This window comes from Sphingomonas sp. MJ1 (PH-R8), from assembly GCF_048058635.1.
Lineage (GTDB): Bacteria > Pseudomonadota > Alphaproteobacteria > Sphingomonadales > Sphingomonadaceae > Sphingomonas.
This window is the reverse complement of the sequence record NZ_JBBEFX010000013.1, coordinates 1-55,500: the sequence shown is the minus strand read 5'-3', so window position 1 is coordinate 55,500 and position 55,500 is coordinate 1. Positions and strand designations below refer to the sequence as shown.

At 69.7% G+C, this 55,500-nt stretch carries 54 protein-coding genes and 1 tRNA gene; 24 read left to right on the top strand and 31 right to left on the bottom strand.

What is annotated here, in order from left to right:
• Positions 1-36: 36 nt before the first annotated feature.
• From VPH46_RS11975 to VPH46_RS11965, 3 genes are all read left to right on the top strand, one after another.
• Positions 37-792 carry a competence/damage-inducible protein A gene (locus tag VPH46_RS11975; RefSeq protein WP_416611492.1) on the top strand — a complete coding sequence of 252 codons (756 nt, stop codon included), beginning with the start codon at positions 37-39 and terminating at the stop codon, positions 790-792.
• 288 nt (positions 793-1,080) lie between these two features.
• Positions 1,081-1,236 (top strand): hypothetical protein, encoded by a 156-nt coding sequence (locus VPH46_RS11970; protein ID WP_416611490.1) that lies wholly within the window; start codon positions 1,081-1,083, stop codon positions 1,234-1,236.
• Between the two features lie 286 nt (positions 1,237-1,522).
• Positions 1,523-1,596: transfer RNA gene (locus VPH46_RS11965), tRNA-Gly, on the top strand.
• A gap of 154 nt (positions 1,597-1,750) precedes the next feature.
• On the opposite strand, the gene VPH46_RS11960 is transcribed toward VPH46_RS11965, so the two are convergent.
• From VPH46_RS11960 to VPH46_RS11940, 5 genes are all read right to left on the bottom strand, one after another.
• Positions 1,751-3,115: a sugar porter family MFS transporter gene (locus tag VPH46_RS11960; protein WP_416611488.1), complete on the bottom strand. Its 1,365-nt coding sequence runs from the start codon at positions 3,113-3,115 to the stop codon at positions 1,751-1,753.
• Positions 3,116-3,221: 106 nt separating this feature from the next.
• Positions 3,222-4,079, bottom strand: coding sequence for an HpcH/HpaI aldolase/citrate lyase family protein (locus tag VPH46_RS11955; protein ID WP_416611486.1), 858 nt, complete (start codon positions 4,077-4,079; stop codon positions 3,222-3,224).
• A complete protein-coding gene (gene queA, locus VPH46_RS11950; protein WP_416611484.1) occupies positions 4,076-5,113 on the bottom strand; it encodes a tRNA preQ1(34) S-adenosylmethionine ribosyltransferase-isomerase QueA in 1,038 nt (345 codons plus the stop codon). The genes VPH46_RS11955 and queA overlap by 4 nt, the downstream gene beginning before the upstream one ends.
• 34 nt (positions 5,114-5,147) lie before the next feature.
• A complete protein-coding gene (locus VPH46_RS11945) occupies positions 5,148-5,807 on the bottom strand; it encodes a peptidylprolyl isomerase (RefSeq protein ID WP_416611483.1) in 660 nt (219 codons plus the stop codon).
• A 90-nt stretch (positions 5,808-5,897) separates the two neighbouring features.
• Positions 5,898-7,715 (bottom strand): ABCB family ABC transporter ATP-binding protein/permease, encoded by a 1,818-nt coding sequence (locus tag VPH46_RS11940; RefSeq protein ID WP_416611481.1) that lies wholly within the window; start codon positions 7,713-7,715, stop codon positions 5,898-5,900.
• 118 nt (positions 7,716-7,833) lie between these two features.
• On the opposite strand from VPH46_RS11940, the gene VPH46_RS11935 reads away from it, so the two are divergent.
• Complete coding sequence (locus tag VPH46_RS11935) at positions 7,834-8,070, top strand: hypothetical protein (RefSeq protein ID WP_125960421.1); 237 nt, start codon at positions 7,834-7,836, stop codon at positions 8,068-8,070.
• An 80-nt stretch (positions 8,071-8,150) separates the two neighbouring features.
• Here the strand turns inward: VPH46_RS11935 and ctrA are convergent, their stop codons facing one another.
• From ctrA to VPH46_RS11920, 3 genes are all read right to left on the bottom strand, one after another.
• Positions 8,151-8,852: a response regulator transcription factor CtrA gene (ctrA, locus tag VPH46_RS11930; RefSeq protein ID WP_125960420.1), complete on the bottom strand. Its 702-nt coding sequence runs from the start codon at positions 8,850-8,852 to the stop codon at positions 8,151-8,153.
• A 134-nt stretch (positions 8,853-8,986) separates the two neighbouring features.
• Positions 8,987-10,012 (bottom strand): AI-2E family transporter, encoded by a 1,026-nt coding sequence (locus VPH46_RS11925; RefSeq protein WP_416611478.1) that lies wholly within the window; start codon positions 10,010-10,012, stop codon positions 8,987-8,989.
• Positions 10,009-10,917 carry a LysR family transcriptional regulator gene (locus VPH46_RS11920; protein ID WP_416611476.1) on the bottom strand — a complete coding sequence of 303 codons (909 nt, stop codon included), beginning with the start codon at positions 10,915-10,917 and terminating at the stop codon, positions 10,009-10,011. The genes VPH46_RS11925 and VPH46_RS11920 overlap by 4 nt, the downstream gene beginning before the upstream one ends.
• Before the next feature lie 126 nt (positions 10,918-11,043).
• Between VPH46_RS11920 and VPH46_RS11915 the strand changes: the two genes are divergently transcribed.
• Both VPH46_RS11915 and wrbA read left to right on the top strand, forming a co-directional pair.
• Positions 11,044-11,742, top strand: coding sequence for a pirin family protein (locus VPH46_RS11915; RefSeq protein WP_416611474.1), 699 nt, complete (start codon positions 11,044-11,046; stop codon positions 11,740-11,742).
• A gap of 114 nt (positions 11,743-11,856) precedes the next feature.
• Complete coding sequence (gene wrbA, locus VPH46_RS11910) at positions 11,857-12,459, top strand: NAD(P)H:quinone oxidoreductase (protein WP_125960416.1); 603 nt, start codon at positions 11,857-11,859, stop codon at positions 12,457-12,459.
• 34 nt (positions 12,460-12,493) lie between these two features.
• Here the strand turns inward: wrbA and VPH46_RS11905 are convergent, their stop codons facing one another.
• Positions 12,494-13,378: a M15 family metallopeptidase gene (locus VPH46_RS11905; RefSeq protein ID WP_416611472.1), complete on the bottom strand. Its 885-nt coding sequence runs from the start codon at positions 13,376-13,378 to the stop codon at positions 12,494-12,496.
• Positions 13,379-13,467: 89 nt separating this feature from the next.
• Here VPH46_RS11905 and VPH46_RS11900 point away from each other — a divergent pair, with 89 nt between their 5' ends.
• The 3 genes from VPH46_RS11900 to VPH46_RS11890 are packed head-to-tail and all read left to right on the top strand — an operon-like array spanning position 13,468 to position 15,076.
• Positions 13,468-14,118, top strand: coding sequence for an RluA family pseudouridine synthase (locus tag VPH46_RS11900; protein WP_416611470.1), 651 nt, complete (start codon positions 13,468-13,470; stop codon positions 14,116-14,118).
• A gap of 12 nt (positions 14,119-14,130) precedes the next feature.
• Positions 14,131-14,556: an alternative ribosome rescue aminoacyl-tRNA hydrolase ArfB gene (arfB, locus tag VPH46_RS11895; protein WP_416611468.1), complete on the top strand. Its 426-nt coding sequence runs from the start codon at positions 14,131-14,133 to the stop codon at positions 14,554-14,556.
• Between the two features lie 31 nt (positions 14,557-14,587).
• Positions 14,588-15,076, top strand: coding sequence for a GAF domain-containing protein (locus VPH46_RS11890; RefSeq protein WP_416611466.1), 489 nt, complete (start codon positions 14,588-14,590; stop codon positions 15,074-15,076).
• Positions 15,077-15,083: 7 nt separating this feature from the next.
• On the opposite strand, the gene VPH46_RS11885 is transcribed toward VPH46_RS11890, so the two are convergent.
• Positions 15,084-15,701: an OmpA family protein gene (locus tag VPH46_RS11885; protein ID WP_416611464.1), complete on the bottom strand. Its 618-nt coding sequence runs from the start codon at positions 15,699-15,701 to the stop codon at positions 15,084-15,086.
• Entirely contained in the window at positions 15,698-17,524 is a 1,827-nt protein-coding gene (locus VPH46_RS11880) for a cation:proton antiporter (protein ID WP_416611463.1), read from the bottom strand. The genes VPH46_RS11885 and VPH46_RS11880 overlap by 4 nt, the downstream gene beginning before the upstream one ends.
• 77 nt (positions 17,525-17,601) lie before the next feature.
• On the opposite strand from VPH46_RS11880, the gene VPH46_RS11875 reads away from it, so the two are divergent.
• On the top strand, positions 17,602-18,639 hold the full coding sequence (locus VPH46_RS11875) for a glycosyltransferase family 2 protein (RefSeq protein ID WP_416611461.1): 1,038 nt from the start codon (positions 17,602-17,604) through the stop codon (positions 18,637-18,639).
• Here the strand turns inward: VPH46_RS11875 and VPH46_RS11870 are convergent.
• The 11 genes from VPH46_RS11870 to VPH46_RS11820 form a co-directional block, all read right to left on the bottom strand.
• Positions 18,636-19,382 (bottom strand): nucleotidyltransferase family protein, encoded by a 747-nt coding sequence (locus tag VPH46_RS11870; protein WP_416611459.1) that lies wholly within the window; start codon positions 19,380-19,382, stop codon positions 18,636-18,638. The genes VPH46_RS11875 and VPH46_RS11870 overlap by 4 nt on opposite strands.
• Positions 19,379-20,293 carry a hypothetical protein gene (locus VPH46_RS11865; RefSeq protein WP_416611457.1) on the bottom strand — a complete coding sequence of 305 codons (915 nt, stop codon included), beginning with the start codon at positions 20,291-20,293 and terminating at the stop codon, positions 19,379-19,381. The genes VPH46_RS11870 and VPH46_RS11865 overlap by 4 nt, the downstream gene beginning before the upstream one ends.
• Positions 20,293-21,252 (bottom strand): diacylglycerol/lipid kinase family protein, encoded by a 960-nt coding sequence (locus VPH46_RS11860; protein WP_416611455.1) that lies wholly within the window; start codon positions 21,250-21,252, stop codon positions 20,293-20,295. Before VPH46_RS11860 ends, VPH46_RS11865 begins: the two co-directional genes overlap by 1 nt.
• Before the next feature lie 215 nt (positions 21,253-21,467).
• On the bottom strand, positions 21,468-21,941 hold the full coding sequence (locus VPH46_RS11855; RefSeq protein WP_416611453.1) for a DUF2141 domain-containing protein: 474 nt from the start codon (positions 21,939-21,941) through the stop codon (positions 21,468-21,470).
• Between the two features lie 70 nt (positions 21,942-22,011).
• Positions 22,012-23,355 carry a lipopolysaccharide biosynthesis protein gene (locus VPH46_RS11850; RefSeq protein ID WP_416611451.1) on the bottom strand — a complete coding sequence of 448 codons (1,344 nt, stop codon included), beginning with the start codon at positions 23,353-23,355 and terminating at the stop codon, positions 22,012-22,014.
• The gene (locus VPH46_RS11845) at positions 23,352-24,482 is read right to left on the bottom strand and encodes a CDP-alcohol phosphatidyltransferase family protein (RefSeq protein ID WP_416611449.1); all 1,131 of its coding nucleotides are present in this window, start codon (positions 24,480-24,482) and stop codon (positions 23,352-23,354) included. Before VPH46_RS11845 ends, VPH46_RS11850 begins: the two co-directional genes overlap by 4 nt.
• Before the next feature lie 46 nt (positions 24,483-24,528).
• Positions 24,529-25,656, bottom strand: a complete 1,128-nt coding sequence (locus VPH46_RS11840; RefSeq protein WP_416611447.1) for a hypothetical protein — start codon at positions 25,654-25,656, stop codon at positions 24,529-24,531.
• A complete protein-coding gene (locus VPH46_RS11835; protein ID WP_416611445.1) occupies positions 25,656-26,378 on the bottom strand; it encodes a sugar phosphate nucleotidyltransferase in 723 nt (240 codons plus the stop codon). The genes VPH46_RS11840 and VPH46_RS11835 overlap by 1 nt, the downstream gene beginning before the upstream one ends.
• A gap of 65 nt (positions 26,379-26,443) precedes the next feature.
• Positions 26,444-27,205: a sulfite exporter TauE/SafE family protein gene (locus VPH46_RS11830; protein WP_125960400.1), complete on the bottom strand. Its 762-nt coding sequence runs from the start codon at positions 27,203-27,205 to the stop codon at positions 26,444-26,446.
• A 141-nt stretch (positions 27,206-27,346) separates the two neighbouring features.
• Positions 27,347-29,722 carry a TonB-dependent receptor gene (locus VPH46_RS11825; protein WP_416611443.1) on the bottom strand — a complete coding sequence of 792 codons (2,376 nt, stop codon included), beginning with the start codon at positions 29,720-29,722 and terminating at the stop codon, positions 27,347-27,349.
• 158 nt (positions 29,723-29,880) lie between these two features.
• Complete coding sequence (locus VPH46_RS11820) at positions 29,881-30,483, bottom strand: peptidylprolyl isomerase (protein WP_416611441.1); 603 nt, start codon at positions 30,481-30,483, stop codon at positions 29,881-29,883.
• Between the two features lie 158 nt (positions 30,484-30,641).
• On the opposite strand from VPH46_RS11820, the gene trxB reads away from it, so the two are divergent.
• A complete protein-coding gene (trxB, locus tag VPH46_RS11815; protein WP_416611439.1) occupies positions 30,642-31,610 on the top strand; it encodes a thioredoxin-disulfide reductase in 969 nt (322 codons plus the stop codon).
• Between the two features lie 18 nt (positions 31,611-31,628).
• Here the strand turns inward: trxB and VPH46_RS11810 are convergent, their stop codons facing one another.
• From VPH46_RS11810 to VPH46_RS11800, 3 genes are read right to left on the bottom strand one after another with little or no spacing between them, the layout of a single operon-like run.
• On the bottom strand, positions 31,629-32,423 hold the full coding sequence (locus tag VPH46_RS11810; RefSeq protein ID WP_416611437.1) for a hydrolase 1, exosortase A system-associated: 795 nt from the start codon (positions 32,421-32,423) through the stop codon (positions 31,629-31,631).
• A complete protein-coding gene (locus VPH46_RS11805) occupies positions 32,408-33,211 on the bottom strand; it encodes a hypothetical protein (protein ID WP_416611435.1) in 804 nt (267 codons plus the stop codon). The genes VPH46_RS11810 and VPH46_RS11805 overlap by 16 nt, the downstream gene beginning before the upstream one ends.
• Complete coding sequence (locus VPH46_RS11800; protein WP_416611434.1) at positions 33,208-33,480, bottom strand: acyl carrier protein; 273 nt, start codon at positions 33,478-33,480, stop codon at positions 33,208-33,210. The genes VPH46_RS11805 and VPH46_RS11800 overlap by 4 nt, the downstream gene beginning before the upstream one ends.
• Positions 33,481-33,593: 113 nt before the next feature.
• On the opposite strand from VPH46_RS11800, the gene VPH46_RS11795 reads away from it, so the two are divergent.
• The 12 genes from VPH46_RS11795 (at position 33,594) to VPH46_RS11740 (ending at position 48,862) form a co-directional block, all read left to right on the top strand.
• Complete coding sequence (locus tag VPH46_RS11795; protein ID WP_416611432.1) at positions 33,594-35,129, top strand: acyl-CoA ligase (AMP-forming), exosortase A system-associated; 1,536 nt, start codon at positions 33,594-33,596, stop codon at positions 35,127-35,129.
• Positions 35,126-36,364 carry a pyridoxal-dependent decarboxylase, exosortase A system-associated gene (locus VPH46_RS11790; RefSeq protein WP_416611430.1) on the top strand — a complete coding sequence of 413 codons (1,239 nt, stop codon included), beginning with the start codon at positions 35,126-35,128 and terminating at the stop codon, positions 36,362-36,364. Before VPH46_RS11795 ends, VPH46_RS11790 begins: the two co-directional genes overlap by 4 nt.
• A 192-nt stretch (positions 36,365-36,556) precedes the next feature.
• Positions 36,557-37,195: an XrtA/PEP-CTERM system exopolysaccharide export protein gene (locus VPH46_RS11785; protein ID WP_129340693.1), complete on the top strand. Its 639-nt coding sequence runs from the start codon at positions 36,557-36,559 to the stop codon at positions 37,193-37,195.
• Positions 37,196-37,205: 10 nt separating this feature from the next.
• Complete coding sequence (locus tag VPH46_RS11780; protein ID WP_416611428.1) at positions 37,206-38,735, top strand: XrtA system polysaccharide chain length determinant; 1,530 nt, start codon at positions 37,206-37,208, stop codon at positions 38,733-38,735.
• Positions 38,732-39,634, top strand: coding sequence for an AAA family ATPase (locus VPH46_RS11775; RefSeq protein ID WP_416611426.1), 903 nt, complete (start codon positions 38,732-38,734; stop codon positions 39,632-39,634). The genes VPH46_RS11780 and VPH46_RS11775 overlap by 4 nt, the downstream gene beginning before the upstream one ends.
• Positions 39,631-41,250, top strand: coding sequence for a hypothetical protein (locus VPH46_RS11770; RefSeq protein ID WP_416611424.1), 1,620 nt, complete (start codon positions 39,631-39,633; stop codon positions 41,248-41,250). The genes VPH46_RS11775 and VPH46_RS11770 overlap by 4 nt, the downstream gene beginning before the upstream one ends.
• A gap of 13 nt (positions 41,251-41,263) precedes the next feature.
• The gene (locus VPH46_RS11765; protein ID WP_416611422.1) at positions 41,264-42,349 is read left to right on the top strand and encodes an AAA family ATPase; all 1,086 of its coding nucleotides are present in this window, start codon (positions 41,264-41,266) and stop codon (positions 42,347-42,349) included.
• Positions 42,350-42,359: 10 nt separating this feature from the next.
• Positions 42,360-43,199 carry an XrtA system polysaccharide deacetylase gene (locus tag VPH46_RS11760; protein ID WP_416611420.1) on the top strand — a complete coding sequence of 280 codons (840 nt, stop codon included), beginning with the start codon at positions 42,360-42,362 and terminating at the stop codon, positions 43,197-43,199.
• Complete coding sequence (locus VPH46_RS11755; protein WP_416611418.1) at positions 43,196-44,266, top strand: FemAB family XrtA/PEP-CTERM system-associated protein; 1,071 nt, start codon at positions 43,196-43,198, stop codon at positions 44,264-44,266. Before VPH46_RS11760 ends, VPH46_RS11755 begins: the two co-directional genes overlap by 4 nt.
• Positions 44,266-45,450 carry a TIGR03087 family PEP-CTERM/XrtA system glycosyltransferase gene (locus VPH46_RS11750; protein ID WP_416611416.1) on the top strand — a complete coding sequence of 395 codons (1,185 nt, stop codon included), beginning with the start codon at positions 44,266-44,268 and terminating at the stop codon, positions 45,448-45,450. Before VPH46_RS11755 ends, VPH46_RS11750 begins: the two co-directional genes overlap by 1 nt.
• Positions 45,447-46,976: an exosortase A gene (xrtA, locus tag VPH46_RS11745; protein WP_416611414.1), complete on the top strand. Its 1,530-nt coding sequence runs from the start codon at positions 45,447-45,449 to the stop codon at positions 46,974-46,976. Before VPH46_RS11750 ends, xrtA begins: the two co-directional genes overlap by 4 nt.
• Positions 46,976-48,862 (top strand): XrtA/PEP-CTERM system amidotransferase, encoded by a 1,887-nt coding sequence (locus VPH46_RS11740; protein WP_416611413.1) that lies wholly within the window; start codon positions 46,976-46,978, stop codon positions 48,860-48,862. The genes xrtA and VPH46_RS11740 overlap by 1 nt, the downstream gene beginning before the upstream one ends.
• Before the next feature lie 30 nt (positions 48,863-48,892).
• Here VPH46_RS11740 and VPH46_RS11735 read toward each other — a convergent pair whose 3' ends face one another.
• From VPH46_RS11735 to VPH46_RS11720, 4 genes are all read right to left on the bottom strand, one after another.
• A complete protein-coding gene (locus tag VPH46_RS11735; RefSeq protein ID WP_416611411.1) occupies positions 48,893-49,162 on the bottom strand; it encodes a PEP-CTERM sorting domain-containing protein in 270 nt (89 codons plus the stop codon).
• A gap of 116 nt (positions 49,163-49,278) precedes the next feature.
• The gene (locus VPH46_RS11730; protein ID WP_416611409.1) at positions 49,279-50,262 is read right to left on the bottom strand and encodes an alpha/beta hydrolase; all 984 of its coding nucleotides are present in this window, start codon (positions 50,260-50,262) and stop codon (positions 49,279-49,281) included.
• Positions 50,263-50,366: 104 nt separating this feature from the next.
• The gene (locus VPH46_RS11725) at positions 50,367-51,425 is read right to left on the bottom strand and encodes a 1,9-bis(guanidino)-5-aza-nonane synthase (protein ID WP_132881861.1); all 1,059 of its coding nucleotides are present in this window, start codon (positions 51,423-51,425) and stop codon (positions 50,367-50,369) included.
• A 109-nt stretch (positions 51,426-51,534) separates the two neighbouring features.
• Positions 51,535-52,764, bottom strand: coding sequence for a type III PLP-dependent enzyme (locus VPH46_RS11720; protein ID WP_125960379.1), 1,230 nt, complete (start codon positions 52,762-52,764; stop codon positions 51,535-51,537).
• A 177-nt stretch (positions 52,765-52,941) separates the two neighbouring features.
• On the opposite strand from VPH46_RS11720, the gene VPH46_RS11715 reads away from it, so the two are divergent.
• Positions 52,942-53,877, top strand: a complete 936-nt coding sequence (locus tag VPH46_RS11715; protein WP_416611540.1) for a threonine ammonia-lyase — start codon at positions 52,942-52,944, stop codon at positions 53,875-53,877.
• A 91-nt stretch (positions 53,878-53,968) separates the two neighbouring features.
• On the opposite strand, the gene VPH46_RS11710 is transcribed toward VPH46_RS11715, so the two are convergent.
• Complete coding sequence (locus VPH46_RS11710; RefSeq protein ID WP_416611406.1) at positions 53,969-54,355, bottom strand: hypothetical protein; 387 nt, start codon at positions 54,353-54,355, stop codon at positions 53,969-53,971.
• 666 nt (positions 54,356-55,021) lie between these two features.
• Positions 55,022-55,500: hypothetical protein (locus VPH46_RS11705; RefSeq protein WP_416611404.1), on the bottom strand; the 479-nt coding region annotated here is incomplete at its 5' end.

Sequence of the window (55,500 nt, the reverse complement as noted above, 5' to 3'; positions counted from 1 at the left end):
CTTTGCGAGTGCGGGGTCGGGCGCTATGCAGGGGACATGACCGTGCGCACCTGGACCGCCGCCCTGCTCGTCATCGGAGACGAGATCCTTTCCGGACGGACGCAGGACCGCAACGTGGCCCAGCTCGCGTCCTGGCTGAACGTCCAGGGCATCCGCCTGGCCGAGGTGCGGATCGTGGCGGACCGGCAGGAGGCGATCGTGGAGGCGCTCGACACGCTGCGGGCGCGCAACGACTATTGCTTCACCACCGGCGGCATCGGGCCGACGCATGACGACATCACCGTGGACGCGGTCGCGGCGGCACTCGGCGTCCCCGTGGTGACCCATCCCGAGGCGCGGGCGATGCTGGAGGCGCATTACGCCGGGCGCGGCGGGGTCAACGAAGCGCGGCTGCGCATGGCGCGCGTGCCGGAGGGCGCGACGCTCATCGCCAACAGCCAGTCGGGGGCGCCGGGAATCCGCGTCGGCAACCTCTTCATCCTGGCCGGGGTGCCGCACATCGCCGCGGCGATGCTCGATGCGCTCACCGGTACGCTGGAGGGCGGGCTGCCGGTGTTGTCCACCACCATCGGCTGCTGGGTGGGGGAGAGCGAGGTCGCCGACCTGCTGCGCGAGGCGGAGCGCGCCCACGTCGGCGTCTCGATCGGCAGCTACCCCTTCTTCCGAGAGGGGCGGGTAGGCGCCAACTTCGTCATCCGCGCGACCGACCGGCAGCTTCTCGACACCTGCACGGGCGATCTGGAAGCGCAGCTCGTCGCGGCCGGGTATCCGGTGGTCGCCGGCGGGATCTGAACCGCCGGCGCGCGGCTCGGCTCGCGTGCCCCGCTCCTGACGCTGCAATGGGCCCGCGTCCCGCCTGACGGGGGGACGCAATGCGGGCGCTTGCCTCGAGTCGTCGCGGCTCTGCCGGCGAACCACGATCTCCGGATGTTGCTCCCTCCCAGTAGCGAAGCAGGGTTCGGCCCGTCCCTCGACCGGCAGACTGTCCTTGGCCGCAGTCCCGCGAAGGAGGTGTGAAGTACCCACTCGACAAGCAACTTGTTGCGCGGCAAGTTGCGTGCAGAAATAAGGAGATAGGGGATGGATACGATCCTTCGTGTCGCGCGTGCGGTATTCGTCGCGCCTCGCCGCTACTTCCAACAGGCGCTCCGCGCGCCCGAGCCGGGCCAGTGCGGCTGCGGCGCGGAAGCCGAGATCGGCCGAACCAAATGCCACGAGTGCTGGCTCGACGAATAGGCGACCGGCTCGGCCGCGAGGCGGCTGGGCGATCCTCTCCGAAACGAGGGCGGGTCCGGGGCGACCCCGACCTGCCTCGACAGGGCCGCTCCCGTGATCCCCGGCGCGCGCCTCCGATCGCGGACGGGCGGACCTCGCGCTGGGTCGGGAGCTGCGGGCAGCCGTCGCTCGCCTGGGGCAGACGTGCGGGTAACCATCATCGCCATTGACGAGCCGATGAGAAGCATGGCAGTTGCCGACCATCGCAACCGCCCCGGCGCGTGCGACCGAGCCGGACCACGGCCTCGCGGGTGTAGCTCAATGGTAGAGCAGAAGCTTCCCAAGCTTACGACGAGGGTTCGATTCCCTTCACCCGCTCCACTTCTTTAAAGCTGAGACGATCGAGACGGCGCGAATGACGCGGGCGTGATGGGGCTCCCTTGCGCAGCACTCCGGCCAATCCCTGCGCCTCGGCGGGCCTCGCGGCGACTGCTTGTGAGCGCCTGAAGCGCGTCAGGGTAAGCGCCGCCCACACCTACAGCCGCATCTCCTCCAGCGGGATGCCGTTGGTCTCCGGCATGAAGCGCCACACCCAGACCAGTTGCAGCAGCATCATCACGCCGAAGAACAGGAACACCCAGCCGCCGACTCGGCCCGCCACGATTGGAAAGGTCCAGGTGATCGCCGCGGCCATTACCCAGTGGGTGGTGGAGCCCAGCGCCTGGCCCTTGCCGCGCACTTCGCTGGGGAACACTTCGGAGAGGAAGACCCAGATCACCGCGCCCTGGCTGACGGCGAAGGCGGCGATGAAGCCGAGCATGCCGACCAGGATCAGCGTCCCGTCCGCCACCGGCTGCTCCAGCTGGAAGCCGACCAGGAACAGCGCGAGCGCGCAGACGAGGGAGCCGACGTAGAGCAGCGGCTTGCGCCCGAAGCGGTCGATTAAGAACAGCGCGAGCACGGTGAAGACCAGGTTGATCCCGCCGACCGCCACCGACTGGAGCATGGCGCTGTCGGTCCCGGCGCCGCCCAGCGCGAAGATGCGCGGCGCGTAATAGAGCAGGGCATTGATGCCGGAGAGTTGGTTGAACATGGCGATCGCGATCGCGCAGCCGACCGGCACGGCATAGCGGCGCTGGAACAGCTGGGGCTGGCGCTCGCGCACCTGCGCGCCCTGCATCGCGGCGATCTCACGCTCCGGCTCGCCGAAGCCCAGCCGTTGCAGCACGTCCAGCGCATCCGCGGATCGCCCCTTCACGACGAGCCAGCGCGGGCTTTCGGGGAGCAGCAGGGCGACCAGCAGGAACACGGCGGAGGGCGCCGCCACGATCCCGAGCATCCAGCGCCACGCGACGTCGACGTCCATGCCGCGCGCGATCAGATAGTTGGAGAGAAAGGCGAGGAGGATACCGAGCACGATGTTGAGCTGGTTGAGCGCGACCAGGCGGCCGCGGAAGCGCGTCGGCGCAACCTCCGCGATATAGACCGGCGTGACCACCGAGGCCGCGCCGATCGCAAGGCCGCCGAGCGTGCGGAACAGCAGCAGCACCGGCCAGCTGTTCGCCAGCCCGGAGCCGAGCGACGAAACCAGATAGGCGACTGCGATCGCCAGCAGCATGCGCCTACGGCCGAACCGGTCGGCGGGAGCACCGGCCGCGAGCGAGCCGATCACCGTCCCGATCAGCGCAGAGGCGACCGTGAACCCGAGTGCGGGATCGGACAGCGCGAAATGCGCCTGCAATGCCTGGGTGGCACCCGAGATCACTGCCGTGTCGAACCCGAACAACAGGCCGCCCAGTGCCGCGCCCAGCGCACTGAGCACGATCGCGGGCGACATGCGGCCCGTGTCCACATGGCCAGAAAGCTGCCGGTCGTCGCGTGGCTGTTCGTGCGGCCGCATCGCATCCCCCCGTTCGCGATCGGCATCGCCGTGCCGTACGCTTTGTCGGGTTCGAGGCTATCGCCTGCCGGAGCGCCTGTCCAACCTGCGGCAGCCGCAACCGGGTTCAGTCGGCCGAACGACCTTGGACCGCGAGTGCCAGCACGCGCTGCGCCTGTTCCAGGTGGAGGCGCTCCACCATCGCGCCGTCCAGGCGGATCGCGCCCCGGCCGTCCGCGTCCGGCGTCGCAAAAGCGGCCACGATCGCCTCGGCCCGCGCGACATCCTCGGGGGTTGGCGAGAATGCGGCGTTGCAGGCGGCGATCTGGCGCGGGTGGATCAGCGTCTTGCCGTCGAAGCCCATGGCGGCACCCTGCCGGCACACCGCCTCCAATCCCGCATCATCGTCAATCGCGTTGTGGACGCCGTCCAGCACCGTGAGCCCCCAGCCGCGCCCGGCGGCGAGCGCGAGGGTCAGCAGCGGCAGCAGTTCCGCGCGATCGGGCGAGAGGCGGCAGCGCATCTCCTTGGCGAGATCGTTGGTGCCGATCACGAACGCCTGGAGCCGCGTGCGCTCGGCTGCCGCGGCGATGGCGCCGAGCGAGGGAATGGCGCGGCAGGTCTCGATCATCGCCCAGATCGGTGCGCGCTGCACCTGCGCCTCGGCCGCGTCGATGTCGGCCGCGGCATTCACCTTGGGGACCAGCACGGCGTCGAAGGGGGCGCTGTCGGCTGCGGCGAGGTCGTCGGCCGCCCAGGGGCTGTCGAGACCGTTGATGCGCAGCACCAGCTCGCGCGTGCCGAACCCGCCCTCTCGAGCCGCCGTCACCGCCGCCTCCCGCGCCGCCTGCTTCTGCTCGGGCGCGACCGCATCCTCCAGGTCGAGGATCACGACGTCACAGGAAAGGGTGCGCGCCTTCTCGATCGCCCGCGCGTTGGACGCCGGCAGGAACAGCGCGCTGCGGCGGGGGCGAAGATCGCTCATGCCGGCCGATCGGGCAGCAGCAGCGAGGCGTCGCCATAGCTGTAGAAGCGATAGCCGCTGGCGATCGCGTGCGCGTACGCCGCCTGCATCCGCTCCAGCCCCATCAGCGCCGAGACCAGCATGAACAGTGTCGATCGGGGCAGGTGGAAGTTGGTCATCAGCCCGTCGATGCCGCGGAAGCGATAGCCCGGCGTAATGAAGATGGCGGTGTCGCCTTCGAACGGACGGATGATGCCGTCCTCGCCGCTGGCGCTTTCGATCAGGCGCAGGCTGGTGGTTCCGACCGCGATCACGCGCCCGCCGTCGCGGCGGACCTGGTTGAGTCGATCGGCGGTTGCAGCATCCAGCCGGCCCCATTCGGCATGCATGCGATGCTCGTCGGTGTCGGCGGCCTTCACCGGCAGGAAGGTGCCGGCGCCGACGTGGAGGGTGAGGGTCGCGTGGCCGATCCCGCGCGCCTCCAGCGCCGCCAACAGGCCGGGTGTGAAGTGCAGCGCTGCGGTGGGGGCGGCGACGGCGCCTGCCTCGCGCGCGAACAGCGTCTGGTAATCCTCGGCATCGCGCGCGTCGGTCTCGCGCTTGGAGGCGATGTAGGGCGGAAGCGGCATGCGGCCGGCGCGTTCCAGCAGCAGTTCGACCGGCTCGTCGCCCGCGAACTCCAGGAGCACGCTGCCATCGTCACCGCGCTCGCCGGCCGTCGCCGACACGCCGGCGCCGAAGTCGATCACGTCCCCGTCGCGCAGCCGCCGCGCGTTGCGCACGAAGGCGCGCCAGGCGCGCGGCCCCTCGCGCTTGTGGAGGGTGGCGCCGATGCGCGCCTCGCCGCGGCGCCCCTCGAGCTGGGCGGGGATGACGCGGGTGTCGTTGAAGACCAGCAGGTCGCCCGGGCGGAGCGCGTCGGGAAGATCGGTCACCACCGCGTCGCGGGTGCCGGCGTCGTCAAGCACCAGCATGCGTGCGGCATCGCGCGGCACCGCCGGGCGAAGCGCGATGCGCTCCGCGGGCAGCTCGAAGTCGAAATCGTCTACATTCATCTCAGGCGTCCGCCGAACGACCGGCGTGGATGGGTCAGCGCTTGGCCGGGCCGGACGGCAGCGTCAGGTTCTGGTCCTCCGCCGGCACGGTGGCGGCGGCGGCAGGCGCCGGCTGGTACGGCGGGGGATTGTCGGCGGCGATATAGGCGTGGATCACGCGGGTCGGGTTCGCCGGCGGCTCGCCGCGCTGGATCGCGTCGACATACTGCATGCCGTCGAGCACGCGGCCGAACACCGTGTACTTCTTGTCCAACGCCAGGCGCGGGGCGAGCATGATGTAGAACTGGCTGTTGGCGCTGTTCTCGTCCTGCGCGCGCGCGGCGGCGACGGCGCCGCGGACGTGAGGCAGGTAGTTGAACTCCTTCTCCAGGTCCGGAAGCTCGGAGCCGCCGGTGCCATCACCCTTGGGATCGCCGCCCTGGGCCATGAAGCCCTCGATCACGCGGTGGAAGGGCAGACCGTCGTAGAACTTCTGGCGGGTGAGCGTCTTGACGCGCTCGACCGCCTTGGGCGCGACATCCGGGCGCAGCCAGACGGTGACGCGGCCACCGCTCGACAGGTCCAGCAGCCACAGGTTCTCCTTGTCGGTGGTCGCGGGCGGTGCCGCGCGGCCGGGGACATCGATCAGCTGGGCTGCGGCGGGCAGCGCGAACAAGGACGCGAACAACGCGAAAACAACGGCAAACAGGCGCATTTCCACCCCGGGGATAAGTTCTCGGCCAGCGGCTTAGAGGATTTCCCGCGGCGGGGGTAGGGGCGCGTTTTCGCGCCCGACACCCCCGTCTCAGGCGGCGGCGAGCGCCTCCTCGCGCTCGGCTGCCTGGCGTGCCCACATTTCCGCATAGACGCCGTTCTTGCGCAGCAGCTCGGCATGGGTGCCGCTTTCCACCACCTGGCCAGCCTCCAGCACGACGATGCGGTCCGCGTGGACCACGGTCGACAGGCGGTGGGCGATGACGATGGTGGTTCGGCCCTGCTCGATCGCCTCCAGCGTGGAGAGGATCTCCGCCTCCGTCCGGCTGTCGAGCGCGCTGGTCGCCTCGTCCAGGATCAGCACGGGCGGGTTCTTGAGCAGGGTGCGCGCGATCGCCACGCGCTGCTTCTCGCCACCCGAAAGCTTCAGCCCGCGCTCGCCGACACGCGTGTCGTAGCCGTCCGGCAGGCTCTCGATGAACGGCGCGATCGCCGCACCGCGCGCGGCGGCGGCGATCTCGTCCGCCGTTGCCCCGGCGCGGCCATAGGCGATGTTGTAGCCCACCGTGTCGTTGAACAGCACCGTGTCCTGGGGAACGATGCCGATCGCGGCGCGCAGCGAATCCTGCCGCACGCGGGCGATGTCCTGCCCGTCGATGGTGATGCGGCCGCCAGTCGGGTCGTAGAAGCGGAACAGCAGCCGTGCGAGCGTGGACTTGCCCGCACCCGACGGACCCACCACCGCCAGCGTGGTGCCGGCCGGCACGTCGATGTCGATCCCCTTCAGGATCGGCCGCTCCGGATCATAGCCGAAGCGCACGTCCTCGAAGCGGACATGGCCCTGCGACACGGCGAGCGCAGGGGCGTGAGGGGCATCGCGCACCTCGGTCGGCGTGTCGATCAGGTCGAACATCGAACCCATGTCGGTCACCCCCTGGCGGATCGTGCGATAGACCATGCCGAGCAGGTCGAGCGGGCGGAACAGCTGGGTGAGGAGGGTGGAGACCAGCACCACGTCGCCGGGGGAAAAGCGCCCGCTCGCCCAGCCGAACACCACCAGCGCCATGCCGCCGGCCAGCATCACGCCGGTGATCAGCGCCTGGCCGATGTTGAGGAGGGCGAGGCTGTTCTCGCTGCGCACCGCCGCGGCCGCATAGTCGGCGACCGCACGCTCGTAGCGCTCGGCCTCGCGGTCCTCGGCGCCGAAATACTTCACCGTCTCGAAGTTCAGGAGCGAGTCGACGGCATGGGCGACCGCGCCCGTGTCGAGGTCGTTCATCCGCTCGCGCAGGGCGTTGCGCCAGTCGGTGACCCAGCGGGTGAAGAGGATATAGGCGGCGACCATCACCACCGTGCCCACCACCAGCCACCCGCCGAAGCGGACGCCGAAGACGCCGAGCACCAGCGCCAGTTCCAGCACCGTCGGCGCGATGTTGAACAGCAGGAAGTAGAGCATCGTGTCGATACTCTTGGTGCCGCGCTCCACCACCTTGGTGACGGCGCCGGTGCGGCGTTCGAGGTGGAAGCGCAGCGACAGGCCGTGGAGGTGGCGGAACACCGTACCCGACAGCCGGCGCGCGGCATCCTGGCCCACGCGCTCGAACACCATGTTGCGCAGGTTGTCGAACAGCGTCGCCCCGAAGCGCGCGGCCGCATAGCCGACGATCAGCGCGACCACGAGCCACAGCGCGTCGCGGCTGCCGGCGCTCATCGTGTCGATCGCGTTCTGCAGCGCAAAGGGTGCGCCATAGACCTGCACCAGCTTCGACAGGACCACGAGCAGCAGCGCGCCCACGACGCGCAGCTTCAGCCCCGCCTGACCCTTTGGCCAGAGGTAGGGGAGGAAGCGCCGGAGGGTCGCGATCATCGGCCGCTGGGATGCGGCGGGAGCAGAAGTATCAGGAGGCATCGGATCCCGATTTGGGATGTCCGGGCCCGCTGCGCAACGGACCGGGCAAGTCCCGACCGTGCAGGGCCGAGGGAACCGGATGTAATCTCAATCGCTTGACTCCCCGAAAGGAAGTCGAATGAGCTCGATCTTGTACGTCATCGCGATCATGGGCTGTGCCGATGATTCCAGCCAGTGCCGCAGCGCGCGGATCGAGCCGGCGACCTATAGCAGCATCCAGTCGTGCCAGGCGGCCATGCCCGACGCGCTGGTCCGCAACACGGACCTGAGCTACCCGACGATCGCCGCCGCCTGCCAGCAGCAGAGCGCACGCCTCGCCAGCAACGAACCACCGCAGCCGAGCCGCGGCGGCTGACCGGCGCTCCGGCGGGCCGAACGAAAAGGGCCGCGGCTTGGTGAAAGCCGCGGCCCTTTTCGTGTCCGGCCCAGCCGGGATCAGGCGACCTGTGCCGTCGGCTGCTCGTTGGGATCGCGCAGCACATAGCCGCGGCCCCATACCGTCTCGATATAGTTCTCGCCGTCGCATGCCGTGCTGAGCTTCTTGCGAAGCTTGCAGATGAACACGTCGATGATCTTGAGCTCGGGCTCGTCCATGCCGCCATAGAGATGGTTCAGGAACATCTCCTTGGTCAGCGTCGTGCCCTTGCGGAGCGAGAGCAGCTCCAGCATCGCATATTCCTTGCCGGTCAAGTGGACGCGGTTGCCGTCGACCTCCACGGTCTTGGCATCCAGGTTCACCGCCAGCTTGCCCGTCTTGATGACGGACTGGGAATGGCCCTTGGAGCGGCGCACCACGGCATGGATGCGGGCGATCAGCTCTTCGCGGTGGAAGGGCTTGGTCACGTAATCGTCCGCGCCGAAGCCGAACGAGCGGACCTTGGTGTCCATCTCGCTGATGCCCGACAGGATCAGGACCGGCGTCTGCACGCGGGCGACGCGGACCTTCTTCAGAACCTCGTACCCGTGCATGTCGGGCAGGTTCAGGTCGAGAAGGATGATGTCGTAGTCATAGAGCTTGGCGAGATCGAGCCCTTCCTCGCCGAGATCGGTGGTGTAGACGTTGAACCCCTCGGCCTCGAGCATCAGCTCGATCGCCTTGGCGGTGGTGGGTTCGTCCTCGATCAACAAAACGCGCATCGCAGTCCCCCTGTGCGGCGAGCGAACCGGAGGCGGCGCGCCGTAGGACAATCATTAACCTAAACCGAAGTGAAGGCAAAAGGTTAACGCGATCCTAAATCTCTCTTACGTCGAACGCGTACGTAGGCGGATTGTCACACGTCTTCGCCCAGCGTCTCCCGCAGGTAGAGGCTGCGGATCAGCGTGAAGATCACCACCAGCAGCGCCGCCGAGAAGAAGAGGCCGAACAGGCCGAACACCATGCCGATGGCGATGATCGCGAACAGGGTGATGGCAGGCGGGATCGCGATCACCCGCGCCTGGACGAAGGGCGTGATGAAGTTGGTCTGCAGCAGCCGCACGACCGCATAGGTAACCAGCGCGCCGATCAGCGGCCCCGTGCCCTGGGTGGCGCCCAGCCCCAGCGCCGGGATCATCGCCGCAGTCGGGCCGACATAGGGGATGAACTCGCTGAGACCGGCCAGCAGCCCCAGCGCGGCCGCGGACGGCACGCCCGAGATCCACAGGCCGACGCCGATCAGCACTCCCATGCTGGTCATCAGGATGATCTGCGCGCGCAGCCACAGCCGCAGCGTCTCGGCCGTGTCGTCGAGCGCATCCGCAAAGGCGTCGCGCTTGGAACGCGGGATCAGCAAAAGCGCGCCGCGGCGGTAGATCCCCGGATCGGCGGCAAAGAACATGGCGCCGGCGAGCAGCAGGATGCAGTTCAGCAGCAGCTCGCCCGAGCCCTGGACGAGGCCGCCGATGTCCTGCGCGATGCGGGAGCCGGCGAAGGCCGCCTCCACCGCCTCGACGATGCGCGCGCCAACGGGCGAGTGCGACATCCAGGCGGCGAGGTCGGAGAGCAGGCCCGGCAGCGCCAGCACCAGGGCGTTGACCTGCGATCCGAACTGATAGCCGAACAGCCAGACCAGGAAACCGACGGCCGCCAGAACCGTCACCATGCCCGCGGGCACCCGCGCATGCTCCGGAACGCGCAGGCGCCGCCCGTAGATGTCGGCCAGCGCGTGGATGACGGTTGCGCCGAGCATCGAGCCGAACGCCAGGATCAGCAGGTTGAGCGCGCGATAGAGCGCGACCGCGACCGCCGCGATCAGGATCAGCAGGACGACGCGGCGCAGGAAGCGGGCGTCCTCCGCATCCGGGCGAAGCCGGTTCACTGGCGGCTCGCGCACAGCTGGCGGAAACGTTCCGCCAGGAACTCGATCAGCACCTCGACGCGGGCCGGCCGCAACGTGCCGGGCGGGGTGAGGAGGTGCAGCGCCATGTTGGTCTCCCGCCAGTCTTGGAGCAGCTCGACCAGCGTGCCGTCCGCCAGATCCTGGTCGACGATGAAGTCGGGCAGGCGCGTGATGCCGAGACCCGCGCGGAGCGCCGGGAGCATCGCCTCGCCGCTGTCGGTGCAGAGGGGACCCGCCGGGCGGATCGCCACTTCCTCGTTCCCGCGGCGGAACTGCCAGACGAACGGGCGGCTGGCGTTGGTATAGGCCAGGCAGGCGTGGTGGGCGAGGTCGGCGGGGTGTTCGGGCCGGCCGTGCTTTTCCAGATAGGCGGGCGCCGCGACCAGGTGAAGCGTGATCGGCGCCAGCCGGCGGACCCGCAGGCTGCTGTCGGGGAGCTCGGCCACGCGCAGCGCCACGTCGATCCCCTCCGCGACGATGTCCGTCGGGGCGTCCGACAGCGTCAGGTCGACCTCGATGCCAGGATACAGGGTCAGGAAATCGGCCAGCGCAGGGGCGACACGAGTCAGGCCGAAGTTCATCGGCGCGGCCAGGCGCACGCGGCCGGTGGGCGTGCTGTTGGAATCGCGCGCGACTTCCTCCGCCTCGCGCGCTTCGGCCAGGATGCGGGCGGCACGCTCCGAAAGGGCTCGGCCGCTTTCGGTCAGGGTCAGGCGGCGCGAGGTGCGGTGGAACAGCGTGGCCCCCAGCCGCGTCTCCAGGCGGCTGATCGCTTTCGACACCGTCGCCTTGGACGTGCCGAGCGCCTGCGCGGCACCGCTGAAGGAACGGTGTTCGACCACGGACGCAAAGATCGCCCAGGCCTCGAAATCAGGTAGCATCATCCGACAGCACCTCCGTGCCTGCAGCTATAGCGTCGCAACGATCAGTTTCCAACGTTTCCGTTTACGTGGTGATAGGAGCGCCTACCTTCTGACCAACGGCTCGATGCCAGCGGAAAGGAATTTCCCATGATCGACAAGCGCAGTTTTGAAGGCCTGGGCCATGCAGACCATGGTTGGCTGAACGCCCGGCACCATTTCTCCTTCGCCAACTATCATGATCCCAAGCGGATGGGATGGGGCGCGATCCGGGTCTGGAACGACGACGAGATCGCACCCAACAGCGGTTTCCCGCCGCACCCGCACCGCGACATGGAGATCATCACCTTCGTGCGCAGCGGCGCGATCACCCATCAGGACTCGATGGGCAACACCGGGCGCACGGCGGCGGGCGACGTGCAGGTGATGAGCGCCGGCACCGGCGTGCGCCATGCGGAGTATAATCTGGAGCCGGAGACGACCCGGATCTTTCAGATCTGGATCGAGCCGCGGCTCAAGGGCGGCGCGCCTTCCTGGGGCGCCAAGCCCTTCCCGCGTGACGATCGCTCGGGCCGGTTCGTGCCCTTGGCGAGCGGCTATGCCGAGGATGTGGAGGCGCTGCGGATCCGTGCCGACGCACGGGTGCTGGGCGCCACGCTGAAGGCGGGCGAGACCCTGACCCACGAGGTGGGCGCGGGCCGCCACGCCTATCTAGTGCCGGCGACCGGCGCGGTGGAGATCGACGGCGTCCGGTTCGACGCCCGCGACGGCGCGGCGATCGATGGCGGTGCGACCGTCTCGATCACGGCGCTGGAGGATGCGGAGATCGTCCTGGTCGACGCTGAATAACGAGTTTCCCGGGCCGCGACGTGCGGCCGGGGAAGGGGGCCTGCCGATCTCTCCCTCCCTAGGCAGGCCCCCGAATACCAGCCCGACGGGCGGGCAGAAGCAAGGAGACATGCGATGGCAAAGGTTCTGGTGCTCTATTACTCGTCCTACGGCCACATCATGAAGATGGCCGAGGCGGTCGCCGAAGGTGCCCGCGGCGCCGGCGCCGAAGTCGACATCCGCCGCGTTGCCGAGACCGTGCCGGAGGATCTCGCCCGCGCCTCCCACTATGTGATGGACCAGCCCTATCCGGTGCTGGAAGACGTCAACGAACTCGCCAATTACGACGCGATCATCGTCGGCACCGGCACCCGCTATGGCCGCATGACCAGCCAGATGGCGGCGTTCTGGGACAAGACGGGCGGCGTCTGGGCGCGCGGCGCGCTGATCGGCAAGGTGGGCGGCGCCTTCACCTCGACGGCCAGCCAGCATGGCGGGCAGGAGACGACGCTGTTCTCGATCATCACCAACCTGCTGCACCACGGCCTCGCCATCGTCGGTCTCGACTATGGCTTCCAGGGGCAGATGGGCGTGGACGAGGTGCGCGGCGGATCGCCTTATGGTGCGACCACGATCGCCGGCGGCGACGGCAGCCGCCAACCGCACGCGGAGGAACTCGAGTCGGCGCGCTATCAGGGTCGTCGCATCGCGCTGACCGCCGCCAAGCTCACCGCCTGACCCGGGGTACCCGCCGCTCCCGGAGCGGCGGGGCTCAGCCCTGCGGCGTCGGCACCGTGGCTTGCACGGGAGCCGGCGCCGCCGGTTGCGTCGGGGCCGGAGCGGCAGGCGTCGCAGGCCGCGGCGCGAGCAGCCGCTTGTCCTCCGGGCGGTTCGGATAGGCGGGGAAGCGTGCGGCCGCCGGCGCGAACAGCCTGCGCGCGGTTGCCGCGCCGGGTGCGTTCGGCGTGCGGCCGACCCAGCGCCAGTGCCACGGCTCCCACTTCACCTGCTGCTTGTTGCCGGCGGGGAAGGACTGCTCGAACCCGAACTCGGCGGCATGGGCGATCAGCCAGCGCCCCGCGGGGGTAGCCGCGAAACAGGCCTCCGCATCCGGGCAGCCGCCGCGGTCGCGGGTACCGAAGTCCACGACATAGCCGGTCGCATGTTCGCTGAACCCCGGCGGGGCCGAGGCCCAGGCGCGCTCGCGAAAGCTGCTGCTCTCGTCCGGATTGATGCCGCCACAGAAGGTCTGGCGCTGCAGGCGGACCGAGCGGTGGCAGGACACCGCGCGCAGCTTGCCCGCGATCGCCGGATCCTGGTTGGCGCGGGCGAGCAGTGCCTGCAGGTCGGCGAGCATGGCCGGGTGGATGCGACAGCTACCGCCCGGCGCGAATTCCTCCGGCGCCGGGATCAGCGCGGTCTCCATCGTATCCGGGTAGGGGAAGTGGTTGAACAGCCGCCCGTCCGGCCCGGGCTGGACGATGCCGCGGTCGCACAGCGCGATCGGCGCGCGGTCGACGGCGATGGCGGGCGGCGGTGCTGCGGGGGCAGGCGTGGGGGCCGGCACCACCGGTGCCTCGACGGGAGCGGGCCTGGGCGCCGAGCAGGCGGCAAGCGCCAGCACCAGCGCAGCGGACATCCGCAGGGAGTTACGCAATCCAACCTCCTGAACCGCACACGGCGGCGCTGCCGCCTTTCGGCGCCTGCGCTCTGGCATGTCGGCGGCGGCGGTGGCAAGGGACCAGCATGCTGGATGACCTAGTGCTCTTCATCGATGGCGAAGCGATCGTGATCGACAAACCGGCGGGCTTGCCGGTCGACCGCCCGCGGGATCGCAGCCCGAGCATCGAATCGCGGCTGGACGAACTGACCTTCGGTTTCCAGCGGCTGCCGACGCCGGTCCACCGCCTGGACCGCGACACCAGCGGCTGCCTGCTGCTCGCCCGCAATCCCAAGGCGCACGCCCGCTTCCAGCAGGCGTTCGAGGCGGGGCTTGTGCAGAAGCGCTACCTGGCCGTGCTCGATGGGGTGCCGGCGGAAAGCTCCGGCACGATCGACCTGCCGCTCGCCAAGGTGAGCAGTCCCGAGGCGGGCTGGCGGATGATCGGCGATGCCAAGGGCAAGCCCGCGCGCACCAACTGGAAGCTGCTGCGCGCCGAGGGCGGCCGCGCGCTGGTCGCCTTCTTCCCCGAGACGGGCCGCACCCACCAGATCCGCGTCCACGCCGCAGAGGGGCTGGGCGCACCGGTCGCGGGCGACCCGGTCTATGGCCGCGCGGGCGGCCCGATGCTGCTCCACGCTGCGCAACTGACCGTGCCGCGCGGCAGCAAGCCTCCGGTGGAGGCCACCGCGCCGCTGCCGGCGAGCTTCGCAGCAGCCGGTTTCGGGGACAACTGAGGCGCCGTCCGGATGGCAGCCATCCCGATCACCCGCTCGATCAGTATCGACAGCGACGAACTGGTCGAAAGCTTCACGCGCGCGAGCGGGCCGGGCGGGCAGCACGTCAACACCACCGACAGCGCGGTGCTGCTGCGTTTCGACGTGGCGGCCTCCCCGAACCTGCCGGACGCCGTGAAGAACCGGCTGGCCGAGCTGGCGGGGTCGCGGATGACGCGCGAAGGCGTGCTGGTCTTGCGCAGCGAAGGGGCGCGTTCCCAACTTCTCAACCGAGAGGAAGTGCGCGAGCGGCTGGTCGCCCTGATCCGGGAGGCGACCTTCGTGCCGCGTAAGCGCAAGCCGACCAAGCCCAGCCGCGCGGCAAAGGCGCGGCGGGTCGATGAGAAAAAGGGCCGCAGTGCGGTCAAGGCCGGGCGCGGCAAGGTCCGCTTCGACTGAGCGCCGGGCCGCTACGAGGAAAAGGAACGCCATGTACGTCTTCGACATCGCCGCCGGCTCCAAGCAGGAGCTGTACCGCGAACTCGCCAGCGCGCTCGACGCGCTCACCGCCGACGAGCCGGATGCGATCGCCAACATGGCGAATGCGGCGGCGCTGCTGTGGGAATATCTGCCCGACCTCAACTGGTCCGGCTTCTATCGTAACGTCGCCGACGAACTGGTGCTGGGGCCGTTCCAGGGCAAGGCCGCCTGCATCCGCATCCCGTTCGGCAAGGGCGTGTGCGGCGCCGCTGCGTCCACCCGCGAGACCCAGCGGGTCGAGGACGTCCACGCCTTTCCCGGGCACATCGCCTGCGACGCCGCCAGCCGTTCGGAACTGGTGGTGCCGATCGTCCACGACGGCCGCCTGCTCGGCGTACTCGACCTCGACAGCCCCTCGCCGGCGCGTTTCGATGCCGAGGACGCGGCCGGCTGCGAGATGCTGATGCAGCGGTTCGCGCCCCGCATCGCGGGCGCCTGACCCCGCGTCAGCCGGCGGGGGTGGGCTCCGGCGTAGGGCTCGGCTGCGGCTCGGGAAGCGCGACCGCGATGTCGACGCGGCGGTTGCGCGCGCGGCCGGCTTCGTCGTCGCTGCCGTCCGGGTTGGCGTTGGGTGCTACCGGACGGTTTTCGCCGAGCGCGATCACGGTGATGCGATCCTTGGCCACGCCTTTCGCGACCAGATAGTCGCGTACCTCCTCCGCGCGGCGCCGCGACGATCGCAGGTTGTCCGCGTCCGAACCCTTCGAGTCGCTATGGCCGCTCAGCCGGATCGGGCCGCCCGCCTGGAGCGCGGGTTCGGCCAGCAGCGTGTCGAGCATCGCCTTGGCTGCGTCGTCCAGGGCTACTCCCTTGGGGAACTGGACGGTCCGCTCGATCGGCTCGAGCGGCGGCGGCGTGGGTTCGGCGTCCGGTTCGGTTTCCGGGCGGATGATCGACTTGCCCTCGGGCGTCGGCTCGGGCGCCGGGGCGATGTTGGCGACGTCCGGCTCGGCGCTGTTCTCGGCCGGGGCAGGCTCGGCGCGGTTGCCTTCGGAAGGGCCGCATCCCGCCAGGAGCGCCGCCAGCCCGCCGGTCGCCACCGCGTGGCACAAGGTCCGTTTCATCGTTCCTCCCCAATCATGTTCTCGTTTCGGGTCTCCGGCTCGCGCACGCGGGGCGGGGCATAGGAGACGATCACGTCGCCGGGCTGCGGCGTCGGCCGCGTGGCATGGGTGAAGAAGCGCAGCGTCCCGTTCTTGCGCAACAGCAGCAGCATGTCGGCCTCGTCCGGCAGCACCGCCTTTGCGTCTGCAAAGTCGAACTGCTCGCTGATGCGGGTCTTGCGGAACGACCAGCCGGCCCGTTCCCGCTCGGTGATTTCCTCGACGCCGAGGCCAGAGGTGAACAGCGCCCGGCCACGCAGCGCCTCTGGCAGCCCGCGCGGATCGCCGCTCGCGTCGCCCAGCTGGTACACCGCGTCGCGCCCGATCTGCGGCGCGAACTCGCTGCACACCAGCGCATTATAGGCCTCGTTCTCGGAGGTCGCGGCCAGGACCTGGAACTGGCTGAGGTCCAGCTGCTCCTCGGTCGCCTCAGCCAGGATCTCGCCATGATAGGTCGGGATCCCGCGCTGGCGGGCGGGGGAGAGCCGCTGCCAGCTGCTGTCGCTCACCAGCACCGGCACGTCGAGCGAGCGCAGATGCTCGGCGAGCGCCAGGCTCCAGTCGGTGCTCCCCACGATCAGCAGGCCGCGCTCGCTGGCGCCGGTGACCTTCAGCCAGCGCGCAACCGTGCGGATGCTGAAGCCATGGGCGATGATGGTGGTGACCACGACCGCAAAGGACAGGGTCACCAGAATGTCGCCGTCGCTGTAGCCGAGCCGGTCGAGCCGCAGCGCGAACAGCCCAGATACCGCCACCGCGACGACGCCGCGCGGCGCGATCCAGGCGATCAGCAGCCGCTCGTTCCACGGCACCCGGCTGAATGCGAGGCTGAGGAGCACGGTCGCCGGGCGTACCAACAGCAGCAGCGCGACCAGGAAGCCGGCGAAGCGCCACTCGAAGCGGCGCAGCACCTCCAGGTCGAGCTGGGCGGAGAGCAGCACGAACACGCCGGAGATCAGGAGGACGGTGATGTTCTCCTTGAACGGGTGGACGTCGCGCAGCGAGTCCAGCTTCATGTTCGCAAGCGCGATGCCCATCACCGTCACCGCCAACAGGCCTGTCTCCTGCTGGATCAGGTTCGACAGCACGAAGGTGCCGATCACCGCGACCAGCAGGACGGGCGCCTTCAGATACTCGGGCACATGCCCGCGCGGGAACGCCCAGGCGATCGCCCGCGCCACCGCATAGCCGATCAGACCCGCGAGCACGGCGGCGGCCAGCAGCGACACGATCACCCCGCCGAGCGAGGCGCCCGCCTCCGATCGGCGGAGATATTCATAGGTGATGACCGCACAGAGCGCGCCGAAGGGATCGTTGACGATCGCCTCCCACTTCAGGATCGCGCGCGGGCGCGGCGCGACGTTGCTCTGGCGCAGCAGCGGCAGGACCACGGTGGGTCCGGTGACCACCATGATGCCGGCGAACAGGATCGCGACCGGCCACACCAGCCCGGCGACATAATAGCAGGCGAGTGCACCCAGCGCCCAGCCGACCGGGATGCCGATCAGCGCCAGGCGGGTGACGGCGCCCTCGGTCTTGCGCAGCTCGCGAAAGTTGAGGCTGAGGCCGCCCTCGAACAGGATCACCGCGACGGCGATCGAGATCGCCGGTTCGAGCAGCGGGCCGAAGGCGGCATGCGGATCGATCAGGCCGGTGACGGGACCCGCGAAGATCCCCGCCACCAGCATCAGCGCGATCGCCGGCCAGCCCGTTCGCCAGGCGACCCATTGCGCGCCGATGCCGAGCACGCCGATGAGCGCGAAGAGGAGAGCCTGTTGTTCCATGCGACCGGCGATACCCACCTGGGCCCGGTGTCGCAAATTCGCGTGGCTTTGGCGGGGGAGGCGGCTATCCCCGCGGCATGGCAACTCCGACCGTCTCCGTCCTCATCCCGGTCCACAACCGGGCGCATCTGGTGGGAGATGCGATCCGCAGCATCCTGGGCCAGCGGTTCGGCGACTTCGAACTGGTGGTGGTGGACGACGGCTCCACCGATGACTCGGTCGCGGTGGTCGAGGGCTTCGGCGATCCGCGCATCCGGGTGGTGCGGCACGCCCGGAACCTCGGCATCCCGGACGCGCGCAACACCGGCCTGGACGCCGCGCGGGGCCGGCTGATCGCCTGGCTGGACAGCGACGACATCGCCCGGCCGGAGCGGCTGGGCACGCAGCTCGATTTCCTTGCCCGGAACCCGGACGTCGCGCTCGTCGGCGGCTGCGCGGGCAAGATCGACAAGGGCGGCCGGCGCAAGCGCGGCGTGCGCGTCCCGCCGCTCGAATCCGGCGACATCGCCGCATGGCTGCTGTTCCGGTCCGCCTTCCAGCAATCCTCGGTGATGGGCCGTGCCGAGGTGCTCAAGGCGAATCCCTATCGGCCGAGCTTCGACGTGTGCGAGGACCTGGAGCTCTTCGTGCGCCTCTCGCGGACCTATAGGCTGGCGAACCTGCCGCAGGTGCTGGTCGACCGGCGGGTGCATCCCGGCCAGACCGTGTGCCAGCGGCAGGACCGCATCCGCGAGTGCAAGGGCGGGCTCTACGCCGGGCCGCTTACGGAGCTCGGCATGCGGTTCGACGCCGAGGATCTTCGACGCCACACGCTGCTGGGCAAGACCAAGCTGAAGGGTGTGGAGGCGCCGCCGGATTTCCTGCAATGGGCCGACGACTGGCTCCAGACGCTGCGCGCGCGCAATGCGGAGAGCCGCTACGTCCCGCCCGAGGGGATGGCGCTGGCGACGGGCTGGTTCTGGCTGCTCGCCTGCCGCGTCGCGATGCCGACGCTGGGCCGGGCCGCCGCGGTGCGGACCTACCTGCGCTCGCCGCTGGCGCGGGGACTGATCCGCGGGCCCGCACGGGGCTGGCTGACCGCGAGCGCGCCGGTGCTGCTGGGCCTCCGGCGCTAGTCGACCAGGCGGCGGACGAGGTCGAGGTCGGAAGGCTTGTCGACATCCACCGCCGCCAGGCCGAACGGGCTTGCGACCGCGCGCGCCGAGATGCCTGCGGCGGCTCCGAGCCGCATGAGCGCCTGATCGAGCGTGAGCCGCCCGACCAGATAGCGCAGCAGCGTTCCGGTGCCGAGCCGACGCACGATCCGCCACGGCCGCTTGCGATCCGCCTCCACCTGCGACCACAGGTCGAGCGCCGCGTTCGCCTTGGGCGTCGCCAGGTAAAAGAGGTTGCACCCCGACCAGCTTCCGTCGGCGAAGCGCAGATAGGTGCGTTGCGTGTCCGGCACCGCCGCCTCGATCACGTCGCGACGGGCGAGCAGCGCGGTCACGTCCGCACCGGCTGGCGTCGCCGCCAGGAACGCGGTGATCCACTCCGGTTCGAGCAGCGCATGATCGGCGGTGGTGACCAGCAGCGGCGTGCCCAAGGCTGCGAGCCCGCTGCGGGTGCTGCGGCTGGGGCCGGCCTCTGCGGGCAGCACCTCGACGCCAAGCGTTTCGGCATGGGCGGCGACGGCCGGGTCGGAGACGGAGACGCCGATGCGGGTGGCGCCCGCGGCCCGGAGCGACCGGACGACGCGGGCAAGCATCGTCATGCCGCCGACCTCGATCAGCGCCTTGGCAGGCACGCCAGCATAGTCCGCGACCGGATCGGCACCGCCGCGCGAGCCGGCGAGCACCAGGGCGTGGAACGCGCTCATGCCCGTGCCCGCGCGCGCCAGACCTTCCACAGCACGCCGGGTGCGGCGAGCAGGGGGTGGCGTTCGGCCCAGGGCGTCAGCTTGACGGGCACGCCGGTATGCCGCTCGACCTTCCACGCGCCGTAGCGCGCGGCCCCGTCGAGCAGGAAGGCGGCCTTCACCAGGCGCAGCGCGTTGAGCGGCTTGCCCAGCCGCCGGCGCGACCGCCAGCGGCGCAGCAACTGCGCCCGTGTCTCGGCGTCCAGGATCGGCGACACCCCGTCCGGCGTCCGGCGAACCTCGATCCCGGCCGCTTCCCAGGCGAGGAGGAGCAGTTCGGCATAGCGTTGCGGATCATAGGCGAGGATCTGGTCCTCGCGCCCCGGCTGCTCGACCCGCAACTCCGCGCGATAGGTCTCCCGGAACAGTGCCTTCCAATAGGCGGCCGGTGCGCCATGGGCAGGACCGAGCACGGCGGCGAAGCGGGCGGCAGTGATCGCAGCCGCCGCGATCGCGTCGACGACCGCTTCGGCCTGCGCGGCGCCGGCGATCCACAGCAGGGCGCTCGGCTGCACGAAGCGGGTCCAGATCGTCGTGTCGGCCAGTTCCCCGCTCGCGGCCTCCGCAAAGACGGAGAGCGGCATGGTCGCGACCTTCGCCTGGAGCATGCGGCCGCCGACGCGAACCTCCTCGAAGCTGATATCGGGCCAGATCCGCTGGGACACCATGCCGCGGACGCCGGGCGCTGGCGGCCCTTCGGTCAGGACATAGAAGTCGAGCAGCCCGTCGAGGTCGCCCGTCCGCAGCACGGAGCCGTAGAACAGCACCGCCGATCCGCCGAGCCGGCCGGCGACGACTGCGGCTGCCTCGACGATCTCCGGCCGGACTTCGGCCGCCAGCATGTCGGCGATGGCGCGACGAAGCGGGCGCATCAGGGCGTCACGAACTGGAGCGGCCGGCCCTGGCGCACCGTGATGGTGCCGCCGTCGTAGAGTTCGCCGTCGAGGATGAAGCCGCCCTCCAGCGTGACCGTAAAAGATTGGACGTCGTGGCGGCGATAGCCGGACTGCTCCAGCCACGCCGCTTCGGAGCCGCGCAGCAACGCAGGCACCGCGCGGGAGAGGCGCCTGGGGGGCGCATCGACCGCCAGCATCTTCAGCCCCGCGCGCTCGTGGCCGAAGGGCTTGAGCCGCAGCGGCAGCCGCTCCAGCGTCGAACTGAACAGGATATAGAAGGTCTTGTCGATCGGGGCGCCCTGATCGAGCTGCAGCCGCATCGGCTCGCCCGCGCGCCACTCGTTGGCATGCCCGCCGAACATCGTCTGGGCGACGCCCCAGAACAGCGAGATGCCGACCGCGAAGCTGTTGAAGGCGCCGGCCTTGTGCGTGCGCTGCGCCAGTTCGGTCGCACGCACGAACGCGCCCGCCCCGAACAGGAAGCCGCACAGCTCCGGCTTGCTCGCATCGCCGCGCAGGATCTCCACGGACGCACGGGCGCGGACGCCGCCATGGGCGCCGGCCTCCAGCGCGTCCTGCACCGTCCAGTCGTTCGGAATGCCGAGGTCGAGCGCGAGCGCGTTGGTCTTGCCCGAGGGGACGACGGCCAGCCGGGGCAGGGCCTCCCCGAAGATCTCCTGCGCGCAGGTGAGTACGTCCCGCACGGTGCCGTCGCCGCCGTCGACCACCAGCAGTTCGATGCCGGCGTCCCGGAATTCGCGCAGCGCCTGGGCCAGCGCCGGGTGGGTCCGGGGGCCGCGGTACAGGAGGTTGGGCGTATCGGCCGGCACCACCGCCGCCTCGGCACCGCGCGTGCGGTTGCGATGGCTGCGGCTGTTGCTGATGATCCCGGTGCGCGGATGGCCGGCGCGGCGTGCGCCACGGTCCGGGACCATCGTTCCAGGGGAAGTAGGGGACGCCATCTGCTCTGCCGGTTCCGAGGTAATCTTCTTCAAACGCGCCCCCGGGGTACGATGCTTGAACGGGAGGCGGGCCCATGCACCGCACGATTGGCCCGTCCGCGCCCATATCGTGGCAGTTTTGTGGCGACCGCCGCCTTCGGCAACCCCTATCGCACGCTTTCGCCGGGGAAGCGCCCGGCTTTTACGACCTATCGGCCATAGCGCGTGCGGATGGCGATGTTGCCGCCGCCAGCGGGCAGGGGAAAGCGCGTCGCCTTGAACGAAGGCAGGCCGAAGGTGGTCGGCGCATCGTTGGAGAAGCCGTACCCCTCCTTGGGCGCAAGCGCCGTACGGTTGAACTTATGGTCGCCGTTCTCGTCATGATAGGTGGCAAGCGCATAATGGCCGGGCGCCAGCCAGAAGCAGGCGCGGGTGGTCGGCGCCGTCGCCTTGACCCGCGCACGCGCGAGCTTGGCGCCGCCTTTCAGGAAGCGGCTGCTGTCGTCCGGATAGACGGTGAAGGCGACCTCGCCATCGGCGCTGCGCAAGCTGGTGGCGGCGACCTCCAGCTTCACCTTGCCGTTCCCCGGCGTGCCGACGCAGGCCGGCGCGGCCTGGGCGGGAGCGGAGAGGGCGGTGGCGCCCGCGAACAGGGCAAGCGCGGCAAGAGCGGTACGCGACATCGAAAACTCTCGTTGCAACAACTGGGCGTCCGCTATGCGCTCGCCCGGATGAACGGGAGATGGGCGGGGCCTATGCCACCGCCCCTTCGGTCCGCAGCCGGTCCCGCCGGATCGCGAGGCCGAGCATCAACGCCAGCAGCACGGCCGTGACGACCGAGGCGATCAGCACCCCGGCCGCGATGCCGTTCGCCCCCATGCTGGGCGAGAGCAGGAATGCCGCCGCGAACATGGTCCCCGTGGCTGCCAGCCGGACGAAGAAGGCGCTGCCGGCGCGATTGGCGGCCATCAGCACCGGCTCGAAGCCGACGGTGCACAGGTCGATGCAGCCCGCTGCCGTCAGCCACAACAGGCTGGAATAGGCGTTGGTGAACTCCGATCCGCCGACCAGTGCCAGCACATGCTGCCCCCCCAGCAGCAGAAGCCCGAACACCAGCGCGGCGACCAAGGTCGCGACCGAGACCGAGCGGACCAGGAAGCGGCCGACCTTGCGCAGGCCGCCCGCGTCGATCGAACGCACGATCTCCGGAAAGGCGGCGCGGGCGAGGAGCTGCGACAGCTTCGTCATCGCCTGTGCCAGCTGCACCGCCAGCCGGAACTCGCCCGCCGCGGTGGTGCCGGCGACGCCGCCCACCAGCAGCAGCGGGAACTGCTTGCTGGACAGAGTGAAGGTCGCATTGGCGTTGGTGCTGACCGCGAACTGGACGATGCCGGGGTTGTCGGTCACCACCGCGCGCAGGCCGTGGCCGTGGCGGCGCATCAGCCGCAGGTTGCCCGTCCGTGCGACCATGAGCCAATAGGCAGTGGCCGTCAGCAACTCGGCCGCCATCCACGCGACCAGGAAGCCCTGCAGCGTCGGGTGGATCAGCGCGACCAGGCCCGCGCCCACGAGCCGCACCACCGGCGTGGCGCTGTCCGCAAGTGCCGCCAGCGAGAAATTGTCGTTCAGCCGCAGGATGCCGAGCGGCGTGGAGCGCAGCGACAGCAGTTGGATGATCGTGAAGATGAAGGTCGCCCGCCACAGCGTCGGGCCAATGCCCAGCATCTCGCCCCACAGGCTCAGGATCGTCGCGGCGACGCCCACGCCCACCACGGCGCTCGTCGCGTCGAGGGCGGTGCAGGCGCGGAACAGCCGTCCCAGCCGGTCGAGGTCGCCCGCCGAACGGTGGGCGGTGCCGTAGCGGACGATGATCTGCCAGGTCTGGAAGCCCACCAGCGCGACCAGCACCTGCGAAGCGCCGACGATGATCGAGAAGCGCCCGAAGTCGGTCACGCCCAGCGTGCGCGTCACGATCGCCAGGTAGAAGAGCGACAGCACGGCCGTGACGCCGCGCCCGGCGAGCAGCCATCCCAGATTGTGCGCGACGCTGCCGAGCCCCTTGCGCGGGGTGCCGGTGCGCGCGGCGAACGGGTTCACGCGAGCCAGCTGGTGATCCTTTCGCCGTGACGGGCCGCCCACATCGCCTGCAACAGGCGAACCAGGTGCACCACCAGCGAGATCGCGGTCCAGGCCGCCACCCCGATGATGCCCCAGTCGGGACGCTGCACCAGCAGCAGGAAGAACAGGATGACCATGTTCGGGTTCCGCCGCGCGGTGATGAGCCGGAACCAGCTGTCGAACCGCTCCCACACATGGATATGCATGCCGAAGCGGACGATGAACGCGCCCTCGATCAGCCGCTGGGCGACATAGCCGAACAGCATCGTGCCGATCACCAGCCAGAACATCTGGTCGGTGAGCGGCCGGCCGTAATCGGCACAGCCTGCGGCCCAGGCCCACCACCAGAAGGGCGGGTGGACCAGGTCGACCCCATGGTCCCAGGCGTTGCCGAGCTTGGACGCGGTGATCGTGCAGCGCGCGAGTTTCCCGTCCACGGTGTCGAACACCATGAAGACGAGGCCTGTCCCGAGGCCGGTCCAGAACCAGCCGTGCCAAAAGGCGACCGTCGCGACGATGCACAGCACGCTGCCGGCGGCGGTCACCTGGTTGGGGGTGATCCCCAGCCGTGCGGCGATGCGGGTGAGGGCAAACGCCCATTCCGGCCAGAGATATTTGGTGAGGAGGTCGGTCACCCCCTTGTAGGCGCCGGTGTAGCTCGCCCGCTCGATGCCGGGCACCGCCTCGGGTACCAGCAGTTCGACGAACGGCTGCTCGCGCTTGCGCAGCGCCTCGTTGAAGATGCCTTCCTCGGCCTCGGCCCGGATCTCGTCCATGCCTGCGTCGAGCGGAACGGGTGCCTGCGCCTGCATCGCGGCGAGCACCGCCTCACGCTGCGCGGCGTTCGTGACATGGGCGAGCGCAGGCACGCCGTTGCGGCTCACCAGCGTTCCCGGCCTGCCGGTCAGGTGCGCGATCCAGACGGGATCGGACGCGAACCGCAAATTGACCAGGATCGTCGGGCCGGTCGGCTGGTCGGTGAAGGCCATGTCGCGCGAGGCGGCGATCCGCCGCACGCGCTCTTCGTTGGTCATGCCCCACAGCAGCGTCGGGTTGCTGCCGACGGGCGTGACTGCCGGCCGGGGCTGGGCATCCTTGGGTGTCATATCCGGGCCGATACCCGATCGTGCGCCGATTGCGAGAGGAAAGCCGTCATCCGGAGTGGCGCCCCGCCAATACGCCCAGGATTTCAGATGCGGCGCGCGTCGGTGCAGCGCCGCTGGTGTCGCCCAGCGAATCGCTCGCGAGCGCCGCCTGCGCATCCGCGAAGCGCGGGTGCTCGGTCCCGGCGCGGGCGAGGGCGGGCAGGACGCCATCGAGGCTGTCCACCACTTCGCCGGCGACCCACATCGCGTAGGAGGGATCGTCCTGCCAATGCGCACCACTCGCGTTCAGGAACACGCACGGACGCGGCCGCACCAGGAATTCCAGCACCTGGCTGGAGGTGTCGCCCAGGTAGACGTCGGCCGCCGCGGTGTAGCTGCCGTCCACCGCGGCGAAGCTCTGGTAGTCGCAATGCGTGTCGCCGCGGCCCTTCAGTTCCTCGTACAACGCGCGAACCTCGGGTGCGCGTTCGACGAGCCGCTGGTGGGGCGCGAAGATCAGGTTCCACCTGCCCTCGGCGAGCACCTGCCGGACGATCTGCTCGCCCCAGCGCCACCAGGAGGAGCGGTGCTGCTGCCAATGCGGATTGTAGAGCAGGACCGGGCGGTCCTCTGCGAAGTCCGGCGTCGCATAGCTGCGCTGGCGGAACCCTGCCTTCACGTAGCCGGTGGCGACGATCCGCTCCGGCGGCATGCCTCGCACCAGGTAGGTCTGGCGCTCGCGCTCGCTCGGCACCAGCGTTCGCCAGGCCGCGCGGCGGCGGCGGTCGTCGCGCGCGCTCATCGAGCCGACCCCGTGCGAGGTCTTCACGAAGCGCGTCGGCAGGATCGGGAGCACCCGCGGGAGCCACAGGCTCGTCTGCTCGGCACAGACGGCGACGGGCACCCGGGCCAGGCGCGGGGCAAGCCCGGCGAGCATCGGCAGCTTGGGCGGGAGCGGCGGGTTCGTACCCGCGTCGACCGCAACCGTGCGGAAGCCGGGCGCGCGGCGGATGCGGATAGGCGCGTGCGGCCGCTCGGCGAGCCAGCCGCCGATCAGCGCCTCGTGCATCGACGTGCTGACCCACAGGTCCTGCGGCAGCTCCGGCGCGAGGTCCGAGAGCGCTTCCACGATCGGGAAGAGGTGCGGGATCAGCAATGTTTCGCCCAGGAACAGAAAGGCGACCCGGTCCTGCATCAGGCGGGCGCCCCCTGCGCCGTGCCCCAGGTGTCGATGTCCTCGGGCCGGTCGATCTCCTGCCAATTGCCGGCGTGATGCTCGATGGCGGTGACGCCGACAGTCGCCGCCAGTTCGGCGACGATCGCGTGATGATAGGCGGCGTGGCCGCTGTCGCGCTCGATCACCGTCTCCAGCGCGCGGGCATAGGCGCCGTCATCCCCGGTGCTGGTGATGACGCCCAGCGACCGGTGGGTGGTGCGCGCGCTGTCCAGGTCCTTGGCCACCGCCGTCACGCGGCCGTCCGCCACGGCGACCCGCATGTCGTCCAGCACGGGGCCGCGGATCGGCTCCACGACCAGGCCGATGCCGGGCGGCGGCTGGCGCAGGGCTTCGCTCAGCACCGCCTGCTCGAACACCGTGTCGCCGTTCAGGAGGCAGAAGGGCTCCAGCAGGTGCGCGCGGGCGACCCACACGCTGCCGATGCTGTTGCTCACCGACCAGAACGGATTGAACACCGTCGTGACGCGCAACGGCAGCGCGCGTTCGGCGACGAACTGGCGCACCTGCCGGTGGCGATATCCGACGACGACCGCGGCTTCCTCGATCCCCGCGTCGGCAAGCGCGGTCAACTGTTGCAGCAGGATCTCGCGTCCCTGCACCTTCACCAGGCACTTGGGGATTTCCATGGTGAGGGGCAGCAGCCGGGAGCCATAGCCCGCGCTCAGGATGACCGCTTTCATGCCCCCGCCTTAGCCGCTGGGCCTGCGCTTGTCAGCTTCGGCGGCGCCAGGGGCGCTCCGCCGCCTCAGCCGAGCGCGCGGATGAAGCCATAGGTGCTGGTGATCGTCAGCACCGTGCCGACCAGGATCAGCATCGTCTTGGTCGGGATGCGCTTGGCCATCACCGCGCCGAACGGCGCCGCGACGATGCCGCCGATCAGCAGCCCGAGCGTCGCGGTGGCGAAGTCGCGAATGCCCAGATGGTAGATGAAGGTCGCCGAGACGGTGAGCGTCAGGAAGAACTCGACGCTGTTCACGGTCCCGACCACCTTGCGCGGTTCGACGCCCTGCACCAGCAGGTTGGAGGTGACGATCGGGCCCCAGCCGCCGCCGCCCGCCGCATCCAGGAACCCGCCGACGAGGCCCAGCGGCTCGACGACCTTGGGCTTGGCGTGCTTGGGCGGGAACAGGATGCCGCGGATCAGCAGGTAGATGCCGACCGCCACCAGATAGCCGAGCACGAACGGCTTCACCGCATCGCCGTCCAGGTTGGTCAGCAAATAGGCGCCGCTCACGCCGCCGATGACGCCGGGGATCAGCAGCCGCAGGAACAGCTTCTTGTCCACGTTGCCCGACAGGACGTGGCTGATGCCGGACACCGCGGTGGTGAAGGTCTCGACCACATGGACGTTGGCGGACGCGCGCGCCGGCGGCAGCCCGATCACCGCCACCAGCAGCGTGTTGCAGATGACGCCGAACGCCATGCCGAGCGCCCCGTCGACGATCTGGGCCCCGAATCCCACGGCAATGAACGGCAGCAACGCTTCTACGCTGAACGAAGGATCCACGGCATCTTCCCTGTTGTTGCGGTTCGACCATGCCGTGGCGGAGTTCGCCCAACAACATAGATATGGTTTAAACTGGTCCGGGCGGTCGGACGCCGGCGCGGCGGGGGAGCGCGTCCACCGCGCCGGCATCGCCCCCTTTCTTCAGAAGCGATAGCGTGCCGTCACCTGGGCGGTGCGCGGATCCCCCGGCACGCCGGAGAACATGCCCGAATTGCCCGACTGCGGCGTGAGCAGGGTCATATAGTCCTTGTCGAACAGGTTGCGGACCAGCCCGAACACTTCCCAGCCGGCATCCGCGGCGAAGCCGACGCGCAGGTTGATGGTCGTGTAGCCGTCGATGCGGAGGTACTTCGAATCCGATGCGTCCGCGAAATAGCCGGTGCGCGACTGGCCCTCGATGCCGACATAGGCGTCGCCGTTCAGGCCAGTCGGGCGGCGATATTCCGCGCCATAGGAAAAGGTCCAGCGCGAGGTGCCCGGCAGATCCTTCCCCGAAAGGTCGCACACCGTCGTCCCCGATGCGATCAGCTCGAGCGGGCACGGGGCATTGTCGAAGGACACATAGTCGGCGTCGGTGAATGCGGTGCGCAGATAGGCCGAGAGGCCGGAGACCGGCGCCAGCACCAGGTCCAGCTCCGCGCCCTGCGACCGCACCGAATCGATGTTGGCGAGATAGCCGCGCAGCGCGCCCGGACCGGTGTCGACCACGTTCGCCTGGAAATCGTCCACGTCGGTGCGGAACAGGGCGAAGTTGGCCGTGAGCTTGCGCCCGAACCACTGGCTCTTGATGCCGACCTCATAGGACTGCGACTTTTCCGGGCTGACGATCGCGCGATCGAGCGCCGGGTTGTTGGTGGCGTTGAACGGCAGGCCCGCCAGGTTGATGCCGCCCGACTTGAAGCCGCGGGCATAGCTTGCATAGGCGAGCAGGTTCGGCCGCGCCTGCCACGACAGGTTGATGTCGCCGGTCAGCGCGTCGTCGCTGAACTTCACGTCATAGGCCTGCGGACGGAAGATCGAGAGCTTGGCCGCCTGGAGCGCCGGGTCGTTGGTCTGGAGGCCGCCGGACACGACGGCTTCGTAGTCAGCGGTCTTGTGCTCATAGGTGTAGCGAAGCCCCGGCGTCAGCCGCAGCGTATCGGTGATGTGCCAGGTGACCTGCGCGAAGGCCGCGTAGCTCTGGATGGTCGACAGCGCCGACGAGCTGGTGATGTAGCCGTCGAGCAGGTTGGACGGGATCGCGGTGCCGTTCGCCGTCTGCGTCCCCAGCAGCCAGAAGGCGGCGTCCGAACCCCATTCGGTGACGTTCTGCCCGCGCAGCTCCTGGTAATAGGCATAGAGGCCGAGCGTGTAGTCGAGCCGGTTCTGGCCGTTGGACGCGAGCCGGATCTCCTGGCTCAGCTGATCCTGCTGCACCGGGTTCGCCGACTGCGGCAGGATGTCGAGCGCGGTATAGTCGCGGTCGTTCGCCGGCTGCCAATCCCACCAGCGATAGGCGCTGACCGAGGTGAGGGTGCTGCTGCCCAGGTCCACATCCGCAATCGCCGAGATGCCGCCGATCTCGGAGCGCGCCTTCAGCTTGCCATCCGCGTCGGCAAGCCGGTCATAGGGGTCGAGGCTCGGCGGACGATAGCCGAGCGCGGCGGAAAGCGCCGGAAACTGGCGGTTGGCAGGCCGCAGCGTCTCGCCATAGCCGGCATAGACCTGGGTGCAGCAATCGGCATCGGACAGGTTGTAGTCGGCGATCAGACGCACCCGCACGTCGTCGTTCGGCTGCCAGAGCAGCTGGCCACGGACGGCGAAGTTGTCGAGGTCGTTGACGTTGCGGCCGGTGAGCGTGCTTCGCACGAACCCGTCGCGCGTGGTCTTGCCCGCCGCCACGCGGAACGCCAGCGTCTCGCTGATCGGCCCGGTCACTGCCGCCTTGATCTGCCCGAACTTCTGCGTGCCGACCGACGCCTCGAACTCGCCCTCGGGCGTGAAGCTCGGCGACTTGGTGGTGATGTTGACGGCGCCTGCGGTGGTGTTCTTGCCGAACAGCGTGCCCTGCGGCCCGCGCAGGATCTCCACCCGCTCGATGTCGAGCAAGTCGAACGCGGAGGCGGCCGGGCGGCTGTTGTAGACCTGATCGACATAGAAGCCGACGCCCTGCTCCAGGCCGTCGTTGGCAAGGCCGAACGACACGCCCAGGCCGCGGATGTTGAGCGCGGTGTTGCGCGGGTTGGACGAGGTATATTGCAGCGTCGGCGCCTGCTGCGACACCTGCTGGATGGTGAAGGTGCCGGTGCGCGCGATCTGCTCGGCGCCAAGCACGGACAGCGCGATCGGCACCGACTGCGCGCGCTCGGCGCGACGACGGGCGGTCACCACCACGTCCTCGCCTCCAGCGGCTTCGGCGGCGGGCGCCTCCTGCACCTCGGCTGCCGCAACGGCTTCGGCCGCCGGGGCGGGCGGCTCCGTGCTCGCCAGCGGAGCCGTGGTCTGCAACGCCAGTATCACCGCAAGCGAACTCGGCACAATCAACCTCCCTGTTGTCTATCCGCGCCAATCTCCACTGATTTAGTGGAGTATCAACATGGATGCTGCTTTACCAGCGACAAGCAGGGCTATCGGACGGGCGATGGCACCGTTTCGGCGGGGCCGGGCCGGTGCGCCGGCTCCGCCGAAACGGAAGGTCAGTCGATCCGGCGGGCGGACAGGATGCGGACGGGATCGGCGATCATCTCGCCCTTGAAGTGGCCGCCTTCGCTCACCGGCGCGTTCAGGATGCGGTGGACGACCTCCATCCCCTCGACCACCCGGCCGAAGGCCGCGTAGCCCAGATTGTCGCCTTCGCGGCTGGGGTCGGCGTCGAGCGAGGGCTGCGCGCCCACGCTGATGGTGAAGTCGCCCTGCGCGGTGCCGGGCGCCAGGCGCGCGATGGAGATCGCGCCGTCGACATGGCGCACGCCCGTCTGGGTGGTCGGCTCATGCTTGATCGGTGGCAGCACCCGCTTGGGGGCGTTCTGCACGCCGAACTGGACGAAGCCGAAGGTCGGGGTGACCCGCACCGTGCGGTAGAAGACCGTGCCGTCCAGCCGCTTCTCGTCGACGTAGCGCAGGAAATTGGCGGTGGTGATCGGCGCGCGGCTCTTTTCCAGCTCCAGCACGATGCTGCCCTCGCTGGTCTCGACCTTCACGCGCGCCGTTTCGGCGGCGGGAGGTGCTGCGGCGGGCGTCTGGGCAAGGGCGGGCGCGGCGCACAGCGCCGACACGAGCAGGAGCAGGCGTTTCAACATGGGGTACAGCCTATGCGCTCGGCCGCCGCGGCGCCAGCCGGCGCGCGGCTTTGCGCAGCCGGAGCTTTTCTTTGCTGGGACACCGGTGGCCGCATCCCCATGTTGCGGTCGCCCCCGCGGTGCCGTTAATGGCGCGACAGTTTCGAGACGGAAAAGAGATGACCACCCACACCACCCGCATGCTGATCCTCGGCTCCGGCCCGGCCGGGCTCTCCGCCGCCATCTATGGCGCGCGCGCCGGCCTGAACCCGATCGTGGTGCAGGGCATCCAGCCCGGCGGGCAGCTCACCACCACGACGGACGTCGAGAACTACCCCGGCTTCGCGGAGGTGATCCAGGGTCCGTGGCTGATGGAGCAGATGCAGGCCCAGGCCGAGCATGTCGGCACGCGGATGATGTACGACACCATCGTCGAGGTGGACGTGAGCCAGCGGCCGTTCCGCCTGATCGGCGACGGCGGCGACGTCTATGAAGGCGACGTGCTGGTGATCGCGACCGGTGCCCAGGCACGCTGGCTGGGCCTCGAGAGCGAGGAAGCGCTGAAGGGCAAGGGCGTCAGCGCCTGCGCGACCTGCGACGGCTTCTTCTACCGCGGCAAGAAGGTGGCGGTGATCGGCGGCGGCAACACCGCCGTCGAGGAAGCGCTGTACCTCACCAACCATTCGCCCGACGTGACGATCATCCATCGCCGCGACAGCTTCCGCGCCGAAAAGATCCTGCAGGAGCGGCTGTTCGCGCATGACGCGGTGAGCGTGCTCTGGAACAAGAAGGTGGAGCGGTTCATCGACGGCGGTGGCAACGCCGGGCTGGTCGGCATCGAGCTCAAGGACACGGTCACCGGCGAGCTGTCGCAGATCGAGGTCGACGGCGGCTTCGTCGCGATCGGCCATCACCCGGCGACCGAGCTGTTCCGCGGCCACGTCGAGCTGGACGAGGACGGCTATATCGTCGTGGAGAAGGGCTCGACCCGCACCAACGTGCCGGGCGTGTTCGCGTGCGGCGACGTGACCGACAAGGTCTATCGCCAGGCGGTGACGGCCGCCGGCACCGGTTGCATGGCCGCGCTCGATGCCGAGCGCTTCCTGGCCGAGGCGGACTTCGAGAAGATCGCCGAAGCCGCCGAGTAAGCGGCGGGCGCGGGCAGGCTACAGGCCTGCCAGCGCCTCCCGCACCCGCGCGTGCAGCCATTCCGCGTCAGCGGCGCGCGCAAAGCTGTGGCTGGCGGTGTCGTGTTCCCGCACGGGGATGCGGCCCCGCACGGCGTCGAACGCGCGACTGCGCCATGCGTCGTTGCAGGCGATCGCCGTGTTGTCGCGTCGGGCAAGCAGGAGCGTGACCGGGACCTCGCTCTTGGCGAGGCTGGCGGCGACCTGGTCGGCAAGTCCGCGCGACCGCGGGCGAGCGAGCGCGCGCACGCCCCGTGCCAGCTTGCCCATATCGACCTGCCCGCGCAGCAGCCGGAGCCACTGCCTCGGGTCCCGCAGCCGCTCGCCATAGCGCGCGCGGACTGCCGCGGGCGGGGGCGTGTCGCCCTCGCTCTCGACCAGCCACGGATTAGCGAGGAGCAGCGCGTCGATGCCCGCCGCTTGGTGGAACAGGGCCAGGGTGGTCGCGGCATCGCAGTTGCCGAAGCCCAGGATGCGGGTGAGGTCGGGTGCCTCTACGCGGAATGCCGCTGCGGCGGCGGCGAGGTCCGCGCGGCTGTCGGCAAAGCCGCGGTTCTCGCCCGTCGAATCGCCGATGCCGCGCCGGTCGTAGCGGAACACGGGCCACCCGCCGGCCGCGATCCGCTGCGCGAGCAGGGCCATGCCCCGGTGCGCGCCGATCCGCAACTCGTTGCCGCCCGAGACGATGAGTAGCCCGGTGCTGCCCGGCGCCGCGTCCAGCGTCGCGGCAAGCCGCTCGCCAGCGCAGGGGAACTCGATCAGGCGGCGCGCCACGTTCGCACCCAGTCGGCAATGTCGGCGGCAAGTGCTTGCGCGAGCGCCGGATTCGCCTCCGGCTCGGCGCGCCGCCAGGGCGGCGGATAGGGGAGGCGGCGGTGGGCCGCGCGGGCATCGCTCTCCAGCCGGACGATCCTGTCCGGCGTGCCGATGTCCGCCCCGGCGAGCGCATCAAGCAGGCGAAGGCCGATCCGGTTGCCCGCGATCTCGATCGCGGCTCCTGCGTCGCCGTGCTCCTGCGCAGGCAGGAGCCCAGGGTTTCTCTGCTCCGCAAGCCGTTGTTCTGCTTGGCCCTGGATCCCTGCCTGCGCAGGGATACGGTTGTGTCCTGAGGTCGGTTGCGCCTCGCGCGATGCTCCCGCGCCTTCCGGCGTCCCGGCCGAACGCGCGGTGCGGTTCAGCTCGCGCAACAGCTCGGCGCCGGTCTGCGGCGACAGCGACCAGCGCGCCTGAACGTCCGCTTCGCCGTCGACCAGTGCACCGGCTCGGATGCTTGCCGCGAACCGAGGCTGGGGCAGCGTCGCGACGCATGCGGCAAACGCGGTGCGCCAGTCCGCCAGCGTGGCGTCTTCGGTCGCAGCCAGGCTCTCGCCCTGACCCGGCAGGTCCGGGAGCACGCCGCCGATGCCCACATCGGCCAGCCGGCGCAGCACCGACACCATCAGCGTGCGGGTGCGGTTCGCCTCCTCGAAGGGAGGCAGCGCAAGCACTACGACCGGCCCGCTGGCGGGACCGAAGCGAAGCATCGCCTCCGTGCCGCCGGGCCAGTCGTAGCGGTCGATCAATGCACCGCCTTGCCCATGGCGAAGCGGGTCAGCGAGCCGAAGGTCGCCAGCGTATCGCCGTCGATGTCGTCGTCCTCGATCAGGATCCCCAGCCGGTCCTCGATCTCGGTGAGCACGCCTGCGACGGCCATGGAGTCGAGCTCCGGCAGCGCGCCGAACAGCGGCGTCTCCGCATCGAACGCCGCCACCCGCTCGGCCGACAGGCCCAGCACGTCCCGCAGCACGGCCCGCAAGGTGTTCTCGATCTCGTTCGCCTGTTCCGGAACCAAGGGATTTTCCTCTTGCTGATTGGACCCGCTGTTAGTGGGCGCAGGCCCGAAAGCCAAGCTGCGCGCGTGATGCGGGCGTGGCTTTGGCGACGGCATCGGCTATGCGCTCGCCGATGGTTCCGCTCGATCCTGTGCCCCAACCCCTGGACACGCTGCCGTTGCGGGGAAGCCCGGCGGCGCCTGCGCTGGCGGGCAAGGATGGCACGCTCTCCTACGCAGCGCTGGAGGAGGCGGTGGGCCGCCTCGCGCACTGGCTCCACGTGCGGGGGCTGGCGCCTGGCAGTCGCGTCGCCAACTGGCTGCCCAAGTCCCGCGCGGCTTGCCTGATGCCGCTCGCCGCCGCCCGCGCCGGGCTGGTACACGTACCGATCAACCCGGTGCTCAAGCGGGCACAGGTGGCGCATATCCTTGCCGACAGCGGCGCCGCCCTGCTGCTGACCCAGCCGACACGTGCCGGGCTGCTGGAAGCGGGCGACGTCCCGCAGGGTTGCGAAGTCGCCCTGGAGGAGGAGGCGCTAGCCCACGCGGCCGGAGCATTGCCGCCGTCGCGCGCCGACACGGACGCGCTTGTCGCGATCCTCTATACCTCCGGCTCGACCGGGCGGCCCAAGGGGGTGATGCTCAGTCACGCGAACCTTTGGCTCGGCGCGATCTCGGTCGCCCATTATCTTCGCCTCGCGCCCACCGACCGCGTGCTCGGCGTGCTGCCGCTCAGCTTCGACTATGGGCAGAACCAGCTCTTCTCCACCTGGGCGGCGGGCGGCTGCGTGGTGCCGCTCGACTATCTGACCGCACGCGATGTGGTGAAGGCGGTGGAGCGTGAGGGGATCACCAGCCTGGCCGGTGTACCCCCGCTGTGGACGCAGCTGCTGGAGGCGAACTGGCCCGCCGAGACGGCAGCCCGGTTGCGCCGGCTCACCAACTCGGGCGGCGCGCTGACGACGCCGATGGTTCGTGCGCTGCGCCAGAGGTTTCCACAGGCCGATCTCTACCCGATGTACGGCCTGACCGAGGCATTCCGCTCGACCTTCCTCGATCCCGCGCTGGTGGACGGCGCCCCGGACGCGATCGGCCGCGCCATCCCCTTTGCCGAGGTGCTGGTGGTGCGCCCCGACGGCAGCCGGACTCAGCCGGGAGAGCCTGGCGAACTCGTCCACGCCGGCCCGCTGGTGGCGCAGGGCTATTGGCAGGACGCGGAACGTACGGCGCGGCGCTTCCAGCCTGCGCCCGCCTTCGCCGAGTACGGCGGCACCGCCGTCTGGTCCGGCGACACGGTCGTGAAGGGGCAGGACGGCCTGCTTCGCTTCGTCGGCCGCGACGACGAGATGATCAAGAGCGCGGGCAACCGCATCAGCCCCACCGAGGTCGAGGAGGCGGTGCTGTCGGGCGGCGAGGCGGCGGAGGCGGCGGCGTTCGGGGTGCCCGATCCGCGGCTCGGCCAGGCAGTGCTGGTCGTCGCGCGTGCCAACGGCCCGGTCGAGGCGGCAGAGGCAGCGTTGCGCGAGCGCCTGCGTCGCGAGCTTCCCGCCTTTCAGCAGCCCGCCCACTATCGCTGGCGCGACGCGCTGCCGCGCAACGCCAACGGCAAGCTCGACCGCAGCGGATTGCGCGCCGCCGTGCTCGCCGAGTTCCAGGAGACGCCGCAATGAAGCCGATCGGCCCCATCCCGCCTGCCTTTGCCGGGCAGCAGCGGCTGGCGATCGGCGGCGAGGACGCCGAGGCGCTGGTCGCCCGCGCGGGTGACACGCCGCTGTTCGTCTATGACCTGGGTCTCGTCGCGGAGCGGGTGGACGTGCTGCGAAGGGCGCTGCCGGCCGCCGTCGGCATCCACTATGCGATCAAGGCGAACCCGCATCCCGAACTGCTTGCCGGCATCGCGCCGCTGGTCGACGGGCTCGACGTCGCCTCGGGCGGGGAACTGGCGCGGGCGCTGGCGGTGAAGCCCGCCGCCGAGATCAGCTTCGCCGGCCCTGGCAAGCGCGACGACGAACTCGCGGCCGCCATCGCGGCCGGCGCCACCCTGAACGCGGAGTCCGAGGGAGAGGTCGCCCGCGCGATCGCGATCGGCGAGCGGCTGGGCATCGCCCCGCGTGTTGCCGTGCGGGTGAACCCGGACTTCGAGCTGCGCGGATCGGGCATGCGGATGGGCGGGCGCGCGTCGCCCTTCGGGGTCGATGCGGCGCGCGTGCCGGCGCTGGTCCGCACCATCCTCGCCTCCGGGGCAGCGTGGCGCGGCTTCCACATCTTTGCCGGCTCCCAGGCGCTCGACACCGCCGCGATCATCGAGACCCAGGCCGCCACCGTGGCGCTCGCTGCCCGGCTGGCCGACGCAGCCGGGGCCGCGCCCCCGCTCGTCAACTTGGGCGGCGGGTTCGGCATTCCCTATTTCGCAGGCGACCTGCCGGTGGACGTGGCGGCGGTCGGCACCGCCCTCGGCGAAGCGCTCGCCACGCGCGCGGCAGTGCTGGCCGACAGCGCGTTTGCGATCGAGCTCGGGCGATGGCTGGTGGGGGAGGCGGGCGTCTACCTCACCCGCGTCATCGACGTGAAGGACAGCGGCGGCGAGCGGTTCGTGATCGTCGACGGCGGGCTGCACCATCAACTCGCCGCCAGCGGCAATTTCGGGACGGTCGTGCGCCGCAACTACCCGCTTGCCGTCGCCGGGCGCGTGGCGGAGCCCGCCATCCAGACCGCCTCCGTCGTGGGCTGCCTGTGTACGCCGCTCGACCGGCTCGCCGACAAGGTCGCTCTGCCCGCGGTCGCCGTGGGCGATCTCATCGCGATCTTCCTGGCCGGGGCCTATGGCGCGACCGCCAGCCCGGCCGCCTTTCTCGGCCATCCGGCGGCGCGCGAGCTGGTGGTCCAGGGGAACCGCCGGACCTGAAGGTCGTTGAGCCGCTTCCGAACGGCCTGGGGGGCTGGAGTGCGGCAGGCGGGCATCAGGAAACTTCCCGATATGGCACGCCGACCCTGGGGAGCCGCCGGTTTCCACCTAACCCTATCTTTACCAGGCCGGGTATAGGGCAGCAACGATCCTGCGCCCTTGGGCGGCGGGTGATGGAGCGAGGGGTTCGATATGCGCGTGCACAGTTTCCCGGCGGTGGCCGGCATCATGGCCATGGCAGCGACGCTGCTGGGCGGATGCGCCGCGACCCGCCCCGAACTGCCGGCCGCGCCCTTCGTCACCGCGCAGGAGACGCCGGGCGAGGATTATGTGATCGGCCCGCTCGACCAGCTCAACGTCTTCGTGTGGCGCAACCCGGAGCTCTCGGCAAAGGTGCAGGTCCGCCCCGATGGCCGCATCACCACGCCCCTCATCAGCGACATGCCGGCCGTCGGCAAGACGCCGGCGATGCTCGCCCAGGACATGAAGCTCGCGCTCGGCGAGTATATCAAGGACCCGCTGGTGTCGGTGATCGTGGAGAATTTCTCCGGCACCTATAGCCAGCAGGTGCGCGTCGTCGGCGCCACCGAGAAGCCGGCATCGCTGCCGTACCGCGCCAACATGACGCTGCTCGACGCGATGATCGCGGTCGGCGGCGTGAACGAGTTCGCGGCCGGCAATCGCGCGCGGCTGGTGCGCTATGACCGGACCACCGGCAAGCAGCAGGAATATGGCCTGCGCATCGCCAGCCTGCTGAAGGACGGCGACACTTCCGCGAACGTGCGGCTGGCGCCGGGGGATGTTATTATCATCCCGGAAACCATGTTCTAAAGGCCGGCTGGTGGAGGGTCTCTTCGACGAACTGCGGGTCGCCGCGCACCTGGTGTGGCTGCGTCGCTGGGTGGCGCTGGGCGTCGCCTGGGCGATCTGCCTGGTCGGCTGGCTTGCCGTGTCGCAGATCCCCAACCGCTACACGTCCACCGCGCGCCTGTCGGTCCAGCTGCGCTCCATCCTGCCCACCAGCACCGCGACGGGCGGCATCCAGGACCAGCAGGCCGAGGACATCGACCGCGTTCGCCAGACGCTCGCCTCCGCCTATAACCTCGAAAAGGTCGTGCGCGGCACCAGCCTGGCGAGCACCGTCGCCAACGACCGCGACGTCAACGATCGCATTGCCATGCTGCAACAGGCGATCCGCATCGTCGCGCAGCAGGACAATCTGTTCGAGATCTCGGCGACGCTGGGCGATCCCCGGCTGGCGCGGGAAGTCGTGCAAAAGATGATCGACCTGTTCGTCGAGGATAATCTGGCGAGCGGGCGCGACGCCACCAGCCAGTCGCTGCGTTTCCTGGACCAGCAGCTGGGCGCGCGCCAGCAGCAGATCGCCCAGGTCGAGGCGAAGCGGCAGGGCTTCCAGGCGCAATTCCTGAACTTGTTGCCGGGCACCGGCTCGCTCGACGAGCGGATGAGCCAGGCGCGCGAGCAGCTGGCGCAGATCGACGGCGAGCTTGCGGCGGCGAACACCAGCCTGTCCGCCGTGAACAACCAGCTTGCCGCCACGGCGGCGACGGTCGCCGGCGACGCGGGAAGCGTCGCGGCCGGCCCGGCGCGTGCACGCGTCGCGGCGATCGAGGGCCAGCTGGCGGAAGGCCGCGGGCGCGGCTGGACGGACCAGCATCCGGACATGATCGCGCTCAACCGCCAGCTTGCCGCCGCACGCGCCGCGGCCCGCAACGAGCCGGTGACGCGCAGCGGCGGATCGGCGGCCCAGACGAACCCGCTTTATTTCCAGCTCCAGTCGATGCGCACCGAACGCGCCGCGCGCGTGGCCGAACTGACGCAGCGCAAGGGGCAGCTGGAGGCACAGCTCGCCGGCATCCAGGCCCGCATGGCCCGCGATCCGGCCGCCGCTGCCCAGCAGGCCCAGCTCGATCAGGACATCGCGGCCATGAAGACGCAGTACGACCAGCTGCTCGCCGACCGCGAGCAGGTCCGCCTGCGCCGCCAGGTCCAGAACGAGACGGATGCGGTCAAGTTCAGCCTGATCGACCCGCCCAGCCAGTCGAGCGTGCCTGCCTCTCCCAACCGCCCGCTGCTGCTCTTCGGCGTGCTGATCGTGGGGCTGGGCGGCGGCGTCGCCAGCGCCTTTGCGCTCGGCAAGCTGCGGTCCGGCTTCTCCACCGCCGCGCGGCTGGAGCGGGCAAGCGGCCTGCCGGTGATCGGCTCGATCGGCGAGATGCTGACGCAGACGCAGCAGCAGCTGCGGCAGCGGCGCCTGAAGCTGTTCACCGGAGCCACCGCGGCGCTGGGCGTGGCCTTTGTCGCGCTGATCGCCGTCGAGTTCCTGATGCGGGAGCTCGCGGCGGCATGAGGGGAGATCCGATCAACGGCGCTCCGCCGCCCCCGCGCCGTCGCGGCTCGCTGCTCGAGCGCGCCGTCGAGCGCTATGGCTTCCAGCCGGGCGCCGGCCTGCGCCCGATGGGCCCGGCACCTGCGCCCGCGGCGACCCCTGCCGAACCCGCTGCCCCCTCGGTTCCCGCTCGCGCACCCGAGCCGATCGACCGGGTGCGGCTGGCGGAGCGCGGCATGCTCGTCCCCGGCGGCCCCGTCACGGCGTTGGCCGAGGAATTCCGCCTGGTGAAGCGCCAGCTGCTGCTCGCCGCGCGCGAGGGCGACGCCGCCCGCTCGCGCAGCGTGCTCGTCTGCTCGGCCCAGCCCGACGAGGGCAAGACCTTCTGCTCGGTCAACCTCGCGCTGTCGCTCGCGGCCGAGCGCGACCTGGAAGTGCTGCTGGTCGACGCCGATTTCGCCAAGCCCGACGTGCCGGACACGCTCGGCATTCCCAGCGGGCCGGGACTGCTCGACGCGCTCGCCGACCCGACAATCGACGTCGAGGGCTGCATCATCCCGACGGACGTGCCGAGCCTGTCGGTGCTGCCGGCCGGCGCCCGCAGCGACAATGATACGGAGCTGCTGGCGAGCGACCGGGCTCATGCCCTGCTCCAGCGGCTGGAGCGGGCGAACCCGCGCCGCTTGATGGTGTTCGATTCGGCGCCGGTCCTCGCGGCGTCCACTGCGACAGCGCTTGCGGAGCATGTCGGCCAGGTGCTGGTCGTGGTGCGCGCGGATCGCACCAGCGAGAGCGATCTGCGCGAGGCGGTGGCGCTGCTCGATGGCTGCGACACGGTGCAACTGCTGTTGAACGCCGTCTCTCTCCAGCCGCGCGGCCGCCGCTTCGGCAGCTATTACGAAGCGGAGGAAGAGGCGTGAACCGAGCCGCATGGCTGGCCGGTGCGGGCCTGTTGGTGCTGACAACAACGGATCCGGCCCAGGCGCAGGGGCGCCGGGTCGAGGTGTCGCCCTATATCGAGGTCGGCCAGGTGCTGTCGGCGGACCTCACCAATGACGATGTGCTCACCTACACCCAGCTGACCGCCGGCGTGGACGCGGTGGTGCAGAGCCGGCGGGTACAGGTGCAGCTGTCCTATCAGTACCAGCGCACCATCGGATGGGGAGACGACGCCCGCGACAGCGACGTCCATTCCGGCCTCGCCCGAGCGAACGCGCAGCTCACCCGCACCATCTCGCTCGAGGCGGGGGCACTCGCGACCCGCACCCGCGCCGGCATCGGCGGCGGCTCGCCCGCCTATCTCGCCGGCTATGACGGCAGCAGCACGCAGGTCTACTCGCTCTACGGCGGGCCGACGCTCTCGACGCGAGCCGGCCCGGTCGCAGTCAACGCCGCCTATCGCCTCGGCTACACCAAGGTGGAGGCGCCCGACCTGTTCCGTGACGAGACCGGTCGCGAACTGGACTTCTACGACGATTCCACCAGCCATCAGCTGACTGGCAGCCTTTCGACCCGGCCGGGCACTTTGCTGCCGGTCGGCCTCACGCTTGCGGGCGGGCTGGTGCGGGAGGACACGAGCCAGCTCGACCAGTTCTACGAGGGCAAGTTCCTGCGCCTCGATGCGCTGATGCCGGTGAGCCGCGAACTGGCGGTGGTCGGCGGCATCGGATGGGAAAAGATCGAGGTCGGCCAGCGCGATCCGCTGCTCGACGCACAGGGCTTCCCCGTCGTCGACGGGAACGGCCGCTATGTGACCGATCCCGATTCTCCGATCCGCCTGGCCTATGATGTCGATGGCGTGATCTGGGACGCGGGCGTCGTCTGGCACCCGAGCCCGCGCTTCCAGCTCGAGGCGCGGATCGGCCAGCGCTACGGCAGCATGATCTACACGGGATCGCTGACGTGGCAGACGGCACCCAATGCCGGTCTCCAGGTCCGGGTTTACGACACGGTCACCACCTTCGGTCAGCAGCTGACCAGCGGCCTCGCATCGCTGCCGACCAGCTTCTACAACGGCGGCGCCGATCCGTTCGGCAACCGCTACAGCGGCTGCGTGTTCAGCGGCGGCACCACGCCCGGCGGCGTCCCGCAGCCCGGCACCTGCCTGACCCCGGTGTTCCAGTCGATCTCCACCGCCGTCTATCGCGCGCGCGGGGTCGACGCCGTCTATGCGGTCAGCCGCGGCAACACGCGGCTGGGGGTAGGGGCGGGCTACAGCAACCGCCACTATTTCCTGCCGGAGGTGCCGGGTGCCGACATCTACCGCAGCAATGACGAGAGCTATTACGCGCAGGCGTTCGCGCAGCGGGCGCTGGATTCGCGTTCGGGGGTCACCGCCGACCTCTATGCCAACTACTTCACCAGCGGGATCGACGGGGCGCTCGACAGCTGGGGCGGCGGCGCCCAGGGCGCCTATTATCGCAACTTCGGCCGGGCCTATGGGACCTTTTCGGCCGGGCTGTACACTTTTGATGTCGAACGGAGCGAAAGCGCCTGGATCGCCCAGGCACTGCTCGCTTTCGGCTACCGCTTCTGAGGAGGCCGGGACGATGTACGACGACTTCTATGGCCTTTCGGGCAAGCCATTCCAGCTCACGCCGGACCCGGCCTTCTGGTTCGACACGGGCACGCATCGCAAGGCGATGGCGTATCTCACCTATGGCCTGAGCGAGGGTGAGGGCTTCATCGTCATCACGGGCGAACCGGGCGCGGGCAAGACCACGCTCTTGGGCCACGTCCTTTCCACCATCGATCCCGCGCGCCTGAACGTCATCCGGCTGGTGACGACCCAGCTGGAGCCGGAGGACCTGTTGCAGGTCATCGCATCGGGCCTGGGCACCGATCCGGCGGGTCTTTCCAAAGCGCAGCTGCTGTCCGCGATCGAGCGCGGCCTCCATGCGGTCGCGCGCGCCGGCCGCCGGACCCTGCTGGTGGTGGACGAGGCGCAGTCGCTGCCGCTCTCCGCGATCGAAGAGCTGCGGATGCTGTCGAACTTCCAGGCCGGCGGCCACGCGCTGCTCCAGATCTTCCTGCTCGGGCAGCCCGAGTTCCGCGAGCGCCTGCAGGGCTCCGGCCGCGTCGAGCAGCTGCGCCAGCGCGTGATCGCGATGCACCATCTCGATCCGATGGAGGCGCATGAGGTCGAGCCCTACATCGTTCACCGCCTGTCGCTGGTCGGCTGGAACGGCCGGCCGGACTTCACGCCCGAGGCGATCGAGGCGCTGCATCGCTGGTCGGGCGGCGTGCCGCGCCGGCTGAACCTGTTGATGAGCCGCGTGCTCCTGATGGGCGGCGTCGAGGAGATCGAGCGCTTCGACGCGGCCGAGATCGACGCCGTCGGCGCGGAACTGGCCGACGATGTGGGCCATTCGGAAGAGGCGGAGGAGCATGTGCCCGCCGCTGCGCCACCGCCCGACGCCGCCCGCCCGGCGCGCGGCGTGCTCCACGCCGTGCCGTCGCCGGGAAGCGCGCAGACCGCAGAGCTTGCGGCCCTCAACGATCGCATCGCCAAGCTGGAGGCGCGCCTCGCCGATCAGGACGAGACCCTGCGCCGCGTGCTGATGCTGCTGGTCGATTGGGTGGAGGGCGAGGAGCGCCGGCCCAACATCGACCGGCTGCGCGGCAACGCCGCCTGAGCCGCCGCCCATGCGCAACGCCATGTCGGTCGATGTCGAGGACTGGTTCCAGGTCGGCGCCTTTGAAACGGTGATCGCCCGCGAAGACTGGCCGCGCCTGGAAAGCCGGGTCGAGGCGAACACCGATCGGGTGCTGGCGCTGTTTGCAGAGACGAACACGACCGCGACCTTCTTCACGCTCGGCTGGGTGGCGGAGCGTGCCCCCGGCTTGATCCGCCGCATCGCCGAGGCGGGGCATGAGGTCGCCAGCCACGGCTGGGATCACCAACGCGTCTTCACCTTCACCCCCGACCAGTTCCGCGCCGATGTCGCGCGCGCGCGCACCGCGCTGGAGGATGCGGGCGGCGTCGCCGTCACCGGCTATCGCGCCCCCAGCTTCTCGATCGACGCGCGCACCCCCTGGGCGCACGCGGTGCTGGCGGAGACGGGGCATCGCTATTCGTCGAGCGTCGCCCCGGTCCGCCACGACCATTATGGCTGGCCGGACGCACCGCCGCATCCCTTTCGCCCGCTTGCCGGCAGCGACCTGATCGAATGGCCGATCACGACCGCGCGCGTGCTCGGGCGGCAGGTGCCGGCGGGCGGCGGCTTCTTCCGGCTGCTGCCGGGCGCCATCACCGAACGCGCGGTGGCGCAGGCAAATGCCGGGGAGGGACGCCCCGCCATGTTCTATTTCCACCCGTGGGAGATCGATGCCGGCCAGCCGCGGGTGGCCGGTGCGCCGATGCGCTCGCGCGTGCGCCATTACGCCCGCCTGGGCGCGATGGAGGGCAAGCTGCGCCGGCTGCTGCGCCGGCACCGCTGGGGGCGTGCCGACGCGATCGTGGCCGCGGAGGCGCAGCGCGCGTGACGCAACTCGTCGCGGGAGTGACCGTCCGCACCGCCCGGCTGGACGATGCGGCCGAGCGCGCGCGCATCGCCGGCTTCGTCGCCGAGCAGCCGGGGGGCACGCCCTTTCACCTGCCGGCCTGGGGCATGGCGACGGCGCGGGCGACCGGCCAGCGCTTCGCGATGCTGGTGGCGGAGCGCGGCGACACGCTGGCGGCGATCCTGCCGCTCACCACCGTGCGATCGCGCCTGTTCGGCACCGCGCTGGTCTCGACCGGCTTCGGCGTCGCGGGCGGTCCGCTCGGTGAGGATGCAGCGGCGCAGGCCGTCCTGATCGGGCAGGCGCTGGCGATCGCGGACGCGCAGGGCGCCCCGACCATCGAGTTGCGCGGCGGCCCGGCGCCGCGCGGAGCCGGCTGGACGCTGGACGAGGGCCGCTATCTCGGCTTCGTCCGTCCGATCGCCGCGGACGATGCGGCCGAACTCGCCGCCATCCCGCGCAAGCAGCGCGCCGAGGTGCGTAAGGCGCTCGCCACCGGCTTCGAGGTCGCAACCGGGCGAAGTCGCCGAGACCTGGCCGAGCATTTCGCCGTCTACGGCGAGTCCGTCCGCAACCTGGGCACGCCGGTCTTCCCGCCGGGGCTGTTCCGCGAAGTCCTCGATGCCTTCGGGCCGGAGGGCGCCGATATCCTGACCGTGCGCCATGAGGGGAGCCCGGTCGCGAGCGTGCTCAGCCTCTATTGGCGCGGCACCGTCTATCCCTATTGGGGCGGCGGGACGCGCGCTGCCCGCGCGCTGCGCGCCAACGACGCCATGTATTTCGCCCTGATGCGGCACGCCCGCGATCGCGGTTGCACTGCCTTCGACTTCGGCCGGTCCAAGGCCGGCACCGGGCCGGCTGCGTTCAAGAAGAACTGGGGCTTCACGCCCCAACCGCTCGCGTATGCGACCTGGACCCGCGACGGCGCCGCGCCCCGCGACGCCAGTCCGCTCAACCCGAAATATCGGCTGATGATCGCCGCCTGGCAGCGGCTGCCGCTCGCGGTCGCCAACCGGGTCGGCCCCTGGATCGCGCGCGGGCTCGGCTGATGGGATCGATCCTGTTCCTGGCGCACCGGGTGCCGTTTCCGCCCGATCGCGGCGACAAGATCCGCGGCTGGCACGTGCTCCGGCATCTCGCGCGCAGCCACCGGGTCCATCTCTGCGCCTTTGCCGACGACCGCCGCGATCTCGAGCCGCGTCCCGAACTCGTGGAGGCGACCGCCAGCCGCGCGATCCTGTGGCGCGGCAAGGGGCGGGCGCGCGCCGTTGCCGAGGCGCTGGCGACCCGCCGCCCATTCTCGCTCACCGCCTTCGACGCTTCCGCAATGCGAGCGGCGGTAGAAGAGGTACTGGCACGCGAGCCGATCGAGGCGATCTACGTCTTCTCGGGCCAGATGGCGCAATATTTGCCCGCAGATACGAACGCGCGGGTGGTGATGGATTTTGTCGACATGGATTCCGCCAAGTTCGCCCAATATGCCGGTGAGGCGGCGGGGCCGATGCACTGGCTGCTCGCACGCGAGGCTCGGCTGCTCCAGGCGTTCGAGGCCAAGGTCGCCGCACGCGCCGACGCCAGCCTGTTCGTCAGCGAGGCCGAAGCCGCGCTGTTCCGCAAGGCGACGGGTGCGCCGCGCGTGCGGGCGATTGGCAACGGCATCGACACGGCCTTCTACGATCCGGCTGTGGTTCAGCCCGTTTCCGAAACCGCGCCCCTGATCGTCTTCACCGGCCAGATGGACTATCGCCCCAACGTGGATGCAGTCACCTGGTTCGCAGAAGCCGTGCTGCCCAAAGTCCGGGAACGCCATCCAAGCGCACGCTTCGCGATCGTCGGGCGCGCGCCGACGCCGGCGGTCCGCGCCCTGGCCGAGCAGCCCGACGTGCTGGTGACCGGCGAGGTGCCGGACGTGCGCGGTTGGCTGGCTGCGGCAAGCGTGGTGGTCGCGCCGCTCCGCATCGCCCGCGGTGTCCAGAACAAGGTGCTCGAAGCAATGGCCATGGCGCGTCCGGTGGTCGCCTCACCGGAAGCTGCGGAGGGGATCGACCACGTCGGCTGCCTTTCCGTGGCGCGTGCGCCGGCAGACTTCGCGAACGCCGTCTCGGCATTGCTCGCCGACCCCGCCCAGGCGTCCAACATCGGTGCCCGGGCACGCACGCAGGTGCAGCGCCGCTATGGTTGGGACGCGCAGCTGGCACCGCTCGATGCGCTGCTGGAGCGGCAGGCGGCATGAGCGGGACGATCGCCTCGCCGCCGCTCGCCGCCGGCCTCGGCTCGCGCTGGCTCACCTCGCTGGCCTGCCTCGCCGGCACCTGGGCCGCGTTGCTGCTGATCTTCCGCCGCGACGTCGCGCACATGCTGGGCATCTGGTGGAACTCCACCACCTACGGCCATTGCCTGTTCGTGCCGCCGATTCTCGCATGGCTCGTGTGGCAGCGGCGGCGGGAACTGGCGCAGCTGCATCCCCAGGCGTGGGGACCCGGGTTGCTGGCGGTGGCGGTCGGCGCCTTCGTCTGGCTCGTCGGCGATGCGGCGGCCGTCGCGCTGTTCCGCCACGCCGGGCTGGTGACGATGCTCGCCGGTGCGGTGGTGGCACTGCTCGGCCCCAATGTCGCGCGCGGGCTCGCCTTTCCGCTCGGCTACATGGCGTTCCTGGTGCCGTTCGGCGACTTCCTGGAAATGCCGCTCCAGGCGCTGACCGTCCGCCAGACCATGGGGCTGCTCCACCTGCTCAACGTGCCCGCCGTCGTGGATGGCGTGCTGATCACCATCCCGAACGGCTATTTCGAAGTGGCGGAGGCCTGTTCGGGCACGAAGTTCGTGATCGCGATGGCCGCCTATGGCGTGCTGGTCGCCAACGTCTGCTATGTCCGCTGGCAGCGGCGGGCGGCGTTCCTGGCGATGGCGCTGGTCGTGCCAGTGCTGGCGAACGGCGTGCGTGCGGCCGGCACCATTTATGCCGCGCACCTGACATCGGTGGAGGCGGCCACCGGCTTCGACCACATCGTCTACGGCTGGGTGTTCTTCGCGCTGGTGATGGCGGCGGTGATGGCAATCGGCTGGCGCTGGTTCGATCGCGATCCCGACGAACCCTGGTTCGATCCCGCAACGCTGCAGGCGCCGGTCACCCGGACGCTGCGCCTGCCGCTCGCAACCGGGCTGGTGCTCGCGATCGCGCTGCTGTTCGCCGGCTGGGGCTGGGCCAGCGAGGGCAGGACGGCGCCGTTGCCCGCACGCTCGGTCTTGCCGGCGGTGCCCGGCTGGCGCCAGGTGGCAGCCGCCGACGGACCGGCTTGGGCGCCCAATTATCCGGGAGCCGATCGCCTGCTGCTCGGCCGCTATGTCGACGCACGGGGACGCAGGGTGGACCTGGCGGTGGCGGTCTATGCGGGCCAGCGAGAGGGCAAGGAACTGGTCGGCTTCGGCCAGGGCGCCATCCGCGAGAACGATCGCTGGGTGCGGGTCGAGGACCTGCCGCCGCTCGCCGGCAGCAGCGGCGTGCGCATGACCGCGCCGGGCCCGGTCGAGCGCCAGACCTTCACCTGGTACCGGCTGGGCGACGTCACCACCGGCAGCCCCCGCCGCGTCAAGCTGGAGACGCTCAAGGGGAAGCTGCTCGGCGGCTCGCCGCTTGCCGTCGCCGTGCTGGTGTCGGCGCATGGCGGCGGCCCGGCGGCACGCGCGGCGGCCGAAGACTTCGTTGCCGCAGCAGGGCCGATCGACCGGCTGGCCGCCTCCGTCGCGGGGAGTGCGCGCTGATGTGCGGGATCGCCGGCCTCTATTATCCCGCGCTTCCCAAGCCGATCGAGCCCGCGCGGATCACGGCCATGACCAACGCGCTCGCGCATCGCGGGCCGGACGGGTCGGGCATCTGGACGGCACCGGGCGTAGGGCTTGGCCACCGGCGCCTTTCCATCATCGACGTGGCGGGCAGCCCGCAGCCGATGGCGACGCCCGGCAAAAGCCACGTCGTCGTCTTCAATGGCGAGATCTACAACTACCGCGAGGTGCGCGCCGAACTCATGGATCTTGGCGCCCACTTCACCACCGATGGCGATACCGAGGTCCTGCTCCACGGCTGGCGCGCCTGGGGGCCGGGGCTGTTGTCGCGGCTGAACGGCATGTTCGCCTTCGCGCTCTACGATGCGGAGGCGCGCAGCCTGTTCCTGGCCCGCGACCGGCTGGGTGTGAAGCCGCTCCACTATGTAGAGCTGTCGGACGGCGCGGTCGCCTTCGCGTCCGAACTCAAGGGGCTGCTCGCCCATCCGCTGGTCCGTCGCGCGCCCGATCTGGGCGCGATCGAGGATTACATGGCGCTCGGCTATGTTCCCGACGACGCGAGCATCGTCGCGGGCGTGCGCAAGCTGCCCGCCGGCCATTTCCTGCTGCTGGAGCGCGGCCGGCCGGTGCCGGAGCCGGTGCGCTGGTGGGACGTGGATTTCTCGCAGCGCGCCAAGGGCTCGACCCGCGACCTGACGGCGGAGCTGGTGCACCACCTGCGCGAGGCCGTGCGCTCCCGCATGGTCGCCGACGTGCCGCTCGGCGCCTTCCTCTCCGGCGGCGTCGACAGTCCGGCAGTGGTGGCGCTGATGGCGGAGGCCAGCCGCCAGCCGGTCAAGACCTGCACCATCGGCTTCGAGGAGGCCGATCACGACGAGCGGGCCCATGCCGATCTGGTCGCGCGCCGCTTCGCCACCGAGCACCGCACCCGCGCCGTCGCCTCGGACGACTTCGGCCTGATCGACACGCTGGTCGATGCGTTCGACGAGCCCTTCGCCGACGCTTCGGCGCTCGCCACCTACCAGGTCTGCGCACTGGCGCGGGAGACGGTCGCGGTGGCGCTGTCCGGCGACGGCGCGGACGAGGCGTTCGCCGGCTACCGCCGCTATCGCTTCCACGCGGCTGAGGAGCGGGTGCGCGGGATGCTTCCGGCGCAGTGGCGTTCGCGCCTCTTCGGTGGCCTCGGCGCGGCCTACCCCAAGGCCGATTGGGCGCCCCGGCCGCTGCGCGCCAAGACGACGCTGCTGGCGCTCGCCGACGATGGTGCGAGCGCCTACGCGCGGGCGGTCGGGGTCACCACACCGTCAACGCGGGACCGGCTCTACACGGGGGCGACCCGCAACGCGCTCGGCGGCTATCGCGGCGAGCAGCGCTATGTCGCGACGATGCGCGGAGCCCCGGCGCGCGACGCGCTGGACGCCGCCCAATATGCCGACATCCAGCACTGGCTGCCGGGCGACATCCTCACCAAGGTCGATCGCACCAGCATGGCGGTAAGCCTGGAGGCGCGCGAGCCGCTGCTCGATCATCGGCTGGTGGCGTTCGCGGCCACGCTGCCGCCGGCGCTTCGGCTGCGCGGCGGGCAGGGCAAGTGGCTGATGAAGAAGGCGCTCGAACCCTGGTTGCCGAAGGAGATCCTCTATCGGCCCAAGATGGGGTTCGTGACCCCGGTCAGCGCCTGGTTCCGCGACGCGCTCGCGGCCGAGGCGGCGACGCTTGCGCGCTCACCGGTGCTGGCGAACTGGTTCGAGCCGGCCGCGGTCGAGCGGCTCGCCGCCGATCATCGCGCCGGCCGGGCGGAGCATGGCCGCACCCTGTGGCAGCTCGTCATGCTCGACCGATCGATGCGCCGCCTGTTCGGCTGAGGGGCAGGGCGGCCGCAGCCGCCCCACCGCTTACTTCGCGCGGCGCTTACGGGCGAAGGCGAGTGCTGCCGCGCCGCCGCCCAGCAGCAGCATGGTGGCCGGCTCCGGCACCGGTGCCGGCGTGCCGCCCGACGAGCCAGTGCCGCCGGTGGAGCTGTGGCCACCGGTCGAGCCGGTGTTGCCGCCGCTGGAACCCGTGTGGCCGCCGCTGGAACCACCCCACCACCACCAACCGGTGGCCGATGCCGGGGTGCTTGCGGTAGCGATCAGCGCCACGCAGATCATGGTCGAACGCTTCATCTCGATTCCCTTGTCGTTTCCGGCGGAATACCAGCGACGGAGAAATCGAGTAAACGAACGGTTTACGCTGCGGACGGTGCGGCTGTGCCAGCGTGGGACCCAGACCCACGCACACTTCAGCTGAGGTGTGGCTGCATCCAAAGGTCGAACAATCGGAGCCAGCCGCGCCCGGGCGCTGTTTCCGGCAAGTGCTTCGCGCCGAAGCCGTGCCCGCCCTTTTCAAAGAAATGCACCTCCACCGGCACCTTGGCGGCGCGGGCGGCGGCGAGCACGTCCAGGCTCTGCTCCAGCGGCACCAGCGGGTCGTCGATGGCGTGGACCAGGAACAGGGGCGGGGTCGCGCCCGTGATGCGCGGCGGCGTGTCGTAGCGGCGGCGGGTCGCCTCGTCGGGGTTCGGCCCGAGCAGGTTGCTCGCCGAGCCGCTGTGAGTCCCCGGCCTGGAGAGGCTGGTCACGGGATAGACGAGGCCGGAGTAGGCCGGGCGAGCGGACTGGCGGTCGGCCGCATCCACCGGCGTGTAGATCCGGTCGTCATGGCCCACGGTCAGCGATGCGGCCAGGTGCCCGCCCGCCGAAAAGCCGAGCACGCCGAGCTTGGCGGGGTCGATGCCATAGCGCCCGGCATTGGCGCGGATCAGCCGCATCGCGCGCTGCGCGTCCTGCAGCGGCACGTCCGCGCGGTTCGCCCAGCCGTCCCCCGGCAGGCGATAGCTCAGCACGAACACGGTGATCCCCAGCGGGTTGAGCACGCTGGCGACGTCGATCCCTTCGTTCTCCAGTGAGACGAAGCCATAGCCGCCGCCCGGGATCGACAGCACCGCCCGGCCATCCGGGCGCTCGGGACGGTACACCGCGACGATCGAATCGGCGGTGCCCCGCATCCACAGTTCCGGTTGCGCCGGGTTGCCGCTCATCTCGGGCCTGGGGGTGGGGAGCTTGGCCGGCGCCCCGGGTGCCTTCCCCGGCCACAGCCGGAAATGCTCCGCCGGCGGCCACGGCGTCATGCCCGTGCGGGTCTGTGCCTGCGCGCCCTGGCTGGCGGCGGCGGCGACCGGCAGCGCGAGTGCGGTGCCGAGCAGCGTGCGGCGGTCGATCGTCATGGTGCCTCTCCCTGTCTTTGGAACGACAGGTACCGCGACGAGGCCCAAAGAAAAACCCGCCCGAGACATGCCCGGGCGGGTTCGTTCCTTCCAGTCGGACAGGCTTACTTGCCGCCGAACAGCTTGGCCCAGCCGCGCTTCGCACGGTTCTTCCAGTGGCCACGGTGATAGGCGTCGGACGCCAGCAGCGGCATGACCGAGCCCGCTTCCGCGAACACCATCTGTTCGATGCCGGTGTTGACCTTGCCCCAGCTCGCCGCCTCCTGGAGGGTCGAGGACGAGCAGGCGCCGTCGCGCACGTCGGCGACGGTGATCTGCACCGCGTACTTGTGCACTTCGACGTCGTCATGGCCCAGGATCTCGGCGCAGACGACCGTGTCCTGGATGAAGTTCTTCGGCACGCCGCCGCCGATCATCAGCAGGCCGGTGGTGCCGGCTGCGATCTTGATGTCGGTCAGCTCGCGGAAGTCCGCGATCGAGTCGATGGTGAGGTAGGGCTTGCCCGCCTTCATCGCGTCGACCTGGTGCTTCACGAGACCGAAGCCCGCCGAGCTATCGGTGAACGCCGGGCAGAAGATCGGCACGTCATGCTCGTAGGCGAGCTTGACGAGGCTGTTCTCCTTCTTGCCGTGCTCGACGAGATACTTGCCCATCTCGCGGATGAACGCGCGCGAGCTGTAGGCGCGGGGCTCCAGCGTCTCGGCGATCTCGAAGATCGTGTGGTCGACGTTCTGGAGGTCTTCCTCGTCGATGTAGGTGTCGTAGATGCGGTCGATGTAGAGCGAGCGCAGCGTGTCGTCGTCGGGGATCTCCAGCGCCTGATAGTGCTTGTGGCCGAGGCCCTCGAAGAAATCCATGTCGACGATGGTGGCGCCGGTGGCGACGATGCCGTCCACCATGTTGTTGCGCACCAGCTCGGCATAGAGGTCCATGCAGCCGGCGGCCGAGGTCGAGCCCGCGATCACCAGGAAGATCGAGCAGTTCGGGTCTTCCAGCATCTGGTTGTAGATGCCGGTCGCGCGCGCCAGGTCGCGGCTGGTGAAGCTCATCTTCTGCATCGAATCGATGATCGGACGCGCGTCGAAGCTCTTGATGTCGATGTGCTCGACGACGGACGAGAGCAGCTCAGCCTTGCGCTTGTCGTTGATCTTGGTGTCGGTCATGATGTTCCCAATAGTCAGGACCGGCGTCGTTCAAGGGGACGCACGAAACCCGTCAAGGGCGGCGGAGGCCGTCAGCGCCCGCCGCCCATATAGGTAGGCCTTGCGGCCGTTAAAGCTTGATGACGTTCGAGCGCTTCGCGCGTTCGGCCGCTTCCAGCGCGACGTAGAGCGAGGCCATCGGCTCGTCGGTGACGATCACCGTCTCTTCCGAACCGAAGCCGTTGAACGCCGTCCGCATCGCACAGCCATAGGCGCCGAGCATGCCGATCTCGACATAGTCGCCCGCCCGGATGTCCGCCGGCAGCTCGAACGGACCCGCCATGTGATCCATGTCGTCGCAGGTCGGCCCGTAGAAGCTGAAGCCCACGTCCTTGGCGTCCGACTCCGGCTCGCGCAGCAGCTGCACCGGAAAGCGCCAGCCGATGTGCGCCGCATCGAACAACGCGCCATAGGCACCGTCGTTGATGTAGAGCTCGGCCCCGCGGCGCTTCTCCACGCGCACCACCAGCGAGCTGTACTCGGCGCACAGCGCGCGGCCCGGCTCGGCCCACAGCTCGGCCGAATAGGACACCGGCAGGCTTTCGAACGCGCGGTGGATCGTCTCGAAATAGCGCTCCAGCGGCGGCGGCTCCATGCCCGGGTAGGTCGACGGGAAACCGCCGCCCACGTCGATCACGTCCACCGTCACGGCTGCCTCGACGATGGCGGCGCGCACGCGCTCCATCGCATTGGCATAGGCTTCCGGGCTCATCGCCTGGCTGCCGACGTGGAAGCAGATGCCGAGCGCATCGGCCGCCTGGCGTGCCGCGAACAGCAGTTCCTTCGCCTCGTGCGGGGCCGCGCCGAACTTCGACGCGAGGCTCAGCTTCGAGTGATCCGACGACACGCGCAGCCGGACGCACAGCGTCAGGTCCTCGGCGCCGCGGGTCGCACGGACGATCTTCTCCAGCTCCTCGGTCGTGTCGAGCGAGAAGACGCGCACGCCGTGGGTGAAATACGCCTCGGCGATCGCTTCCTCGGCCTTGACCGGGTGCATGAAGCACAGGGTCGCGTCCGGAAGCGTGCGCGAGACGAGCCGCACCTCGGCGATCGAGGCGACGTCGAAATGCGTGATGCCGCTGTCCCACAGGATCTGCAGCAGATCCGGCGACGGGTTCGCCTTCACCGCATACATCGACCGGCCCGGAAACTTCTCGACGAAGAATCGGGCGGCCCGACGCGCGGCGTGCGGACGGACGAGCGTTACCGGCTGGACCGGGGCACGCTGGGCGATGTCGACGCCGCGGACGACGTCAGAGTGGGCGATTGCTAGCCCCAGCGCGCTATGGTGTTCGGCCAATTCAAGGGACCTCCAACGGGGTAGTTCGACACAAGAGCTGCCTTGCGGTTGGAAGTCCCATGGGGCAGCGGATGGCGCACATAGGGTCGGTGAACCGGCGTGTAAAGCGCCTGACTCGCATCACGGCCGCTGCGGAGACGAAATGTGACGGTCGTGCGACAGCCCACACGCGCCGGAGTGCGGGACGCGGCTGCAAAGATTGCCCAAATCCTTCCCCCGACACCGCTTTTCGTGGCCGAAATCCGCGGGCAACGGGTCGCGTTCAAGGCCGAATCGCTCCAGCCGATCGGTGCGTTCAAGGTCCGTGGCGCCTGGCATCGCCTGACCGCGCTCGACGAAGCGGCCCGCGCGCGGGGCGTCGTCGCCTTCTCGTCGGGGAATCACGCGCAGGGCGTGGCCTGGGCGGCGCGGCGGCTGCGGATGCCGGCCACGATCGTCATGCCGGCCGACGCGCCGGAGGTGAAGCGAGAGGCGACGCTGGCACTCGGCGCCGAGGTGGTGCGCTACGACCGCCGCACCGAAAGCCGCGAGCGGATCGCGGGCGAACTCGCCGCCGCGCGCGGCGCGACGCTGGTGCCGAGCTTCGACGATCCCTGGGTGATCGAGGGGCAGGGGAGCGCCGGCATCGAGGCCGCGCAGCAGATGGACGCACAGGCCCTGGGATCCGTGCGCCACGTCGTGACGCCCTGTGGCGGCGGCGGCCTGGCCGCCGGCCTCGCGCTTGCCCTGCCGGACGCCGAGCTGACGGTGGTCGAGCCGGATGGCTGGGACGACATGCGGGCGTCGCTGGAGGCCGGCTGGATCGAACCGGTCGCGCCGGACGCGCCGGACACCGCGTGCGACGCGCTCCAGACGCAGCGGGTGTCGCCGCTCACCTTCGAGGTGATCGCACGCCGGGGCGCGACCGGCGTCGCCGTCAGCGAGGCCGAGATCCGCCACGCCCAGCGCTGGGCCGCGCGCCAGCTCCGCCTGGTGGTGGAGCCCGGCGGCGCGGTTGGGCTTGCGGCGCTGCTCGCCGGCAAGGTGACACCGGCGGACGGCATGCTGGTGCTGCTGTCGGGCGGGAACGTCGACCCGCACGCCTATGCGGCGGTGCTGGCGGAAGGAGACTAGGGCGTGAACCCATCCACGACCGCTTCTAGGTCGAGCACTGAACGACCGATTATGGGTGGGGAGCGGACGCGCCGATGTTCGCCGCGCAATCCTATTCATTGTGTCCGACATGCTGCCTCAAAAGAGACGCGCCGCTCACGAATCCCACAATTGGCACAATGATGAAGATCAGGAAGAGTAACCCGTTAATAAGAACATTAGAGAAAGACATTCTCGTAAGATCGATTGGATGAACGCTCATTTCCCAAACATACATGTTTACTGTGGAAACTGTGAATGTTAGAGTCGTAATTATCCTTATCGGCTGCCAAGACAAGACGCTTGCGAGCAAGACAAAGCTGGAAAAGCCACAGATAAAATTTACGATATTGTCGTAGATTGCTATTTCTCCGCTTAAATATGCTAAGCCGTAGATGATCAGCTGAAGAAGCGCCAGCGACGCGCAGATTACGTAGCTACCGTAAAAAAGCTTGGTCATTACGGCATAAGAGCGAAGCCGAGCGAGGTCCGCAATGGGGCGTTTGCCGCCAGTCCGCTTTTGGGGTCCGGTTTCGCCGCGGCGAACTGCGAGGAGTGGTGCAAAGCGGAGTGGTCGCTCTGCGCAACAGACGAAAGAAGACGGTAGCGGGCTAAACCGCGTTCGGATCGCGGGGGATCGGCAGGCCGTTCACAACTGCGCGTAGTCTGCGGTTTCGGGCTGCATTCTTCCGTGGATCACATCCGAGATCGGCAACGTAGATACGATCAAGGCCGACTCCGATCCAGCGGATCGAGATCATGCCCGCGTCGGTGACGTACGGAGCATCTGCCGGGCAAGTTTCAGATAAGAACCGCTTAGACGTTCCATCCGTCGGGCCAGAAGCGGACTTGAACATTTCGAGACGTTTCAGAAACCGTGCGTAGGCTACAGGACTGAACTCAAAAGATTTTGGCTTTGGCCTTCGGTCGCGATGTTGGCGACAGGCTCGTCACTGCCCTTTGCGTCTAACGTCACGGTCAGGCCAGGAGCCTGAACCTCAACCCTGCTGACCTGCGCTGTCATTCTGTCTGACTCGCAACCGGCGACCAGCATGGCCACAAAGCAGAGGATCACTGACCGCATCCGAGAAGTATGCGGATGTGGCGGAACGTCTGCAACTGGGCGTTAGCGGTTGTTCCCGTCGAAGTCGTCACGACTTGTCGCGGCCTGTTCGTCGATACTCAAACCGCATTTCGGGCAGGGATCTATCACCCATGGGTAGAAGACCGCCCCGCGCTGGTTGATAAACCCGTGGTGACATGGGCGTCGTCGGATGGAGCGGATCAGTAGCACTAACGAGATGCATGAGGTGGCGACCCAGATGAACCGCCAAGGCATCGGCAACGCCGGGGACCAGGCCCCGGTCGCGCATACGATGCTGTAGAACATCATCTTCAACGAAGAACTGGTCGAACGTTGCATCAGGCGCCCACTTTGCTGGGTGCGTCGTCCAATCGGCGTGGTGGCGTCGGCGAGCCAATTTTGCGCCTTAGCGCCGGTACCTCCTTGTGCAACGCGGAACGTCTGTACTGAAGCGAGGCGTCGCAGGGCACAAATATCCGCAAGTGGGCGTTTCCAGACGGTCGACTCGATGAGTCCACGAC

Coding starts and splice junctions, on each gene's coding strand:
- VPH46_RS11975 (WP_416611492.1), top strand. CDS start 37: ATGACCGTGCGCACCTGGACCGCCGCCCTGCTCGTCATCGGAGACGAG.
- VPH46_RS11970 (WP_416611490.1), top strand. CDS start 1,081: ATGGATACGATCCTTCGTGTCGCGCGTGCGGTATTCGTCGCGCCTCGC.
- VPH46_RS11960 (WP_416611488.1), bottom strand. CDS start 3,115: ATGCGGCCGCACGAACAGCCACGCGACGACCGGCAGCTTTCTGGCCAT.
- VPH46_RS11955 (WP_416611486.1), bottom strand. CDS start 4,079: ATGAGCGATCTTCGCCCCCGCCGCAGCGCGCTGTTCCTGCCGGCGTCC.
- queA (WP_416611484.1), bottom strand. CDS start 5,113: ATGAATGTAGACGATTTCGACTTCGAGCTGCCCGCGGAGCGCATCGCG.
- VPH46_RS11945 (WP_416611483.1), bottom strand. CDS start 5,807: ATGCGCCTGTTTGCCGTTGTTTTCGCGTTGTTCGCGTCCTTGTTCGCG.
- VPH46_RS11940 (WP_416611481.1), bottom strand. CDS start 7,715: ATGCCTCCTGATACTTCTGCTCCCGCCGCATCCCAGCGGCCGATGATC.
- VPH46_RS11935 (WP_125960421.1), top strand. CDS start 7,834: ATGAGCTCGATCTTGTACGTCATCGCGATCATGGGCTGTGCCGATGAT.
- ctrA (WP_125960420.1), bottom strand. CDS start 8,852: ATGCGCGTTTTGTTGATCGAGGACGAACCCACCACCGCCAAGGCGATC.
- VPH46_RS11920 (WP_416611476.1), bottom strand. CDS start 10,917: ATGATGCTACCTGATTTCGAGGCCTGGGCGATCTTTGCGTCCGTGGTC.
- VPH46_RS11915 (WP_416611474.1), top strand. CDS start 11,044: ATGATCGACAAGCGCAGTTTTGAAGGCCTGGGCCATGCAGACCATGGT.
- wrbA (WP_125960416.1), top strand. CDS start 11,857: ATGGCAAAGGTTCTGGTGCTCTATTACTCGTCCTACGGCCACATCATG.
- VPH46_RS11900 (WP_416611470.1), top strand. CDS start 13,468: ATGCTGGATGACCTAGTGCTCTTCATCGATGGCGAAGCGATCGTGATC.
- arfB (WP_416611468.1), top strand. CDS start 14,131: ATGGCAGCCATCCCGATCACCCGCTCGATCAGTATCGACAGCGACGAA.
- VPH46_RS11890 (WP_416611466.1), top strand. CDS start 14,588: ATGTACGTCTTCGACATCGCCGCCGGCTCCAAGCAGGAGCTGTACCGC.
- VPH46_RS11885 (WP_416611464.1), bottom strand. CDS start 15,701: ATGAAACGGACCTTGTGCCACGCGGTGGCGACCGGCGGGCTGGCGGCG.
- VPH46_RS11880 (WP_416611463.1), bottom strand. CDS start 17,524: ATGGAACAACAGGCTCTCCTCTTCGCGCTCATCGGCGTGCTCGGCATC.
- VPH46_RS11875 (WP_416611461.1), top strand. CDS start 17,602: ATGGCAACTCCGACCGTCTCCGTCCTCATCCCGGTCCACAACCGGGCG.
- VPH46_RS11870 (WP_416611459.1), bottom strand. CDS start 19,382: ATGAGCGCGTTCCACGCCCTGGTGCTCGCCGGCTCGCGCGGCGGTGCC.
- VPH46_RS11865 (WP_416611457.1), bottom strand. CDS start 20,293: ATGCGCCCGCTTCGTCGCGCCATCGCCGACATGCTGGCGGCCGAAGTC.
- VPH46_RS11860 (WP_416611455.1), bottom strand. CDS start 21,252: ATGGTCCCGGACCGTGGCGCACGCCGCGCCGGCCATCCGCGCACCGGG.
- VPH46_RS11855 (WP_416611453.1), bottom strand. CDS start 21,941: ATGTCGCGTACCGCTCTTGCCGCGCTTGCCCTGTTCGCGGGCGCCACC.
- VPH46_RS11845 (WP_416611449.1), bottom strand. CDS start 24,482: ATGACACCCAAGGATGCCCAGCCCCGGCCGGCAGTCACGCCCGTCGGC.
- VPH46_RS11840 (WP_416611447.1), bottom strand. CDS start 25,656: ATGCAGGACCGGGTCGCCTTTCTGTTCCTGGGCGAAACATTGCTGATC.
- VPH46_RS11835 (WP_416611445.1), bottom strand. CDS start 26,378: ATGAAAGCGGTCATCCTGAGCGCGGGCTATGGCTCCCGGCTGCTGCCC.
- VPH46_RS11820 (WP_416611441.1), bottom strand. CDS start 30,483: ATGTTGAAACGCCTGCTCCTGCTCGTGTCGGCGCTGTGCGCCGCGCCC.
- trxB (WP_416611439.1), top strand. CDS start 30,642: ATGACCACCCACACCACCCGCATGCTGATCCTCGGCTCCGGCCCGGCC.
- VPH46_RS11795 (WP_416611432.1), top strand. CDS start 33,594: ATGGTTCCGCTCGATCCTGTGCCCCAACCCCTGGACACGCTGCCGTTG.
- VPH46_RS11790 (WP_416611430.1), top strand. CDS start 35,126: ATGAAGCCGATCGGCCCCATCCCGCCTGCCTTTGCCGGGCAGCAGCGG.
- VPH46_RS11785 (WP_129340693.1), top strand. CDS start 36,557: ATGCGCGTGCACAGTTTCCCGGCGGTGGCCGGCATCATGGCCATGGCA.
- VPH46_RS11775 (WP_416611426.1), top strand. CDS start 38,732: ATGAGGGGAGATCCGATCAACGGCGCTCCGCCGCCCCCGCGCCGTCGC.
- VPH46_RS11765 (WP_416611422.1), top strand. CDS start 41,264: ATGTACGACGACTTCTATGGCCTTTCGGGCAAGCCATTCCAGCTCACG.
- VPH46_RS11760 (WP_416611420.1), top strand. CDS start 42,360: ATGCGCAACGCCATGTCGGTCGATGTCGAGGACTGGTTCCAGGTCGGC.
- VPH46_RS11750 (WP_416611416.1), top strand. CDS start 44,266: ATGGGATCGATCCTGTTCCTGGCGCACCGGGTGCCGTTTCCGCCCGAT.
- xrtA (WP_416611414.1), top strand. CDS start 45,447: ATGAGCGGGACGATCGCCTCGCCGCCGCTCGCCGCCGGCCTCGGCTCG.
- VPH46_RS11740 (WP_416611413.1), top strand. CDS start 46,976: ATGTGCGGGATCGCCGGCCTCTATTATCCCGCGCTTCCCAAGCCGATC.
- VPH46_RS11735 (WP_416611411.1), bottom strand. CDS start 49,162: ATGAAGCGTTCGACCATGATCTGCGTGGCGCTGATCGCTACCGCAAGC.
- VPH46_RS11730 (WP_416611409.1), bottom strand. CDS start 50,262: ATGACGATCGACCGCCGCACGCTGCTCGGCACCGCACTCGCGCTGCCG.
- VPH46_RS11725 (WP_132881861.1), bottom strand. CDS start 51,425: ATGACCGACACCAAGATCAACGACAAGCGCAAGGCTGAGCTGCTCTCG.
- VPH46_RS11710 (WP_416611406.1), bottom strand. CDS start 54,355: ATGACCAAGCTTTTTTACGGTAGCTACGTAATCTGCGCGTCGCTGGCG.